Genomic DNA, 57,671 nt, shown 5'->3' with positions numbered 1-57,671 from the left:
GGCTTCGGCCCGATGGACCGTTCGGTCACCAAGAAAGGCCGTCGCTCCAGCACCGCCCGCGGCTACCTGGACCAGGCCAAGAAGCGCCCGAACCTGACCATCGTCACTCACGCCCTGAGCGACCGCGTGCTGTTCGACGGCAAGCGCGCCGTTGGCGTGACCTACCTGGTGGGTGACAGCGAAGAGCGCGTCGAAGCCCGCGCCCGCAAGGAAGTCATCGTATCCTCCGGCGCCATCGCTTCGCCGCAGCTGCTGCAGCGTTCCGGCGTCGGCCCGCGCGCCCTGCTGGAAAGCCTCGACATCCCGGTGGTCCACGACCTGCCGGGCGTCGGCGAGAACCTGCAGGACCACCTGGAGCTGTACCTGCAGTACGCCTGCACCCAGCCGGTGTCGCTGTACCCGTCGCTGCTGTGGTGGAACCAGCCGAAAATCGGTGCCGAGTGGCTGTTCAACGGCACCGGTATCGGCGCCAGCAACCAGTTCGAGGCCGGTGGTTTCATCCGCACCCGTCCTGAGTTCAAGTGGCCGAACATCCAGTACCACTTCCTGCCGGTCGCCATTAACTACAACGGCTCCAACGGCGTGAAAGAGCACGGCTTCCAGGCGCACATGGGCTCCATGCGCTCGCCGGCCCGTGGTCGCATCCAGGCCAAGTCGAAAGACCCACGCCAGCACCCAAGCATCCTGTTCAACTACATGTCCACCGAGCAGGACTGGCAGGAATTCCGCGACGGCATCCGCCTGACCCGTGAAATCATGGCCCAGCCGGCGCTGGACGCGTTCCGTGGTCGCGAGATCAGCCCAGGTGCCCATGTGCAAACCGACGAAGAACTGGACAAGTTCATCCGCGAGCACGCCGAAACCGCCTTCCACCCGTCCTGCTCGTGCAAGATGGGCACCGACGACATGGCGGTGGTCGACGGCGAAGGCCGCGTGCACGGCATGCAGGGCCTGCGTGTGGTCGACGCGTCGATCATGCCGCTGATCATCACCGGCAACCTGAACGCCACCACGATCATGATCGCCGAGAAGATCTCGGACAAGATCCGTGGCCGCAAGCCGCTGCCGCGCAGCACCGCCAAGTACTACGTGGCGGGCGATGCACCGGTGAAGGGCAAGGCGCTGCGTGAAGTGAAGCAGGGTTGAACCCTGCACCGGCTCGATCGCGGATAAATCCGCTCCTACAGACTGTAGGAGCGGATTTATCCGCGAAGGGCCAGCACTGAGCACCGCAAGAAAAGGCACCTCTCGAGGTGCCTTTTTTCATATGCGGAAACGCTTTACAGCCTGCCAATTCATCAGGTTAGAATCGATTGGCACGCGACCTGCTAGTTCACGCAGCTGGTCCCTTTTCTCTGCGATGTCCCGGAGTACCGCCTTTGGATGCGAGCACCATCAACAGCCTGTTCCTGATCGGCGCTTTGCTGGTGGGGGCAAGTATCCTGGTCAGCTCGCTGTCATCGCGCCTGGGCATCCCTATTCTGGTCATCATCCTCGCCGTCGGCATGCTCGCCGGAGTCGACGGTGGCGGCATCATTTTCAACAACTACCCGACCGCCTACCTGGTGGGCAACCTGGCGCTGGCGGTGATCCTGCTCGACGGCGGCTTGCGCACGCGGGTGGCGAGTTTCCGCGTGGCCCTGTGGCCGGCATTGTCGCTGGCCACCGTGGGCGTACTGATCACCACCGGGCTGACCGGCATGGTCGCCGCCTGGTTGTTCGACCTGAGCCTGATCCAGGGCCTGTTGATCGGCGCCATCGTCGGCTCCACCGACGCCGCGGCGGTGTTCTCGCTGCTCGGCGGCAAGGGCCTGAACGAGCGGGTCACCGCCACGCTGGAGATCGAGTCAGGCAGCAACGACCCCATGGCGGTGTTCCTCACCGTCACGCTCATCGACATGATCGCCAGCGGCCAGACCGGCCTGCACTGGAGCCTGCTCACCCACCTGCTGCGCGAGTTCGGTATCGGCGGGCTGATGGGCCTGGGCGGCGGCTGGCTGATGCTGCAACTGGTCAACCGCATCAAACTGGCCGGCGGCCTGTACCCGATCCTGGTGGTGGCTGGCGGCCTGGTGGTGTTCTCCCTGACCAACGCCCTGCACGGCAGCGGCTTCCTCGCCGTGTACCTGTGCGGCCTGGTGCTGGGCAACAAGCCGATCCGCAGCCGCCATGGCATCCTGCACATGCTCGACGGCATGGCCTGGCTGGCGCAGATCGGCATGTTCCTGGTGCTGGGCCTGCTGGTCACGCCCCACGACCTGCTGCCCATCGCCCTGCCGGCGCTGGGCCTGGCGCTGTGGATGATCCTGTTCGCCCGACCACTGTCGGTGGTCGCCGCCCTGCTGCCGTTCAAGGCCTTCCATGGCCGCGAGAAGGGCTTCATCAGTTGGGTTGGCCTGCGCGGCGCGGTACCGATCATCCTGGCAGTGTTCCCGCTGATGGCCGGCCTGCCGGACGCCCAGCTGTTCTTCAACCTGGCGTTCTTCATCGTGCTGGTGTCGCTGCTGGTGCAAGGCACCAGCCTGCCGTGGATGGCCAAGCTGCTGAAGGTTACCGTGCCTCCGGATCCGGCACCGATTTCCCGCTCCGCGCTTGAAGTGCATGTCACCAGCGAGTGGGAGTTGTTCGTCTATCGCCTGGGCGCCGAGAAGTGGTGCATCGGCGCGGCCCTGCGGGAGCTGAAGATGCCCGAGGGCACGCGTATCGCCGCGTTGTTCCGCAAAGAGCAACTGCTGCACCCCTCCGGGAGCACCGTGCTGGAAGTCGGCGACATGCTCTGCGTGATCGGTCACGAACACAACCTGCCGGCCCTGGGCAAGCTGTTCAGCCAGGCGCCACAACGTGGCCTGGACCTGCGCTTCTTCGGCGACTTTGTCCTCGAAGGTGACGCCGAGCTTGGCGCGGTGGCCGCGCTGTACGGCCTGAAACTCGACGGCCTGGACGCGAAAATGCCGCTGGCGCAGTTCATCCGACAGAAGGTCGGAGGCGCGCCAGTAGTAGGCGACCAGATCGAATGGCACGGCACAATCTGGACCGTCGCGGTCATGGACGGGAACAAGATCCAGAAAGTCGGCGTCAGATTCCCCGAAGGTACTCGACCCGGCCCTGGGCTGTTCCTCTAAACTCCGTTCTCTGCCTTGGTTTGCAAGTAGTCTGCCTATGTCCCTGCGCGTGCATTTGCGCACAGCCCTCATCGGGTTGTGCTTCGCCCTCTCGTTCGCCGCCACGGCCGCCGAGACCCCGACCACCGCCAGTATCCAGAACAGCCTCGACAAGATCGCCGAGCGCAAGCTGCCCGAAACCGAGCAGAAAGCCCTGCAGCAGGTGCTGGAGCAAACCCTGGCCCTGCTCGCCAACAAGGACGACAGCGAGAAGAAGCTGGCCGCCCTCAAGCAGCAGCTGGCCGACGCCCCGCAGCAGACCCGCGACAGCCAGCGTGAACTGGCCAAGCTCAAGGACAGCAAGGCGCCGCCCGTGGCCCAGCGCTTCGCCAACCTGGGCGTACCGCAACTGGAGCAGATGCTCAGCGAGCGCAGCACACAGCAAGGCGAGCTGCAGAAGGCGCTGTCCGAGGCCAACAGCCTGATCATCAACTCGCAGACCCGCCCTGAGCGGGCCCAGGCCGAGATCAGCAACAACCAGACCCGCGCCCAGCAGATCAACAACGCCCTCAAGGCCGGCAAGGACAACGGCAAGCCCCTCAACACCGACCAGCGCAACCAGCTCAACGCCGAGCTCGCCTCGCTCAACGCCCTCACCCTGCTGCGCCGCCAGGAACTGGCCGGCAACAGCCTGCTGCAGGACCTGGGCAATGCCCAGCACGACCTGCTGATCGAGCGCGCCACCCGCCTGGAGCAAGAAATCCAGGACCTGCAGACGCTGATCAACGACAAGCGCCTGGCCCAGTCCCAGCAGGCCGTTACCCAGCAGTCGATCGAAGCGCAGAAGGCCGGCGGCAGCACGCTGCTGGCCAACGAAAGCTCGGCCAACCTCAAGCTGTCCGACTACCTGCTCAAGAGTACCGACCGCCTCAACGAGCTCACGCAACAGAACCTGCGCACCAAGCAGCAACTCGACAGCCTCACCCAGGCCGACCAGGCCTTGGACGAGCAGATCAACGTACTCAAGGGCAGCCTGCTGCTGTCGAAGATCCTCTACAAGCAGAAGCAGGCCCTGCCACACCTGAAAGTCGACCGCGACCTGGCCGACCAGATCGCCGACATCCGCCTGTACCAGTTCGAGATCAACCAGCAGCGCGAGCAGATGAGCAGCCCGTCCAGCTACGTGGATCGGCTGCTGGCCAGCCAGCCCCAGGAAGATGTCACCCCAGCGCTGCGCAAAGCCTTGCTGGAGGTGGCGATTACCCGTGCAGACCTGCTCGAGCGACTTAACCGCGAACTCTCGGCGCTGCTCAACGAATCGATCACCCTGCAACTGAACCAGAAGCAGTTGCTGGGTACCGCGCAGAACCTGCGCACCACCCTTGAAGAACAGATGTTCTGGATCCCCAGCAACAAGCCGCTGGACTGGGAGTGGCTGCGCTACGTGCCCGAGCGCCTGGCCGAGCAGGTCGCCAGCCTGCCTTGGGGCTCGGGGGTCAAGGAACTGGGCGATGGCCTGAGCCAACGCCCGTTGCTGTTCCTGCCCTTGCTGCTGGTGATCGGCGCGTTGCTATGGCGGCGCAAGTACCTGTACCAGCGCCTGGGCAAGGTTCATCAGGACATCGGCCACTTCAAGCGCGACAGCCAGTGGCACACGCCCCAGGCGATCCTGATCAACATCCTCCTGGCCATGCCGGTGGCCCTGGCCCTGGCCCTGGGCAGCTACGCGCTGCAGATCGACGCCCGCGGCCAGAACGCCAACCTGGGCGCCGCGCTGTGGCAGATCGCCCAGGCGTGGCTGGTGTTCTACACCGCCTACCGCATCCTCGCCCCCGGTGGCGTGGCGGAGATCCACTTCCGCTGGCACAAGCCCCAGGTCGAGTTCCTGCGCGGCTGGGTGCGCCGCCTGGGCACCGTGGTGCTGGCCCTGGTGGGCGTGGTGGCGGTGGCCGAGCACCAGCCATCGGCGCTGGCCGACGACGTGCTGGGCATCGGCGTGGTGCTGACCTGCTATGCGCTGATGGCCTGGCTGCTCAGCCGCCTGCTGCTGAGCAGCCCGGCGCACCGCAACACCTCGCTGTTCCGCAAGGCGGTCGGGGTGGCCTTCACCGCCCTGCCCATCGCCCTGTTCGTGGCCGTGTGCTTCGGCTACTACTACACCGCCCTCAAGCTCACCGACCGGCTGATCTACACCCTTTACCTGCTGCTGTTCTGGCTGGTGATCGAGGCCGCGTTCGTGCGTGGCCTGTCGGTGGCGGCACGGCGCCTGGCCTACCAGCGTGCCCTGAGCAAGCGCCAGGCGGCCAAGGAAGGGCTGGACGGCGAAGTGGTGGCCGAAGAACCGACCCTGGACATCGAGCAGGTCAACCAGCAGTCCCTGCGCCTGATCCGCCTGGCCCTGCTGGGTGGTTTCATTGCCGGCCTGTACTGGGTGTGGGCGGACCTGATCAGCGTGTTCTCCTACCTCAACAACTTCACCCTCTACGAATACACCAGCGGCACCGGCGCCGCCGCCAGCATGGTGCCGATCAGCCTCGGCGACCTGCTCGGCGCGCTGGTGATCGTCGGCATCACCTTCGCCCTGGCCGGTAACCTGCCGGGCCTGCTGGAGGTGCTGGTGCTGTCGCGCCTGAACCTGGCCCAGGGCAGCGCCTACGCCACCACCACATTGCTGTCGTACACCATTGTCGGCGTTGGTATCGTCAGCACCCTGTCGACCCTTGGTGTCAGCTGGGACAAGCTGCAGTGGCTGGTGGCGGCACTGTCGGTGGGCCTGGGCTTCGGTATGCAGGAGATCTTCGCCAACTTCATCTCCGGCATCATGATCCTGTTCGAGCGCCCGGTGCGCATCGGCGACACCATCACCATCGGCAACCTGTCCGGCACGGTGAGCAAGATCCGCATTCGCGCCACCACCATCACCGACTTCGACCGCAAGGACATCATCGTCCCCAACAAGACCTTCATCACCGGCCAGCTGATCAACTGGTCGCTGACCGACACGGTTACCCGGGTGACGCTCAAGCTGGGGATCGACTACGGCTCGGACCTGGACCTGGTGCGCGATATCCTGCTCAAGGGCGCCCACGACAACCCACGGGTGCTGAAAGACCCCGAGCCACTCGTGTACTTCCTCAACTTCGGCGAGAGCTCGCTGGACCACGAGTTGCGCATGCACGTGCGCGACCTGGGCGACCGCAACCCGACCCTGGACGAGTTGAACCGCTACATCAACCGCGAATTCAAGGCGCACGACATCAAGATCTCGGTGCGCCAGGTGGAGGTGTTCCTGATGGACCAGAAGGGCGGCAAGCAGCAACTGATCCCGATGGAGCAGCCGAAGCCGGATGGCACGGCGTCGGCCTGAGAACGCCCGAATACTTTATCCTGTGCACATTCGCTGCGAGGGCTTTGCCCTCGTTCGCCGGCAAACCGGCTCCTACACCGCCCACCTGTAGGAGCCGGCTTGCCGGCGAAGGGCCGCAAAGCGGCCTCATGGCACCGCCACCCAGGAGCAGGCCCCGTGAAGTCCCTCGACCAACTCGTCTTCGACAACCGCTTCGCCCGCCTCGGCGACGCCTTCTCCACCCAGGTCCTGCCCGACCCGATCACCGACCCGCGCCTGGTCGTGGCCAGCGAAGCGGCCATGGCCCTGCTCGACCTCGACCCGGCCCAGGCCGACCTGCCGGTGTTCGCCGAGCTGTTCAGCGGCCACAAGCTCTGGGACGAGGCCGACCCGCGCGCCATGGTCTATTCCGGCCACCAGTTCGGCTCCTACAACCCGCGCCTGGGCGACGGCCGCGGCTTGCTGCTGGGCGAGGTGCGCAACGACGCCGGCGAGCACTGGGACCTGCACCTCAAGGGCGCCGGCCAGACGCCCTATTCACGCATGGGCGACGGTCGTGCCGTGCTGCGCTCGTCGATCCGCGAGTTCCTCGCCTCCGAGGCCCTGCACGCGCTCGGCATCCCCAGCAGCCGCGCGCTGTGCGTGATCGGCTCCAGCGCCACGGTGTGGCGCGAAACCCGCGAAACCGCCGCCATGCTGCTGCGCCTGGCCCACAGCCATGTACGCTTCGGCCACTTCGAGTACTTCTACTACACCCAGCAGCCGGAACAGCAACGCGTGCTGATCGACCATGTGCTCGAGCAGCACTTCCCCGAGTGTCGGGAAGCCGAACAGCCCTATCTTGCGATGTTCCGCACCATCGTCGAACGCAACGCCGAGCTGATCGCCCGCTGGCAGGCCTATGGCTTCTGCCACGGGGTGATGAACACCGACAACATGTCGATCCTGGGTATCACCTTCGACTTCGGCCCCTACGCCTTCCTCGACGACTTCGACGCCAACTTCATCTGCAACCATTCCGACGACCGGGGTCGCTACAGCTACGCCAACCAGGTACCGATCGCCCACTGGAACCTGAGTGCCCTGGCCCAGGCCCTGACCACGGTGATCGAGGTCGAGCCGCTTAAAGAGGCGCTGGGCTTGTTCCTGCCGCTGTACCAGGCGCACTACCTCGACCTGATGCGCCGCCGCCTGGGTTTGACCACGGCCGAAGACGACGACATGGCGCTGGTGGAGCGCCTGCTGCAGCGCATGCAGAGCGGCGGCGTGGACTACACACTGTTCTTCCGCAAGCTGGGCGAACGTCCGGTGGCAGAGGCATTGAAGGTGGTGCGTGACGACTTCGTCGACCTGGCCGGGTTCGATGCCTGGGGCGTCGAGTACCTGGCCCGTTGCGAGCGCGAACCCGGTAATGCCGAGGGCCGGCGCGAGCGGATGCAGGCGTTCAACCCGCTGTATGTGTTGCGCAACTACCTGGCGCAAAAAGCTATCGAAGCAGCCGAAGCGGGTGACTACAGTGAAGTGCGGCGCCTGCACCAGGTACTGAGCAAGCCGTTCGAGGAACAGCCCGGGATGCAGGCCTATGCCGAGCGGCCGCCGGAGTGGGGAAAGCACCTGGAGATCAGCTGCTCATCATGACCCCCTGGGCCGCTGCGCGGCCCTTTCGCGGCACAAGGCCGCTCCTACAAAAAGCACGCGAGGCCCTGTAGGAGCGGCCTTGTGCCGCGAAAGGGCTGCACAGCAGCCCCAACGATATCAAGGAGATAAAAATGTCCGCCCCCCTGGTAATCCCCTGCCCCCACTGCAACGGTCTCAACCGCCTGCCCACCGAGCGCCTGGGCGACAACCCGAAATGCGGTCGCTGCAAGCAAGAGGTGCTGCTCGCCCGCCCCTTTGAACTGACTGAAAGCACCTACGCCGCCCAGATCAAGGGCGACCTGCCGTTGCTGCTGGATGTCTGGGCCGACTGGTGCGGCCCGTGCAAGAGCTTCGCCCCGACCTTCGAACAGGCTGCGCGCCAGTTGGCCGGCCGCTGCCGCCTGGCCAAGCTCGACAGCGAGGCCAATCGCAACCTCGCCGGGCAGTTGGGCATCCGCTCGATCCCCAGCCTGATCCTGTTCAGGAATGGCCGCGAAGTAACACGCCAGGCCGGCGCTTTTCCTCTTCAGTCGCTGCTGGAGTGGTTGCGTGGCCAGGGTGTTTAGGTATTGCAACGTGCCGCACCTGTGAGGCCGTGGTTGCCAGCCTTGGCGCATGCCGTGAGTCTGGCGGGGCGGCGGCAGATGTAGGAGCGGATTCATCCGCGATGCGCCGCGCAGGCGGCGCTCGATCGTCCAGACACCAGGTAACTCCGGCCCCACCACGCTTTATCCAGCATTCTCCTCAAGCAACGAATGCAATTCGACGAACTGCTGGGTCAGCTTGTGCCGTGGCTCCAGGTGGATCAGCGGCAGGCTGGCGTGGTGGGACTCGCGCATCTTCACCGAGCTGCCGAGGTATACCGGGAGCACTGGCAACCCTTCGGCCAGCAGCTCGTCGAGCATCTGCTGCGGCAGGCTGGCACGTGACTGGAACTGGTTGACCACAATGCCTTCGACCACCAGTTCTTCGTTGTGGTCGTCCTTCAATTCGTCGATCTCGGCCAGCAGGCCGTACAGCGCCTGGCGCGAGAAACTGTCGCAATCGAAGGGAATGAGCACGCGATCAGCAGCGATCAACGCGGAAACCGCATAGAAATTCAAGGCTGGCGGGGTATCGATGTAGATGCGATCGTAGTCCTCGTCCAGCTCTTCCAGCAGTTTTCTCAGCTTGTTGATCTTGTGCTTGGCCTCGAGCTTGGGCTGCAAGTCGGCCAGCTCCGCCGTGGCGGTGACCACATGCAGGTTGTCGAAGGGGGTTTCATAGATATCGACCTTGTTCTTCTTGGCGAACGGCCCGCTGGACAGCGACTGCTTGAAGAAGTCGGCGATGCCCATGGGAATGTCGTCGCCGGTCAGGCCGGTCAGGTACTGGGTCGAGTTGGCCTGGGCATCCAGGTCGATCAGCAGGGTCCGGTAGCCTTCGCTGGCACTCACCGCCGCCAGATTGCAGGCAATGCTCGACTTGCCCACGCCACCTTTCTGATTGAACACCACGCGCCGCATGACAGACCTCCGTGTATCAACGAATGCCCGAGTATGTGGCGCCGCACCGGTATTGGCCAGCACTCTTCGCTCAAGTTGCAGCGTGTACGACCGACAACCTCTCTCTGACCAGCCGTCGGAAATTGCCTACCCGGATCATCCAACTCGATACTTCTTCGAGAATGCAATGTCTGACTGGCAAGAATGTAACGACTAATTGCTACACACCTCCGTCACCGGGATAATGCGCGCCACTCGGCAAAGCGCCACCCTGCAAGGTCTGTGTTCCGAGTCATTCCCAAGGCAAGGAAGTCCCACAGAGCGGGAAGTAACAAGCACCGTGATCACCTTTGATATCAGCCAATGGCGCGCCTGGGCCCCCGGCCTGCCGACGCCCGCCGACTGGCAATCCTGGGCCGCCACCGGCGCACGCCCCTGCGCCGACGCGCAGGTGCCGGACGTGTCGTTCCTGCCCGCCATGCAGCGTCGCCGCCTCAGCCAGCTGGCGCGCATGGCGTTCGCCGTGGGCTGGCCGCTGACCGAGGGTTGCGCGCCGATGCCACTGGTGTTCGTTTCGCGCCACGGTGAAACCCCGCGCACCTTCTCGATCCTCAGCGACCTGGCCGACCAGCAGCCACTTTCGCCCACCCAGTTCAGCCTGTCAGTGCACAACGCCGTGATCGGCCTGTGGTCGATCCTGCGCGGCGAAACCTGCGAGATGACCGCCCTGGCTGCGGCCGGCGACGGCTTCGAACAAGGCCTGCTCGAGGCCGCTGGCCTGTTGCGCGAAGGCGCCCCGGCAGTGCTGCTGATCATTGCCGAGGAACTGCCGCCACCGGTGTACGGCCCCTGGATCGACGACGTGCCCTTCGCCTATGCGCTGGCTTTACGCCTCACGGCTGGGCGACAATGGGGAATAGCACTAAGCCACCATTCCTCGCCGGACGCGCCGCGCCCCCCGCTGCCTCACGCCCTGAACTGGTTGAAAGCCTCGCTGGGCAACACTGACTCCTTTACCCACACCTGGAACCGTCGCACATGGAACTGGCAACGACAGCCATAGAGCGTCCGCGGGACGCCTATCACTGGCGCCTGCTGGCCACCGCCCTGAGCTTCGGCCTGTTCGGCCTGGGCGGCCTGTGCCTGCGCCTGCTGGTCTTCCCCCTGCTCGCCTGCCTGCCAGGTGACGCCGCGCGCCACCGCCAGCGCGCCCGGCGCACCATCGGCTGGCTGTTCTGGCGCTTCATCCGCTTCATGCACGCCGCCGGCGTGCTCACCTACGAAGTCGAAGGCGCCGAGCGCCTGGGCCGGCCCGGGCAGATGATCATCGCCAACCATCCGTCGCTGATCGACGTGGTGTTCCTCATCGGCCTGGTGCGCCAGGCCAACTGTGTGGTCAAGCACAGCCTGTTCACCAACCCGTTCACCCGCGGCCCGGTGAGCGAGGCCCAGTACATCGGCAACGACGGCAGCATGGACATGCTCGACAACGCCGTTGCCGCGCTGCAGCAAGGCCAACCGCTGATCATCTTCCCCGAGGGCACGCGCACCGCGCCCGGCCAGGCCCCCGCCTTTCATCGCGGCGCCGCGGCCATCGCCCTGCGCGGTGCGAAGATCATCACACCGGTGACCATCCGCGTCAGCCCCACCACCCTGACCAAGCACGAGCCCTGGTATCGCATCCCCTGCCGTCGCGTGCATTTCAGCCTGCGCGTCGGCGCCGATATCGACCCCCAGGCCTACGCCGCCATGGGCCCGGCGCCGATCGCGTCGCGCCGCCTCAACGAATTTCTGCACCAGCACTACATAAAGGAGCTCGCCGCCGATGAGCGATGCACAGCAACACCTGCACCATGACCTCAAGCAACTGATCATCGACGCCCTCGGCCTGGAAGACATCAGCGTGCAGGACATCGACGACCAGCAGACCCTGTTCGGCGAAGGCCTGGGCCTGGACTCGGTGGACGCCCTCGAACTCGGCCTGGCGATCCAGAAGCGCTACGGCATCAAGATCGACGCCGACGCCAAGGACACCCGTAACCATTTCACCAACGTCGCCACCCTCGCGGCGTTCGTCACCGCTCGCCAGGCAGCCTGAGACCGCACCATGCAAACCCGTGAAGACATCTTCAACATCCTGCGCGCCGCCCTGGTCGAGCTGTTCGAACTGGAACCCGAGCGCGTCACCCTGGACGCCAACCTGTACCAGGACCTGGAAATCGACAGCATCGACGCCGTCGACCTGATCGACCACATCAAGCGCCAGACCGGCAAGAAGATCGCCGCCGACGACTTCAAGTCGGTGCGCACCGTCAATGACGTGGTAGAGGCGGTGCACCGCCTGGTCAACCCGGCGGCATGAAGCGCCTGATCGGCCTCGGCCTGCTGCTGGCCGGGCTGCTGTACCCCTTCGCGGTGCATTTCGGCATGGCCCATTTCGCCCCCTGGCAATTCGGCCTGCTGCTGGGTGGCCTGTGGCTGGCCCGTGCCCTGAGCACGCCGCGCCGCCCGGGCAACCTGTGGATGGCGCTGGTGGCGCTGGCGTTCTGCGCCCTGCTGGGGTGGTCCGACAGCCCGCAGTTGCTGCGCTGGTACCCGGTGCTGATCAGCGCCTTCATGCTGGCCCTGTTCGGCGCCAGTCTGCTGCGCGGCATGCCGGTGGCCGAACGCCTGGCGCGCCTGCGCGACCCCGACCTGCCGCCCCATGCCGTGCACTACACCCGGCGCGTGACCCAGGTGTGGTGCCTGTTCTTCCTGGGCAACGGCCTGATCGCCGCCAGCCTGACCCTGTGGGCGCCACTGGCCTGGTGGACCCTGTACAACGGCCTGATCGCCTATGCCGCGATGGGCCTGCTGTTCGCCGTCGAATGGCTGATAAGACAACGTGTGCGAGGACGCTCATGAACTGGATCAACCTCGAACACCTGCTGCGCCCGCTGGATGCGCCGCGCCGGGTGACCCAGGCGCCGGCCCTGGACCACGCCGAGCTGTGCCACCAGGCCCTGCGCCTGGCCGGCGGCCTGCGCCAACGCGGGGTCCGACGCCTGGCCGTGCACCTGGAAGACGCCGCGTCGCTGGCCATCGCCCTGCTCGGTGCCTGGCGTGCAGGCGTGGAAGTGCTGCTGCCCGCCGACCTGCAACCCGCCACCCGTGAGCGCTGGCACACCCAGGTCGACCTGTGGCTGACCGCCGACGAACACCTCGACTACCTGCTGGGCGAGGCCCTTGCCCCCGCCGACCTGGACCTGGACGCCTGCCGCGTGAGCCTGTGCACCTCCGGTTCCAGCGGCGAGCCCAAGCGCATCGACAAGCAACTGCGCCAGCTGGCCAACGAAGTAAACGCCCTGGAACAACTCTGGGGCCAGGACCTGGGCAACGCCTGGATCATCGGCAGCGTCGCCACCCAGCACATCTACGGCCTGCTGTTCCGCGTGCTCTGGCCACTGTGCGCCGGACGCGGCTTCGAGCGCCGCCAGCTGCCGTTCCCCGAGGACCTGCAGCGCGCCAGCCGCGAGCACCCGGCGTTCGCCTGGGTGGCCAGCCCGGCGCTGCTCAAGCGCATGGGCGACAACCTCGACTGGCCGGCCCTGAGCCCGGTACGCCGGGTGTTCTCCTCGGGCGGCGAGCTTCCGTCCGATGCCACCGAACGCCTGTACCGGCTGCTGGGCCAGTGGCCGACCGAGATCCTCGGCAGCTCCGAGACCGGCGGTATCGCCTGGCGCCAGGGCCAGCCCCTGTGGCAACCATTCTGCGACGTGCGCTTGAGCCAGGATGAACACGGCGCCCTGCGCATCGCCTCGCCCTACCTGCCCGCCGGGCACGTCGAGCAGAGCGCCGATGCCGCCGAGTTCAGCGCCGACGGGCGCTTCCGCCTGCTCGGCCGGCTGGACCGCATCGTCAAGCTCGAAGAAAAACGCATCTCGCTGCCCATGCTCGAACAGGCCCTGTGCGCCCATGCCTGGGTCGCCGAGGCGCGCCTGGGGGTAATCGAGGAAGGCCGCGCCTACCTCGGCGCCCTGGTGGCCCTGACCCCGGCCGGCCTGCACGCCCTGCGCAACCAGGGCCGCCGCGCTGTGATCGATGGGCTGCGCCAGCACCTGGCCGGCCACTGCGAGGCGCTGGCCCTGCCACGGCGCTGGCGCCTGGCGCGCCAGTTGCCGTTCAACACCCAGGGCAAACTGCCCCAGGCAGAGCTGCTGGCGCACCTGGAAGCCTCGCGCAGCATGGCGCCGGAGGTGCTGGAGCACACGCGACAGGGCGAGGAACTGCACCTGCGCCTGGCCGTCCCCCTGGACCTCGCCTGCTTCTCCGGGCACTTCCCGCAAACGCCGGTACTCCCGGGCGTGGTCCAGCTCGACTGGGCGATCGCCCTGGCCGCCTCGCACCTGCGGCTGGCCCATCGCTTCGCCGGGATGGAAGTGCTCAAGTTCCAGCAACTGGTGCGCCCCGGCGACGAATTGCTGCTGAGCCTGCGTTTCGATGCCGACCGCGGCAAGCTCTACTTCGCCTACACCTGCGCCGGGCAGCCCTGCTCCAGTGGCCGCATCGTGCTGGAGGCCGCCCATGCATAAGCCCTGCGCGGTGATCCCGGTGTACAACCACGAGCAGGCGGTGCCCCAGGTGGTCGACGACCTGCTGCGCGCCGGCCTGCCCTGCGTGCTGGTCGATGACGCCAGCCATGCCCCCTGCGCCCGGGTACTGGGCCAACTGGCCGAACGCGACGACGTTCACCTGGTCACCCTGGCGGTCAACCAGGGCAAGGGCGGCGCGGTGATGGCCGGCCTGCGCGAAGCCGCGCGGCTGGGCTTCAGCCACGCCCTGCAAGTGGACGCCGACGGCCAGCACGACCTGGCCGATGTCAGCCGTTTCCTGGAACAGTCGCAGGCTTACCCGCAGGCCCTGGTGTGCGGTTATCCACAATACGACGCCAGCGTGCCCAAAGGCCGGCTGTATGCCCGCTACCTCACTCACGTGTGGGTGTGGATCAACAGCCTGTCGCTGCGCATCCCCGATTCGATGTGCGGCTTTCGCGTCTACCCGCTGCCCGCGACCCTGGCGATGATCGACAGCGTCAACCTCGGCCGGCGCATGGACTTCGACCCGGAGATCCTGGTGCGCCTGTCGTGGCGCAACCAGCCGATGCGCTGGCTGCCGACCAAGGTCCACTACCCCCAGGACGGCCTGTCGCACTTCCGCCTGTTCCACGACAACGCGCTGATCTCGAAGATGCACGCCAAGCTGTTCTTCGGCATGCTCCTGCGCGCGCCGCTGATCCTCTGGCGCAGGTGGCGCGGATGAACGAGCGCCCGCAACACTGGGCCGAGCACCAGGAGCGCGGCAGCTTCTGGCTGATGAAGCTCACCGCCACCCTCGCCCGCCTGCTCGGGCGGCGCGTGCTCAGCCCGCTGATCCACGTGATCGTCGCCTACTTCTTCGTCTTCGGCGGCCGCGCCCGGCGCAGCGCCTGGCAGTACCAGCAGCGCCTGCACCGCTGGAGCGCCGGCCAGGTCCAGGCCCCCGGCCAGTGGCGGGTGTTCCGCCAGTTCATGGCCTTCGCCGAGGCGCTGCTGGACAAGCTCGACGTGTGGAACGGCCGGCTGGCGCTCTCGCAGATCGACATCGTCGACCCGGCCAACCTGCGCCAGCAGTTGCGTGGCGAGCGCGGCCAGATGCTGGTGGGCGCGCACCTGGGCAACCTGGAAGTGTGCCGGGCCCTGGCCGAGATCGGCGAAAAAGTGACCATGAACGTGCTGGTGCATACCCGCCATGCCGAACACTTCAACCGCCTGCTGGGCGAAGCCGGCGCCAGCCACCTGCGCCTGATCCAGGTCAGCGAGCTGGACCCGGCCGTGATGCTGCAACTGTCCGAGCGCCTGGAGCGCGGCGAATGGCTGGCGATTGCCGGCGACCGTGTGCCGCTGCACGGCGGGCGCACCGTGGAAGTGGAGTTCCTCGGCCACCCGGCAGCGTTCCCCCAGGGGCCGTGGCTGCTGGCCGGGCTGCTGGGTTGCCCGCTCAACCTGCTGTTTTGCCTCAAGCAACAGGGCCGCTACCAGGTCACCCTCGAGCCGTTCGTCGAGCGCCTGCAGTGGCGCCGTGGCCAGCGCGACGCGGTGATCGCCGAGTGGGCCGCCCGCTACGCCGAACGCCTGGGCCACTACTGCGCCCAGGCACCGCTGCAATGGTTCAATTTCTACCCCTTCTGGAAGACCGATGACGATGCATCCGCATGAGCCTGTAACCTTCGGCGAAGCGCCGCTGGCGATCGAAGACGTCCTGGCCCTGGCCGAGCGCCGCGCCCCGTCGCGCCTGCAGGCTGACGCTGCCTACCGCGAGCGCATCGCCCGTGGCGCGCGCTTCCTCGATACCTTGCTGGACAAGGAAGGGGTGATCTATGGCGTGACCACCGGCTACGGCGACTCCTGCGTGGTGGCCGTGCCGCTGGAGCATGTCGAGGCCCTGCCCCGCCACCTCTACACCTTCCATGGCTGCGGCCTGGGCCGGTTGCTCGACGCCCCGGCCACCCGCGCCGTGCTGGCCGCGCGTCTGCGCTCGCTGAGCCATGGTGTGTCCGGCGTGCGCCTGGAACTGCTGGAGCGCCTGCAGGCCTTCATCGAACACGACATCCTGCCGCTGATCCCGGAGGAAGGCTCGGTCGGCGCCAGCGGCGACCTGACGCCGCTGTCGTACGTGGCGGCGGCCCTGTCGGGCGAGCGCGAGGTCCTGTACCAGGGCGAACGCCGCAGCAGTGCCGACGTGCACCGCGAACTGGGTTGGCAGCCCCTGGTGCTGCGCCCCAAGGAAGCCCTGGCGCTGATGAACGGCACCGCGGTAATGACCGGCCTGGCCTGCCTGGCCTTCGCCCGCGCCGACTACCTGCTGAAGCTGGCCACGCGCATCACCGCGCTCAATGTCATCGCCTTGCAGGGCAACCCTGAACACTTCGACGAACGCCTGTTCGCCGCCAAGCCGCACCCCGGCCAGACCCAGGTCGCCGCCTGGCTGCGCCAGGACCTGGCCATCGACGCCCCGCTGCCGCCGCTGCACCGCCTGCAGGACCGCTACTCGCTGCGTTGCGCGCCCCACGTGTTGGGCGTGCTGGCCGACAGCCTGGGCTGGCTGCGCGGGTTCATCGAAACCGAGCTCAACAGCGCCAACGACAACCCGATCATCGACGGTGACGCCGAGCGCGTGCTGCATGGCGGGCACTTCTATGGCGGGCACATCGCCTTCGCCATGGACAGCCTGAAGAACCTGGTGGCCAACGTCGCCGACCTGCTCGACCGCCAGCTCGCGCTGCTGGTGGACGTGCGCTACAACCATGGCCTGCCGAGCAACCTCTCGGGCGCCGAGGCCGAGCGCGCCATGCTCAACCACGGTTTCAAGGCCGTGCAGATCGGCGCCAGCGCCTGGACCGCCGAGGCGCTCAAGCAGACCATGCCGGCCAGCGTGTTCTCCCGCTCCACCGAGTGCCACAACCAGGACAAGGTGAGCATGGGCACCATCGCCGCCCGCGACGCCCTGCGCGTGCTGGAACTGACCGAACAGGTCGCTGCCGCCACGCTGCTGGCCGCCAACCAGGGCGTCTGGCTGCGCCAGCGCCTGGCCGACGCCCACGCCCTGCCGCCAGCCCTGGCACAGATGCACGCGGCGCTGCTGGAGGACTTCGCGCCGGTCACCGAGGACCGTGCCCTCGAGCACGACCTGCGCCTGTGCCTGGCCCGTATCGGCCAGCGCCACTGGAGGCTGCATGCGTAACCCCGGGGTGTTCCACGTCGACAGCGAGATCGTCGTGCCGTTCTTCGACGTCGACAGCATGCACATCGTCTGGCACGGCCACTATGTGAAGTACCTGGAAGTCGCCCGCTGCGCGCTGCTCGACCGCCTGGAGCACGACTACCTGCGGATGCAGGCCAGCGGCTATGCCTGGCCGGTGATCGACCTGCAACTGCGCTACATCCGCGGCGCCACCTTCGGCCAGCGCCTGACCGTGCGCGCCAGCCTGGTGGAGTGGGAGAACCGTTTGAAGATCCACTACCTGATCAGCGACGCCACCACCGGCGAACGCATGACCCGCGCCAGCACCGTGCAGGTGGCCGTGCACATCGAAAGCGGCGAAATGCAGCTGGCCTCGCCCCAGGCCATGCTCGACGCCGTCGCCAAGGTGTTGCCATGAGCGCCGCACGGTCCCTGTGGGAGCGGCCTTGCGTCGCGAAAGGGCCGCGAAGCGGCCCCCGGATTTCGGCAACGCTGCGTCAATGGCTGGGGCCGCTGTGCGGCCCTTTCGCGACACAAGGCCGCTCCCACAGGGCTCTGATAACTATCGCCCTGCTACTCGCCAGCCCCCTGACCCTCGCCTTCAGCCTCGACGACCTGCAAAAGCAGCTCAGCGAACCCGCCGTGGTCAGCGGCCCCTTCATCCAGGAAAAACACCTGCGCGCCCTACCCCAGCCACTGACCAGCAAGGGCCGTTTCGTCCTGGCCCGCGACCACGGCCTGCTCTGGCTGCTGCAAACCCCGCTGCGCCAGGACTACCGCATCGACGCCCAGGGCATCGCCCGCCGCGACCCGAGCGGCTGGCAAACGCTGCCCGCCCGCAGTGCCGGCGCCGAGCAGAACCGCCTGTTCTTCGCCGTGCTGCAAGGCGACAGCAGCGGCCTGCAACGCGATTTCGAACTGGCGCTTTCAGGCGACGCCACCCACTGGCAATTGCGCCTGACCCCACGCTCGCTGCTGCTCAAGCAAGTGTTCACCCGCATCGACATCGCCGGCGGACGCTACGTCGAGCGCATCGAACTGAGCGAGACCCAGGGCGACAGCACCGTGCTGCGCATGCCCGAGAGCCAAGGCGCCAGCGCCCTCAGCGACGCGGAGCGCAGCGATTTTGCCGACTGAACGCCTGTTGCCGCGCTTGTTCGCGGGCCTGCTGCTGATCATGCTCGCCATGGCCGGCTGGCAATGGCATCGGGGCGCGCCGCTGTCGGCCGACCTGATGACCCTGGTGCCCGGCGCCACCCAGGACCCGCTGGTCAAGCAAGCCGAACAACGCATGCAGGAACCGCTCAACCGCGAGCTGCTGGTGCTGGTCGGCCATCCCCAGCGCGAACAGGCCGTCGCCCTGGCCGAACATCTGGCCGCTCAGTGGCAGGCCAGCGGCCTGTTCGAGAAAGTGCAATGGAGTGTGCAGACCGACCTGCAAGCCCTGCGCGGGCAACTGCTGCAAGGTCGCCTGGCGATGCTCGCGGTCCGCGACCGCCAGTTGCTGGCCGAGCAGCCCGACACCTTCATCGAACAACGCCTGCAAAGCCTGTTCGACCCATTCGCCGGCTTCAGCCTGGTGGCCAGCCAGGATGACTGGCTCGGTCTGAGCGGCCGCATCCAGCAGAGCCAACCCAAGCCGGTCAACGTGCAACTGGATACCGCCAGCGGCGCGCTGGTCGCCGAGGCCGACGGCCAGCAGTGGGTGCTGCTGCGCGCCCGCACCCTGGGCAACGCCTTCGACATGCACCTGCCCTTGCAGGTGGCCGACCTGCTGGCCCACGCCCGCGTCGAGGCCAGCCAGCAGGGTGCCCAGCTCCTGGCGGCCAGCGGCCTGCTGTACGCCGCGGCCGGCCAGCAACAGGCCAGCCGCGAGATCACCTGGGTCGGCGGCGGCGCCACCGTGGGTATCCTGCTGCTGTTGCTGCTGGCCTTCCGTCGCTGGCGCGTGCTGCTGGCCTTCGTGCCGGTGCTGGTGGGCATGCTGTTCGGCTCGGTGGTGTGCGTGGTGCTGTTCGGGCAGATGCACGTGATGACCCTGGTGCTCGGCTCCAGCCTGATCGGCGTGGCCGTCGACTACCCGTTGCACTACCTGTCCAAGAGCTGGAGCCTGCACCCCTGGCGCAGCTGGCCGGCCGTGCGCCTCACGCTGCCGGGGTTGAGCCTGAGCCTGGCGACCAGTTGCATCGGCTACCTGGCCCTGGCCTTCACGCCATTCCCGGCGCTGACCCAGATCGCCGCGTTCTCGGCCGCCGGCCTGGTCGGCGCCTACCTCAGCGCCGTGTGCCTGCTGCCGGCCTTGCTCGGCGGCGTCGAACTGCGCCCGGCCCAGTGGCCGCTGCGGGTCGCGCAATGGCTGACCGAGCTGCGCGCCAGCCTGCTGCGCCGTGTGCCCAGCGCCGCGCTGCTGGCCCTGCTGGTGCTGTTCTGCGCCGCCGGGCTATGGCGCCTGGATAGCCGCAACGACGTGCGCCAGTGGGTTGGCAGCCCTCCCCAGCTGCTGGAGGAAGCCCAGGCCGTGGCGCGCATCACCGGTTACCAGCCCACCAGCCAGTTCTACCTGGTGCGCGGCGCCGATCCGCAGCAACTGCTGGAGCGCCTGCGGGCGCTGTCGGAAAAACTCGACGAGCTGGTCGACTTGGGCAAGCTCAAGGGCTACATGTCCCTCGATCGACTGGTTGCCAGCCCAACCGAGCAAGCGCGCACCCTCCAGGCCCTGGAGCGGCTGCCCGAACACTGGCAACCGTTGCTGGCCCAGGGCGTGCCGGAAACCGTGCTGCTGGCCGAGCTCAAGCAATTGCGCCAACTGCCGATCCAGTCCATCGACGATGTCCTCGCCGGCCCCTTGGGCGAACCTTGGCGCGCCTTGTGGCTGGGCCAGGTGGACCAGGGCGTGGCGGCCGTCGTCAGCCTCCAGGGGCTGAACGATACGCCCTTGCTGCGCCTGCAGGCCGATGGCCTGCCCGGCGTGCAACTGGTGGACCGGCTGGGTGAGTTGAACCAGCTGTTCGCCGCCACCCAGGTCAGCGCCGCCGAGCTCAAGCTGCTGTCGTGCGCGCTGATCCTGGTGCTGCTGGTGCTGCCGTTCGGCCTGCGCGGTGCCTTGCGCATCGTCGCCCTGCCCCTGCTTGCCGCGCTGTGCAGCCTGGCCCTGCTGGGTTGGCTCGGCCAGCCGCTGACATTGTTCAGCCTGTTCGGCCTGTTGCTGGTGACCGCCATCGGCGTCGACTACGCGATCCTCATGCACGAGCGCGTCGGCGGCGAGGCGGTAAGCCTGCTGGGCACCCTGCTGGCGGCACTGACCACCTGGCTGTCGTTCGGGCTGCTGGCCCTGTCGAGCACCCCGGCGGTGAGCAATTTCGGCCTGGCGGTGAGCCTGGGCCTGGCAATGAGCTTCATCCTGGCCCCCTGGGCCGCGTCGCGCGAAGGAGCGCACAGCTGATCATGACCGTGTTGTTGTTCTGGGGCCTGGCCCTGCTGCTGTTCGCGCTGGCCTGCGCGCTCGGCAAGCGCGTGGGGCTGATCCCGATCGTCAGCCAGCTGCTGCTGGCGACCCTGGCGCTGCCGCTGCTGATGCTGCTGTGGGTCGAGCCGCACTGGCAGCTAGACGGCGCCGCGCTGGTCGCGCCAGGCTGGCTCAAGGCCCTGTACGGCTGCAGCTTCGCCCTGCTGCTGGGGCACATCCTCACCGACGTCGCCGAGCTGCGCGTCGACCGCGAGGCGCTGAAACTCGCCTTGCCCAGCTTCCTGGTGCCCTTCGCCTGCGGCCTGGCCTGCGCGCTGTGGCTGCTGGACCAGGGCGGCCTCACCGCGCTGGCCCTGGGCTTGGTATTCGCCATCACCGCGATCCCGGTGCTGTACCTGTACCTGCGCGCCATTGACTATCCTCCCGCGGCCAGCCGTCGGCTGCTGCAGGCAGCGATCCTCATCGACCTGGCCTGCTGGCTGCTGCTGGGCCTCGGCCAGGGCAGCCTGCAACCGGGCAGCCTGGCCTGGCCGCTGCTGGCCGCGGTCCTGCCCGTGCCGCTGCACTTCGCCGGCCTGCGGGCGCCGAAGGTATATGGCGCGCTGTTCCTGGCGCTGCTGTTCGTCGCCGAGCATTACCGGCTCAATGCCCTGGTCTTCGGTATCGGCTACCTGGCCTGCCTGGCCTGGCTCAAGGTCCCGGTGCGCCTGCCACTGTCGAGCACCTGGAACCGCCGCCTGCAGCAGGGCGTGGCGGTGCCGCTGATCCTCACCTACGGCGTGGTGCAGATCGATGTGCACCACGCCCTGCAAGGCTTCGATGCGCTGCAACTGGCCGCCCTGATGGCCCTGCCGATCGCCAGCAAGCTGCTGGGCAACTGGCTGGGCCTGTGCTGGGCCGCCCCGTCGTTCGCCGGCGCGAGCAAGTGGCGCGAGAGCCTGCTGCTGAACATCCGTGGCCTGAGCGAAATCGTCTTCCTCAACCTGCTGCTGCAACAAGGGCTGATCGGCCCGGCGCTGTACTTCGCCCTGATGCTGATGAGCCTGGTCGCCACCCTGATGCCGGCATTGGCCGGCCTGCACCGGATTCCCCTGAATACTGCCCCGACGGCAAGGAGCCCTCATGCCGAACTGTGAACTGCAACAACGCCAGGTGCTGGTGATCGGCGCCGGGCCTTCCGGCGCCATCGCCGCCGCCCTGCTCAAGCGCAAGGGCCATGATGTGCTGGTGATCGAGCGCCAGCGCTTCCCGCGCTTCTCCATCGGCGAGAGCCTGCTGTCCCACTGCCTGGACTTCGTCGAAGAGGCCGGGATGCTCGAGGCCGTCGAGGCTGCGGGCTTCCAGCACAAGAACGGCGCCGCCTTCGCCTGGGGCGAGGAATACAGCGCGTTCGACTTCGGCCTGACCTTCTCCCAGGGCAAGCCGAGCACCTTCCAGGTGCAGCGCGCGCAGTTCGACCAATTGCTCGCCGACCAGGCGCAAGCCCAGGGCGTGGAGATCCGCTACGAGCACGAGATCGTCAGCGTCGACATGGGCGGCGACTGCCCGCGCGTGCGGGTGCGCCGCCCCGAGGGTGACGAATACGAAGTGGAAAGCGCCTTCGTGCTCGACGCCAGCGGCTACGGCCGCGTGCTGCCACGCCTGCTGGAACTGGAAGCACCGTCGAACTTCCCGGTGCGCCAGGCGGTGTTCACCCATATCGAGGACCGCATCGACCACCCCGGCTTCGACCGCGACAAGATCCTCATCACCACCCACCCCGAACACCGTGACATCTGGTTCTGGACCATTCCGTTCAGCAATGGCCGCACCTCCCTTGGCGTGGTCGCCGCCGCCGAGCGCTTCGCCGAGGCGCCGGTCGACCTGGACGCCTGCCTCAAGCACTTCGTGGCGCAGACCCCGAGCCTGGCCAAGGTGCTGGCCAATGCCGTGTGGGACACCCCCGCACGCACCATCGGTGGCTACTCGGCCAACGTCAGCACCTTGCACGGCCCGGGCTTCGCCCTGCTGGGCAATGCCGCCGAGTTCCTCGACCCGGTGTTCTCCTCGGGCGTGACCATCGCCATGCGCTCGGCGAGCATGGCCGCCAACCTGCTGCACCGTCAGCTGGAGGGCGAAGCGGTGGACTGGCAGGCTGAGTTCGCCACGCCGCTCAAGCGCGGCGTCGATACCTTCCGCGCCTATGTCGAAGGCTGGTACGACGGCAGCTTCCAGGACGTGATCTATCACCCCGGCAGCTCGCCGGAGATCCGCGCCATGATCAGCTCGATCCTGGCCGGCTACGCCTGGGACCTGCGCAACCCGTTCGTCGCCGAGCCCAAGCGCCGCCTGCGCACCCTCGCCGAGCTGTGCGCGAGGACGCCGGCATGAGCCAGCAACCCTACCTGAGCGACACCTACGTCGAAGAGACCCGTATCGGCTTCTGGTTCCTGCGCAGCCACACCTGGCAACACCATGTGCTGCGCGTGGCGATCAACGACCTGCGCCAGCTGTTCGACGGCGAACCGCCCCAGGCGCCGGTGCTGCTCGATGCGGGTTGCGGCCAAGGCAAGTCGTTCAAGCACCTGGTGCAGGCATTCGCGCCGTCACGCCTGCTGGGTACCGACGCCGACCCGCACAGCCTGGCGCTGAGCGCCGCCGAGGCGCAACGGCTGGGTGTCGAGGTGGAACTGCGCGGCAGCGACTGCGCCGCACTGCAGTTCCCCGACGCCAGCGTCGACATCCTGTTCTGCCACCAGACCTTCCACCACCTGGTGGAGCAGGAGAAGGCCCTGGCCGAGTTCCACCGGGTGCTCAAGCCCGGCGGCTACCTGCTGTTCGCCGAATCCACCGAGGCCTACATCGACACCTGGGTGATCCGTTGGCTGTTCCGCCACCCCATGCACGTGCAGAAGAGCGCCGAAGGCTACCTGCAGATGCTGCGCGACCAAGGCTTCGAATTCGCCGCGCGCAACGTGTCCTACCCTTATCTATGGTGGAGCCGCTCGAAGGACTTCGGCCTGCTCGAACGCCTGGGCCTGCGCAAGCCGCCACCGGTTGGCCAGCGCGAGGAAACCCTGGTCAATGTGGTGGCGCGCAAGCCACTGGAGCAACCATGAAACACCTGCTGGCGCTGTGCCTGTGCCTGTTGCTCGGCGCCTGCGCCGCACGACCGCCGCTGCCTGAGACGCTGCCCTCGCTGGCGCTGCCGCGCCAGCTGCATGTGCAGCGCGAGCAGGACGGCCAACGCCAGGACTGGCTGCTGGTAATCCAGGGCGAAGACCACCGCCTGCGCTGGTCACTGCTCGACCTGCTGGGCATCCCCCAGGCCCGCCAGTTGCTCGATGGTACACGCTGGCAGGCCGACGGCCTGCTGCCACCCAACCCGGCTGCGCGCGAGTTGTTCGCCGCCGTGCTGTTCGCCCTGACACCCGCCGAGCAACTGCAGCGCCTGTACCCACAGGCTCGCCAGCAGGGCCAGCAACGCTGGCTGGGCGACCGCTGGCAGGTCAGCTATCGGGCCAGCGACCGCTTCACCTTGAACCTGGGCCAGGGCCTGCGCTATGAAGTCAGCCCATTGCCCAGCGAGAGCACACCATGACTGCCTACCTCAACGCCCTGGGCCTGGTCTGCGCCCTCGGTCGCGGCCAGGCCCAGGTGGCCGCGCGCCTGTTCGCCGCTGACTGCTCCGGCATGCAGCCCCAGGACGGCTGGGTGCCGGACCGCCGCCCCCCCGTGGGCGCGGTGAGCGGCGAGCTGCCCGCCGTGCCGCTGCCCGAACAGCACAGCCGCAACAACCAGCTGCTCTACTGCGCGGCCTTGCAGATCGAGCCCGTGATCCGCCAGGCGATCGCCGAATTCGGCGCGCAGCGGGTCGGCGTGGTGCTGGGCACCAGCACCTCGGGCATCGCCGAAGCCAGCGCCGGCATCGCCCATTACCTGCGCGAAGGGGCGCTGCCCGACAGCTACCATTACGACCAGCAAGCGCTGAGCGCCCCCGCCGAATTCCTCGCCGACTGGCTGCAACTGAGCGGCCCGGCCTACGTGATCTCCACCGCCTGCACCTCCAGCGGCCGGGCGCTGCTGAGCGCGCGCCGCCTGCTCGACCTGGGCCTGTGCGACGCGGTGCTGTGCGGTGGCGTCGACAGCCTGTGCGGGCTGACCCTCAACGGTTTCAGTGCCCTGGACGCGGTCAGCGAACAACGCTGCAACCCGTTCTCGGTGAACCGCGACGGCATCAATATCGGCGAAGGCGCGGCGCTGTTCGTCATGACCCGCACGCGCCCGGCGCAAGGCCATGCCATTGCCTTGCTCGGAGCCGGCGCCAGCTCCGATGCTCACCACATTTCGGCACCGGACCCCACCGGCAAAGGTGCCTTGCAAGCCATGGCCAAGGCCCTGGACAATGCCGGCCTGGCCGCGGCGCAGATCGACTACCTGAACCTGCACGGCACCGCCACCCAGCACAACGACGCCATGGAAAGCCTGGCCGTGCATGCCCTGTTCGGCGCCGGCACGCCCTGCTCGTCGAGCAAGCCCATGACCGGCCACACCCTGGGTGCGGCCGGTGCGCTGGAAGCGGCCTTCTGCTGGCTGGCCCTGAGCGAGCACAACCCGGACGGCCGGCTGCCCCCGCATGTGTGGGACGGCCAGCGCGACCCGCAACTGGCGAACCTGGCCCTGGCCGACAGCAGCCATCGCCTGCCCCAGGGCCGCCCGCGCCAACTGATGAGCAATTCGTTCGCCTTCGGCGGCAACAACGTGAGCCTGATTCTCGGAGACACCCCATGATTGCCTGGCCTTTGGCCGAACTGCTGCCCCACGCCGGCGACATGATCCTGATCGATCAGGTCGACAGCTGCGACGAGGAGCAGATCCACACCCGTGCCACCGTGCGTCCCGGCGGCCTGTTCAACCGCGCCGACGGCAGCCTGCCGGCGTGGCTGGGCCTTGAGCTGATGGCCCAGAGCGTGGCCGCCTACGCCGGCTGCCGCGCACGCCGCCTCGGCCAGCCCGTGGAGCTGGGCTTCCTGCTCGGCACCCGCAAGTTCGAATGCGACGTCGAGCAGTTCCCGGCCGGCGCCGAGTTGCACATCCACGCGCTGCGCTCGCTGGAAGACGACAACGGCATGGGCGTGTTCGAATGCCACCTGCGCGGCCCCGGCATCCACGCCAGCGCCCGCCTGAATGTCTACCGTCCGCCGCAAGTGGCCAGCTACCTGGCCGAGGCGGGCCCTGAGGAGTCCCCCCATGACTGACACCATCCTGGTCACCGGCTCCAGCCGTGGCATCGGCCGGGCCATCGCCCTGCGCCTGGCGCGCGCCGGTTTCGACCTGGTCCTGCACTGCCGCAGCGGCCGCGCCGAGGCCGACGCCGTCGCCGCCGAGGTCCAGGCCCTGGGCCGCCAGGCACGGGTGCTGCAGTTCGATGTCGCCGACCGCGCGGCCTGCAAGGCCGTCCTGGAAGCCGATGTGGAGACCCACGGCGCCTACTACGGCGTGGTGTGCAATGCCGGCCTGACCCGCGACGGCGCCTTCCCGGCCCTGACCGAGGACGATTGGGACCAGGTCATGCGCACCAACCTGGACGGCTTCTACAACGTCCTGCACCCACTGACGATGCCGATGATCCGCCGCCGCGCGCCGGGCCGCATCGTCTGCGTCACCTCGGTGTCCGGGCTGATCGGCAACCGCGGCCAGGTCAACTACAGCGCCTCCAAGGCCGGCCTGATCGGCGCCGCCAAGGCCCTGGCGATCGAGCTGGGCAAGCGCCGCATCACCGTCAACTGCGTGGCCCCGGGGCTGATCGACACGGCCATGCTCGACGAGCACGTGCCAGTGGACGAGCTGCTGAAGATGATCCCCGCCGGGCGCATGGGCACGCCGGAAGAAGTGGCCGGCGCGGTGAATTTCCTCATGTCGCCCGAGGCGGCCTACATCACCCGCCAGGTGCTGGCGGTCAACGGAGGGCTGTGCTGATGCGCCGCGTCGTCGTCACCGGCATGGCCGGCCTCACCGCCCTGGGCAATGACTGGGCCACCATCGCCGGGCATTTCGCCCAACGCCGCAGCGGCATCCGCCGCATGGACGAGTGGGACCGCTTCGAGGAGCTCAACACCCGCCTGGCCGGCCCCATCGATGACTTCCAGGTGCCCGGCCACTGGACCCGCAAGCAGCTGCGCAGCATGGGCCGGGTGTCGCGCCTGGCGGTCGCCGCCGCCGAGCGCGCCCTGGCCGACGCCGGCCTGCTCGATGACCCGAGCATCCGCGACGGCCGCATGGGCGTGGCCTGCGGCTCGTCCACCGGCAGCACCGACGAGATCAAGGCCTTCGGCAACATGCTGCTCAACTCGGTGGCCGACGGCCTGAACGCCAACTCCTACGTGCGCATGATGCCCCACACCACGGCGGCCAACATCAGCATCTTCTTCGGCCTCACCGGGCGCCTGATCCCCACCTCCAGCGCCTGCACCAGCGGCAGCCAGGGCATCGGCTACGCCTACGAGGCGATCAAGTTCGGCCGCCTGCCAATGATGCTCGCCGGTGGCGCCGAAGAGCTGTGCCCCACCGAGGCCATGGTGTTCGATGCGCTGTACGCCACCAGCCTGAAGAACGACACCCCGCACCTGAGCCCGCGCCCCTACGACATCGACCGCGATGGCCTGGTGATCGGCGAAGGCGGCGGCATGCTGGTGCTCGAGGAACTGGAGCACGCCCTGGCCCGCGGTGCGCGGATCCATGCCGAGATCGTCGGTTTCGGCAGCAACGCCGATGGCCAGCACACCACCCGCCCGGAGCAGACCACCATGCGCCGGGCCATGGAGCTGGCCCTGGAAGACGCGGGTCTGGCCCCCGAGGCGATCGGCTACGTCAACGGCCACGGCACCGCCACCGAACAGGGCGACATCGCCGAGACCCAGGCCACCAGCAGCCTGTTCGGCCCGCGCATGCCGATCAGCTCGCAGAAGAGCTTCCTCGGCCACACCCTGGGTGCCTGTGGCGCGCTGGAGTCGTGGTTCAGCATCGAGATGCTGAACAGCGACCGCTACGTGCCCACCCTCAACCTCGACCACGTCGACCCGCGCTGCGGCGAGCTGGATTACCTGCGCGGCGAGTTCCGTGCGATGAACCACGAACATGTGATGAACAACAACTTCGCCTTCGGCGGGGTCAACACCTCGTTGATCTTCCGTCGCTGGCCCTGAGATCCCCCTAACGGAGAGCAAGGAATGTCCCCATCCATCCGCGCCGTGGCCTTGGGCCTGGCGCTGGCCGGCCTGGCCGGCTGCACCTCGAAACCGGTGTTGAACCCCACCGAGCAGTTGACCGCCAGCCATGCCTACAGCCAGCCGCAAGTGCAGCAGGCGATCCTCAAGGCCATCGCCGAGCGTGGCTGGACCGCACGCAACGTCGGCCCCAACCTGATCCAGGCCGACATCACCGTGCGCAACACCTTCTTCGCCGCCGTGGATATCCACTACAGCCCCAGCCAGTTCCGCATCGCCTACCGCGACAGCCGCGAGCTGGGTTACAACGACGGCAAGATCCACCGCAACTACAACCGCTGGGTCTACAACCTGGACCGCAGCATCGTGCGCGAACTGAACGCCGCGCACACGCAGAGCCTGCTGCAACAGCAGAGCAACGCCCTCAATTGATCAAGGACTGATCCATGCGCCTCAAAGCCCGAGGCGCATGCCCCTGTAGAAGCCGGCTTTGCCGGCGAATGGGCCAGTCGGTGAATGGCACTGGCTTTGCCAGTGTTCGCCGGCAAGGCCGGCTCCTACAGGTGGGGGCTGGTCAGCCGCACAACTTGCCGGTGAGCAGTTCGGCAAAGGCCTTGGCCATTGCCGAACCACCCCGTTCACGCTGCACCAGCCACACCGCCGTCACCGCCTCTTCGTCCAGCAGCGTGCGGTACACCACCCCGTCGATGCGCATGCGCTGGAACGACGCCGGCAACACCGACACCCCCAACCCCGCCGACACCAGGCCGATGATGGTCATCGCCTCCCCCGCCTCCTGGGCGAAATGCGGGCTGAAACCCGCCTGACGCGCCAGGCTCAGCAGTTGCGCATGCAGCCCGCTGCCGTAGCTGCGTGGGAAGAACACGAACGGCTCTTGAGCCAGGTCCGCCATGTACACCCCCGGCCCAGCGCTCTGGGCCAACGGATGCGAGGCGTTGATCACCGCCACCAGCGGCTCGCGCAGCAACTCGGTGGCCACCAGGCCCTCGGGCAACGGCATCGGCCGCATCAGGCCCACCTCGATCGACTCGTCGAACACCCCTTCGGCCACGTCCCGGCTGCTCATTTCCTTGAGGTTCAGGTGCACCGCCGGGAAGCGCTGGCGAAAAGCATTCAATGCCTTGGGGATCTTCGAGGTGAACGGTGCCGAGGAGGTGAAGCCGATCTTCATCTCGCCCAGTTCGCCCAGTTGCGCACGCCGGGCCACGTCGGCGGCCTTCTCCACCTGGGCGAGCACCTGCCGCGCTTCCTCCAGGAACAGCCGCCCCGCCTCGCTGAGCTCGACCCGACGGTTGGTGCGCTCGAACAGGCGCGCCCCCAGTTCCTGCTCCAGGGCCTGGATCTGCTGGCTCAAGGGCGGTTGTGAGATCCCCAGTTGCTGGGCCGCGCGGCCGAAATGCAGCTCTTCGGCCACGGCGATGAAATAGCGCAGGTGACGCAGTTCCATGATCGACTCCAATAGGTCGCCAGACATATCAAACAGGTCGAACAATATATTGGATCTAATCATTAGCCAGCTATATGATTTTTTCACCGCAACACCTGAGGTACCCGCCCGTGAGATCCGCCGTAGCGCCCCTGCCTGTCGAACCCGAGCCTGCCTTCAGCGACATCTGGATCGAGAAAGGCACCCCCGCCTTCATGAAGACCGTGCTGGCCCTGTTCAGCGGCGGCTTCGCCACCTTCGCCCTGCTGTACTGCGTGCAGCCGATGATGCCGCTGCTGTCGCAGGAGTTCTCCATCAATGCGGCGCAGAGCAGCCTGGTGCTGTCGGTGTCCACCGCGATGCTGGCCTTCGGGCTGCTGATCACCGGGCCGATTTCCGACCGTGTCGGGCGCAAGCCGGTGATGGTCTTTGCACTGTTGTGCGCGGCCCTGGCGACCCTGGCCAGCGCGGTGATGCCAAGCTGGGAGCTGGTGCTGGCGACCCGCGCCCTGGTGGGCCTGTCGTTGAGCGGCCTGGCGGCGGTGGCGATGACCTACCTGAGCGAGGAGATCCACCCGCAGCACATCGGCCTGGCCATGGGGCTGTATATCGGCGGCAACGCCATCGGCGGCATGAGCGGGCGGTTGATCACGGGAGTGCTGATCGACTTCGTCAGCTGGCACACGGCGATGCTGACCATCGGTGGCCTGGCGCTGGTGGCGGCCCTGGTGTTCTGGAAAGTGCTGCCCGAGTCACGCAATTTCCGCCCCCAGGCGCTGAACCCACGCAGTCTGCTGGACGGTTTCACCATGCACTTCAAGGATGCCGGGTTGCCCTGGTTGTTCCTCGAGGCCTTCCTGCTGATGGGCGCCTTCGTCACCCTGTTCAACTACATTGGCTACCGTCTGCTGGCCGGGCCCTACCACATGAACCAGGCACTGGTCGGGTTGCTCTCGGTGGTGTACCTGTCGGGGATCTACAGTTCGGCTCAGGTTGGCGCCCTGGCTGACAAGCTGGGCCGGCGCAAGGTGTTCTGGGCCAGTATCCTGGTGATGGCGGGTGGCTTGCTGATGACCCTGGCAAGCCCGCTTGCGATGATCATCATCGGCATGCTGGTGTTCACCTTCGGATTCTTTGGCGCACACTCCGTGGCCAGCAGCTGGATCGGGCGCCGGGCATTGAAGGCCAAGGGGCAGGCGTCGTCGCTGTACCTGTTCTGCTATTACGCCGGGTCGAGTGTCGCCGGGACGGCGGGCGGGGTGTTCTGGCACATGGCCGGATGGAACGGCATCGGGCTGTTCATCGGCAGCCTGCTGGTGGTGGCGTTGCTGGTGGCGCTGCACCTGAGCAGGCTGGCGCCCAAGACCGCGTGAGCTTTTTCGCCGGCAAGCCGGCTCCTGCAGGGAGTGCATCCATCCTGTAGGAGCCGGCTTGCCGGCGAACAATCGCTGATCAGTTGATGATCTCGACGATATCCACATCCACCTCACGGCTCATCAGGTGCTTCTCCACCTCGCCGGTCAGCTTGACCCGGGTCTTCTCGTTGAACGGCGTTGGCGGCAGGTCTTCGTTGTCGATCTCGACGGTGATGGTGCCGGTGTTGTCCTTGAATTCGTACTTGTCGTCGTTGTTGATCTTCTTGGTCACGAAGCCCTGCAGCACCACCGGGGTGTCATCGGCGGCCTCCTTGGCGGCGGCGACGCTGGTCACCGCCTGGGCGCCAGGGCCGGTGTAGCCGGCGGCCAGGGCGGCAGTGCTGAACAGTGGGGCGAGGATCAGGGGCAGGTAACGGGCTTTCATGGTGATCGGGTCCTGTTTGCGTTTCGATGGCACCAGATTACCGACGATCGCTGAATTCAAACTTAATGCAACAAAAAAGCCCGGCACTAGGCCGGGCTTTTTTGTTGCGCGTCGATTACTGGTGGTACTGCGCCGACAGTTCGTGCACCGCGTTGATGAACACACCCGCGTGCTCCGGATCGACCTCCGGGGTGATGCCATGGCCCAGGTTGAACACATGGCCGCTGCCCTTGCCGTAACTGGCCAGGATCCGCGCCACTTCCTTGCGGATGGCTTCGGGCTTGGCGTACAGCACGGTCGGGTCCATGTTGCCTTGCAGCGCTACCTTGTCACCCACGCGGCGACGGGCATCGCCGATCTCACAGGTCCAGTCCAGGCCCAGCGCGTCAGCGCCGGCCTCGGCGATGCTTTCCAGCCACAAGCCACCGTTCTTGGTGAAGAGAATGACCGGCACCTTGCGCCCTTCGTGCTCGCGGATCAGGCCGCTGACGATCTTGCGCATGTAGGCCAACGAGAACTCCTGGTAGGCCGCCGCCGAGAGGTTGCCGCCCCAGGTGTCGAAGATCTGCACCGCCTGGGCACCGGCCAGGATCTGGCCGTTGAGGTAGCTGGTGACCGACTGCGCCAGCTTGTCCAGCAGCAGGTGCAGGGCTTCTGGGTTGTCGTAGGCCATGGCCTTGGTCTTGCGGAAGTCCTTCGACGAGCCGCCCTCGACCATGTAGGTGGCCAGGGTCCAGGGGCTGCCGGAGAAACCGATCAGCGGCACGCGGCCGTTGAGCTCGCGGCGGATGGTGCTGACCGCGTCCATCACGTAGCCCAGGTCCTTCTGCGGGTCGGGGATCGGCAGGGCTTCGATGTCGGCCAGGGTGCTGATGACCTTCTTGAAGCGCGGGCCTTCGCCGGTTTCGAAGTACAGGCCCTGGCCCATGGCGTCGGGGATGGTGAGGATGTCCGAGAAGAGGATCGCCGCATCCAGCGGGTAGCGGTCCAGCGGCTGCAGTGTCACCTCACAGGCGAACTGCGGGTTCATGCACAGGCTCATGAAGTCGCCGGCCTTGGCACGGCTGGCGCGGTACTCCGGGAGGTAGCGGCCGGCCTGGCGCATCATCCAGACCGGGGTGACGTCTACGGGTTGCTTGAGCAGTGCACGCAGGAAACGATCGTTCTTCAGGGCAGTCATGTCGGCATCCGGAAAAAAAGTGCGGGCATTTTCTCAGACGCAGACGCAAAAGGCACGGCCATGGCCATGCGTTTTGTCTATCGGGTGCCGTGGATCAAACGTTTTTGTATACAAAAATGGAACCTGGGGCTGCTCCGCAGCCCTTTCGCGGCACAAGGCCGCTCCTACAGAGGAACGCGTTCTCCTGTAGGAGCGGCCTTGTGCCGCGAAAGGGCCGCAAAGATCGATCAGACTTCGAGGTAGTCCAGGATCCCTTCGGCAGCAGTACGGCCCTCAAAGATGGCCGTCACCACCAGGTCCGAGCCCCGCACCATGTCGCCACCGGCAAACACTTTCGGGTTGCTGGTCTGGTGCTTGAACCTGCCCTTCTCCGGCGCCACCACGCGGCCCTGGCTGTCGGTGCGGATATCGAACTGCTCGAACCACGGTGCCGGGCTCGGGCGGAAGCCGAAGGCGATCACCACGGCATCGGCCGGCAGGATCTCCTCGGAGCCCGGGATCGGCTCGGGGCTGCGGCGGCCACGGGCATCCGGCTCGCCGAGACGGGTCTCGACCACCTTCACGCCTTCGACCTTGTCCTCGCCGACGATGGCGATGGGCTGGCGGTTATAGAGGAACTTCACGCCCTCTTCCTTGGCGTTCTTCACCTCTTTGCGCGAACCCGGCATGTTGGCTTCGTCACGGCGATAGGCACAGGTCACCGACTTGGCACCCTGGCGGATCGAGGTGCGGTTGCAGTCCATCGCGGTGTCACCACCGCCCAGCACCACGACCTTCTTGCCCTGCATGTCGACGAAGTCTTCCGGCGACTTTTCAAAGCCCAGGTTGCGGTTGACGTTGGCGATCAGGAAGTCCAGCGCGTCATGCACGCCCGGCAGGTCTTCACCAGGGAAGCCGCCCTTCATGTAGGTGTAGGTGCCCATGCCCATGAACACCGCGTCGTACTCGGCGAGCAGCTGCTCCATGGTGATGTCCTTGCCCACCTCGGTGTTCAGGCGGAACTCAATGCCCATGCCGGTGAAGACTTCGCGGCGATTGCTCAGCACGGTCTTTTCCAGCTTGAACTCGGGAATACCGAAGGTCAGCAGTCCACCGATCTCCGGGTTCTTGTCGAACACCACCGGCGTCACGCCAGCACGCACCAGCACGTCGGCGCAGCCAAGGCCCGCCGGGCCGGCGCCGATGATGGCGACGCGCTTGCCGGTGGGCTTGACCTTGGACATGTCCGGGCGCCAGCCCATGGCGAAGGCGGTGTCGGTGATGTACTTCTCCACCGAGCCGATGGTCACCGCGCCGAAGCCGTCATTCAGCGTGCAGGCCCCCTCGCACAGGCGGTCCTGCGGGCACACGCGGCCGCACACTTCCGGCAGGGTGTTGGTCTGGTGCGACAGCTCCGCCGCGGCCAGGATGTTGCCTTCGGAGACCAGCTTCAGCCAGTTGGGGATGAAGTTGTGCACCGGGCACTTCCACTCGCAGTACGGGTTGCCGCAGCCCAGGCAACGGTGTGCCTGCTCGACCGACTGCTGCGGCTTGAAGGGCTCGTAGATCTCGACGAACTCTTTCTTGCGCTGGCGCAGCAGCTTTTTCTTCGGGTCCTTGCGGCCCACTTCGATGAACTGGAAGTCGTTGTTCAGACGTTCAGCCATTTTTCAAAACCTCTTTACCGCAGTTGCCGGCGTCAGCCGCAAGCTGCAAGACGATCACTTGAGCCAGGCAAGCCCCGCGCACGGGGCCCGCCACTTGCAGCTGTTGTTACTGCGGGTTGGCACGGGTGCTGGACAGCAGGTGCTTGAGGTTGGCCGCCTTCGGCTTGACCAGCCAGAAGCGCCGCACGTAGTCGTCCAGGTTCTCGGAGAGCTCACGCCCCCACTCGCTGCCGGTCTCGTCCACGTACTCGCCCAGGACCCGCGCCAGATGGCTGCGGTAGGCCTCCATCGCCTCGCCACTGATACGCTGGATTTCCACCAGCTCGTGGTTGAGTTTGTCGACGAAGGTGTTGTCCATGTCGAGCACGTAGGCGAAACCGCCCGTCATGCCGGAACCGAAGTTGTAACCGGTCTTGCCCAATACGCAGACAAAGCCGCCGGTCATGTATTCACAGCAGTGATCGCCGGTGCCCTCGACCACAGCGTGGGCGCCGGAGTTACGCACAGCGAAGCGCTCGCCCGCGGTGCCAGCAGCGAACAGCTTGCCGCCGGTGGCGCCGTACAGGCAGGTGTTGCCGACAATGGCGCTGTGCTGGGTTTCGAACGGGCTGCCGGCGGGCGGCACGATGGTGACCTTGCCACCGGTCATGCCCTTGCCGACGTAGTCGTTGGCGTCGCCTTCCAGGTGCAGGTTCAGGCCACCGGCGTTCCACACGCCGAAGCTCTGGCCCGCGGTGCCCTTGAAGCGGAAGGTGATCGGCGCCGCGGCCATGCCTTGGTTGCCGTGCAGCTTGGCGATTTCGCCGGAGATGCGCGCACCGATGGAACGGTCGCAGTTGCAGATGTCGAGCGCAAACTCGCCACCGGCCTGGTCGCGGATCGCCGGCAAGGCCATCTCGACCATCTTCTCGGCCAGCTCGCCCTTGTCGAACGGCGGGTTCTTGTCGACTTCACAGAACTGTGGCTTGTCTGCCGGGATGTGCGAACTCCCCAGCAGCGGCGACAGGTCGAGGTACTGCTGACGCTCGGTGTCGCCCGGCAGCACGTCGAGCAGGTCGGTGCGGCCGATCAGCTCGCCCAGGCTGCGCACGCCCAGCTTGGCCAGCCACTCGCGGGTCTCCTCGGCGACGAAGGTGAAGAAGTTGATCACCATGTCGACGGTGCCGATGTAGTGGTCCTTGCGCAGCTTGTCGTTCTGGGTGGCCACGCCGGTGGCGCAGTTGTTCAGGTGGCAGATACGCAGGTACTTGCAGCCCAGGGCGATCATCGGCGCGGTGCCGAAGCCGAAGCTCTCGGCACCGAGGATCGCCGCCTTGATCACGTCCAGGCCGGTCTTCAGGCCGCCGTCGGTCTGTACCCGGACCTTGCCGCGCAGGTCGTTGCCGCGCAGGGTCTGGTGGGTTTCGGCCAGGCCCAGTTCCCACGGGGCACCGGCGTATTTGATCGAAGTCAGCGGCGACGCGCCGGTACCACCGTCGTAACCCGAGATGGTGATCAGGTCGGCGTAGGCCTTGGCCACACCGGCGGCGATGGTGCCCACGCCAGCTTCAGCCACCAGCTTGACCGACACCAGGGCCTGCGGGTTGACCTGCTTGAGGTCGTAGATCAGCTGGGCCAGGTCTTCGATCGAGTAGATGTCGTGGTGCGGTGGCGGCGAGATCAGGGTCACGCCCGGTACCGCATAGCGCAGCTTGGCGATCAGGCCGTTGACCTTGCCGCCCGGCAGCTGGCCGCCCTCGCCGGGCTTGGCGCCCTGGGCAACCTTGATCTGCAGCACTTCGGCGTTGACGAGATACTCCGGGGTCACGCCAAAGCGGCCGGTGGCCACCTGCTTGATCTTCGAGCTCTTGATGGTGCCGTAGCGGGCCGGGTCTTCGCCGCCCTCGCCGGAGTTGGAGCGCGCTCCCAGACGGTTCATCGCCTCGGCCAGCGCTTCGTGGGCTTCCGGCGACAACGCACCCAGCGAGATGCCGGCGGAGTCGAAGCGCTTGAGGATGGCCTCCAGCGGTTCGATCTGATCGAGTGCCAGCGGCTGGTCGGCCACTTTCACCTTCAACAGGTCGCGGATCATCGACACCGGGCGCTGGTCGACCAGCGTGGTGTATTCCTTGAACTTGTTGTAGTCGCCCTGCTGCACGGCAGCCTGCAGGGTGTTGACCACATCCGGGTTGTAGGCGTGGTATTCACCACCGTGGACGAACTTCAGCAGGCCGCCTTGCTGGATCGGCTTGCGCGCGCTCCAGGCTTCGGCTGCCAGCAGCTTCTGGTCGCTTTCGAGGTCTTCGAAGCGCGCGCCCTTGATGCGGCTGGACACGCCCTTGAAGCTCAGGCCAACCACTTCCTCGGACAGGCCGATCGCTTCGAACAGCTGCGCGCCACGGTACGAGGTGATGGTGGAGATGCCCATCTTCGACAGGATCTTCAGCAGGCCTTTGGAGATGCCTTTGCGGTAGTACTTGAAGACTTCGTCCAGGTCGCCCAGCACTTCGCCGGTGCGAATCAGATCGGCCAGCACTTCATAGGCCAGGTATGGGTAGACGGCCGAGGCACCGAAGCCCAGCAGCACGGCAAAGTGGTGCGGGTCGCGGGCAGTGGCGGTCTCGACCAGGATGTTGCTGTCGCAACGCAGGCCCTGCTCGGTCAAACGGTGATGCACCGCGCCGACGGCCAGCGAGGCGTGCACCGGCAGCTTGCCCGGGGCGATGTAGCGGTCGCTCAGCACCAGCTGGGTCTTGCCGCCGCGCACGGCTTCTTCGGCTTGATCGGCGATGTTGCGGATGGCCGCTTCGAGGCCGACGCTTTCGTCGTAGTTGAGGTCGATCAGCTGGCGATCGAAGCCTTCGCGCTCCAGGTTCATCAGCGAACGCCACTTGGCGGGCGAGATGACCGGCGAGCTGAGGATCACCCGCGAGGCGTGCTCGGGGGATTCCTGGAAGATATTGCGCTCGGCGCCCAGGCAGATCTCCAGGGACATCACGATCGCTTCGCGCAGCGGGTCGATCGGCGGGTTGGTCACCTGGGCGAACTGCTGGCGGAAGAAGTCGTACGGCGAGCGCACGCGCTGCGACAGCACGGCCATCGGCGTGTCGTCGCCCATCGAGCCGACCGCTTCCTGGCCCTGCTCGCCCAACGGGCGCAGCACCTGGTCACGCTCCTCGAAGGTGACCTGGAACATCTTCATGTACTGCTTGAGCTGGTCGGCGTCATAGCTGGCCACGCCCTGGTCGTCGGTCAGCGTCGCCTGGATGCGCGTGGCGTGCTGACGCAGCCAGCGCTTGTACGGGTGGCGCGACTTCAGGCGGTTGTCGATGGCGTCGGTGTCGAGGATCTGGCCGGTCTCGGTGTCCACGGCAAGGATCTGGCCTGGGCCGACACGGCCCTTGGCCAGGACGTCCTCAGGCTGGTAGCCCCATACGCCGATTTCCGAGGCGATGGTGATGTAGCCGTTGGTGGTGGTCACCCAGCGCGCCGGGCGCAGGCCATTGCGGTCGAGCAGGCACACCGCGTGGCGGCCTTCGGTCATGACGATGCCGGCTGGGCCATCCCACGGTTCCATGTGCATGGAGTTGTATTCGTAGAAGGCGCGCAAGTCGGCGTCCATGGTTTCGACGTTCTGCCAGGCCGGCGGTACCAGCATGCGCACGCCGCGGAACAGGTCGATGCCGCCGGTGACCATCAGTTCCAGCATGTTGTCCATGCTCGAGGAGTCGGAACCGACACGGTTGACCAGCGGGCCGAGCTCTTCGAGGTCGGGGATCAGGTCGTTGGCGAACTTGGTGCGGCGGGCCATGGCCCAGTTGCGGTTGCCGGTGATGGTGTTGATTTCGCCGTTGTGGGCGAGGAAGCGGAAGGGCTGAGCCAGCGGCCACTTCGGCAGGGTGTTGGTGGAGAAGCGCTGGTGGAACACGCAGATCGCGGTCTGCAGGCGCTCGTCACCCAGGTCCGGATAGAACGCCGCGAGATCGCGCGGCATCATCAGGCCTTTGTAGATGATGGTCTTGTGCGAGAAGCTGCAGATGTAGTGGTCGGCGTCATGGGCGTTGGCCACGGACGAACGGCGACGAGCACTGAACAGCTTGATGGCGAATTCCTGGTCGCTCAGGCCTTCACCGCCGATGAACACCTGCTCGATTTGCGGCAGGCGCTCCAGGGCCAGGCGGCCCAACACGCGGGTGTCGATCGGCACTTTGCGCCAGCCGACCAGCTTGAGACCGGCATTGACGATCTCGCGGTCCATGTTCTGGCGGGCGGCTTCGGCTTTTACCGGGTCCTGGTTGAAGAACACCATGCCGACGGCGTACTGCCTGGGCAGCTCGACGGCGAAGTGTTCCCGGGCCACGGCACGCAGGAATTGATCGGGCTTCTGCATGAGCAGACCGCAACCGTCGCCGGTCTTGCCGTCGGCGTTGATACCGCCGCGGTGGGTCATGCAGGTCAGCGCCTGCATGGCGGTTTGCAGAAGGTGGTGACTCGGCTGCCCCGTCATATGGGCGATCAGGCCGAAACCACAGTTGTCCTTGAATTCTTCGGGATGGTACAGACCTGTTTTCATAGACACTTTCTCACCAGGTTCACCTCTCAACCGGAGGCAAATCTCTTTTTTAACAACCACTTACCATCCACGCCGATCAAACGCCAGCTTTTTTGCGGTGGTCATGGAAAACCATTGTTGCACAGCGACAGCGACGCCCACAAATTTTCATGTCTCACCATTGAAAATTTATGTCGCAATTTTGAATGTTTTTGCGCCATGCGCCGTGGTATCGGCTTGGCTCGAGTCTGAAGCGTTTCAGCCAGGACTGCAAGGAAGGGCTTGTGGCCGGCAGTCTGGGACAGAAAAGCCTGCCGCGCTTGGGCGCAGCAGGCTAGTCGAAAGCTAGAAGTCGCTCAGCAACTGGGCGGCGGGGTGGTGCCGCCCGGAAGGTATCAGCGGGCCGTGGCCAGCTCTTGTTGGACGCTGCCGACGGTACGTGGCCAAGGTTTACCAGCCTGGACCTTGGCTGGCAAGTTCTTGATTGCCGCAGCAGCGGCGTCGCGGCTGGCGAAGTTGCCGTAGGTGACGACGTACAGCGGCTTGCCCTGCAGGTTTTTCTTGAAGTAGCGATAGTCGCCACCCTGCTCCTTGACGAACGACTGGGCCGACGCCTCGGAGCTGGTGCCGAAGATCTGCACCACATAATTGCCCGGTTTCTGGCCGGCATACCAGCCACTGTTACCCGCACCACCCGCTGCCGGCTTCTCCACGGGCTTGGCCGCTGGCTTGGCGCTGGCGACCTGGGTCGGGGCTGGGACAGGCTTCGCAGGTGCAACCGGCTTTGCCGGCTGGGTTGCGACAGGCTTTGGAGCCGGCGCAACCGGTTGAACCGGCGCAGCGGTGACCGGTTGCGCAGGCGCTGGCGCCGGGCTGGCAGTGGCCCCCTGCGGCGGCGCGATGGTGGTCACGGTCGGCGGCACGGCGGCCGACGGCGCAGACGGCTGCAGCGCGGTACTGCCTGCCGGGCTGCTCTCTTCGCCATCGCCCATGCCCGCGGCCTGGGCCAGTGGCTCACGCATCACCGGCTGCGACTGGCCGACCAGCGGCAGCGGCATGGGCTGGGAGGAGCCGGAGAACTCGATGGCCGGCGAGCCATTGCCAGCCTGCCCCAACGGCAGTTGGGCCTGGGCGGTAGGCGCTTCGGCCGGGGCCTTGTCGCCTTTCTTGGGCATCATGACCGCAGCACCGACGGCGACCACGACCACAGCGGACAACGCGAGCACGTGTTTCTTAGGCATTTTGAACCCCATGGATGGTCGCTTGGCCGTGGTACGGCTGGCGATCATGGTTTCGATCAAGGTATCGCGGGCGACCTGGTTGATGTTGCCAGGCCAACCGTCGGAGTTTTCGTGGATGTCGACGATCTGCTCGCGAGTGAACACCTCGATGCCCCGGCCAGCACCTTCCAGGCGCTGCTCCAGGTACTCGCGGGTCTCTTCCTCGCTGTACGGGGCCAGCTCGATGATATGGAAACGCTCCTCATCGATGTTCAGCTCTTCCAGCCCTGCGATCAGCGACGGCTCACCGAACAGGAACACGTGCGGGCGCCCTTCGGAGGTACCTGCCGCCAACTCCAGCAACGCTTGGAGTGCCGACTCGTCGAGTTGTTCCGCATCATCCACCAGCAGATAGACTTCCTGGCCGGTCAGCGCCAGTTGCACTACCTGCGTCAGAATGGCCTGCACTTCCGGCTGCGCCACGTTCAGCGACTGGGCAACCTGGCCGAGCACGCTGGCCGCATCGCTGGCACCACGGGCGGAAACAACCACGCTCTGTACCGACTGCTTGTTGGTGCTGGCCACCAGCGCCTGGCGCAGCAGGGTCTTGCCGCTGCCGACAGGGCCGGTGACCACCAGCATCAACTGGCTGTAGCGGGCCAGGTGGTGCAACTGGCCCAGCACAGGCTTGCGCTGGGCGGGGAAGAACTTGAAGCCGGGCACGCGGGGCGCGAACGGATCGTGGCTCAACTGGTAATGATCGAGGAACGCCTCATCGGCATGCAAAGTGCTCATTGCGTTGTCACAACCTCAAAGCTGGGCCACGATCGCGCGGTAATCCGCTGCCAGCGTGGCCTGAAGAATCTCTTTCGGATAGTCGTCGGTGACGACGGCCTCGCCCATCTGGCGCAGCAGCACCAGGCGCAGGCGCCCGTCGAGCACTTTCTTGTCGACCGCCATGTGCTCCATGAAATGCGCCGGGGTCATTTCCTGTGGTGGCACCACCGGCAATCCTGCGTCCTGCAGCAGGCGAATACCGCGATCACGCGCCGGCTGGTCGATCCAACCCAGGCGCATGGACATTTCCAGTGCCATCACTGTGCCGGCCGCCACGGCTTCGCCGTGCAGCCATACACCGTAGCCCATGTGGGTTTCGATGGCATGGCCGAAGGTGTGGCCGAGATTGAGCGTGGCGCGCACGCCCGATTCGCGCTCGTCTGCCCCCACCACGGCCGCCTTGGCCGCGCAGGAGCGGCGGATGGCTTCAGTCAGCGCCACGGGCTCAAGGGCGCGCAGGGCTTGCATGTTGTCTTCGAGCCAACCGAGGAAGGGCTCGTCACGGATCAGGCCGTACTTGATGATTTCCGCCAGTCCCGCGGACAGCTCGCGCTCGGGCAGCGTTTTCAGGCTGGTGGTATCGATCAGCACTGCATTGGGCTGATAGAAGGCACCGACCATGTTCTTGCCCAGCGGGTGGTTGATACCGGTCTTGCCACCGACCGAAGAATCCACCTGGGACAGCAGGGTGGTCGGAACCTGGATGAAGTCCACGCCACGCTGGTAACAGGCCGCGGCGAAGCCGGCCATGTCGCCGATCACGCCGCCACCGAGCGCCACCACGGTGGTACGGCGGTCGTGACGCGCGGTCAGCAGGGCATCGAAGATCAGTTGCAGGGTTTCCCAGTTCTTGTATTTTTCGCCATCGGGCAGCACCACCGGCAGCACCGAGTAGGCGCCTAGCGTGTTGCTCAGGCGTTCGAGATACAGGGGCGCGACGGTCTCGTTCGAGATGATGGCGACCTGCCGGCCGGCGATATGTGGCGCCAGCAGCTCTGGCTGGTCCAGCAGGCCCTCGCCAATGTAGATCGGGTAGCTACGTTCGCCCAGGTCGACCTTTAGTGTCTGCATGTATCCCCACAATGTACTTGGGCGCGGCGCCTATCGAGCGAACCACGCGATCAGGTTGAACCCCGCCTCGGCGATGGAGGCCGAGGATAGACCCCGCTTATCGGGGCGGCAACTGCTGCAGGCGCTCCAGAATATCGAGCACCACCATGCGCGGCGGCCGTTCGTCGGTTTCCACCACCAGGTCGGCAATCTCGCGATAGAGCGGGTCACGCGCTTCGAACAGAGCGCGCAGGGTCGCTTCCGGGTTGGCGGTACGCAGCAAGGGCCGGTTGCGGTCACGCGCGGTGCGCCCGACCTGCTGCGCCACCGAAGCATGCAAGTAGACCACCCGGCCGCCCGCACGCAGCGCGATGCGGTTGGCATCACGCATCACCGCGCCGCCGCCGGTGGCCAGGACCACACCGTCGAGATCACAGAGTTCGGCGATCATTGCCTGCTCACGGTCGCGAAAGCCCGGCTCGCCTTCCTTGTCGAAGATCCACGGGATGTTGGCGCCGGTTCGCAGTTCAATTTCCTTGTCGGAATCCTTGAACAGCAGGCGCAGCTCTTTGGCCAACAGGCGCCCGATGGTGCTCTTTCCAGCGCCCATGGGCCCCACAAGTATCAAATTTCGCACAGAATCAACGACTCACAGCAATCGCCTGGTCACTCATGATACGCGGAGTCAGGAAGACCAGCAGCTCGGATTTTTTCTCTTGTAATGCATCGCGTCGAAACAGCCGCCCAACATACGGCAGATCGCCGAAAAATGGCACCTTGTCGACCACATTGTTCTGCGACGTCGAATACACGCCACCAATCACAATGGTCTCGCCATCGGTGACCCGCACCTTGGCGTTGACTTCGTTCTTGCGGATGGGGGGCACGTTGTTCAGGGCATTGACGAAATCCGGCTCGTCCTTGGTCACCCGCACCGCCATGATCACCTTGCCATCCGGGGTGATCTGCGGTGTCACCTCCAGCGACAGGGAGGCTTCGCGAAACGAGATGGAGGTGGCGCCGCTCTTGGTGGTTTCCTGGTAGGGGACCTCGGTGCCCTTGAGAATGCGCGCCGTCTCCTTGTCGGCGGTGACGACCCTGGGTTGCGAGATGATCTCGCCATTGCCGCTTTTTTCCATCGCACTGAGTTCGAGGTCGAGCAGGATGTCACTGCGCAACAAGCCGACCCCTAACGCCGATGTCGCCCGCTCCACACCCAGGTCGACGAACAGTTCGCTGCCCAGGCGGCTGTCCTGGCCATACAGCGGGCCACCCCAGCGCACGCCCAAGGCCTTTTCATAATCAATGTTGGCCTCGACGATACGAGCCTCGATCATGACCTGGCGCACTGGCACATCGAGCTGGGCCACCAATCGCCGGATTTCACCCAACCGGTCCCCGGGCTGGGCAACCACCAGCGTATTGGTGCGCGCATCCACGCTCAGGCTGCCGCGCCCGGCCAGGATGCCGTCGTCGGCCAGGCTCGCCAGCAGCAGTTCGGCCAGGTCTGACGCCTTGGCGTGATAGACCGGTATCAGTTCCCGCTGCAACGGTTCAAGTCGAGCGTCCAACGCCTGCTCCAGGTGAGCCCCCCGCGACTGCTCGGCAAGCTCGGCAATCGGCGCCACCAACAGCACATTCCCCTCCTGCCGGCGCCCCAACCCCTTGCTGCGCAACACAAGGTCGAGCGCCTGGTCCCAGGGCACCTCCTCCAGCCTGAGGGTGATTCGCCCCTGGACGGCATCGCTGGCCACCAGGTTGATACCCGCGTAGTCGGCCATTACCTGCAATACCGCACGCACTTCCACATCCTGGAAGTTCAACGACATGGATTCGCCCTGAAACTCAGCCGCCAGCGCTGCCCGTACGCCCAACAGCACCAGTATCGCGCTCGCCAGCCCCGTCACTCTCATCCTTGACCTCCCCACGCGCACTCTTCCTGAGTGCCAGATACCTGGAACGCTCCTGCCAAGCACCACCGATGTACAAGCGCTCACGCACCTCGACCTGCTCGGCGCCTATGCTCACCACAACACCCTCATCACGCCCCAAAGGCTCCCCGGCCGCCACCCGATACAGGCGGCCAGCTGAACGCAACAACGCCTGGCGACCGCCAGCGCCGGACAAACTACCGACCATTTCCAGCTGCTCCAGGGGGATCCGTCCGAGCCCAGGATCAGCCGAGCCGGCACTCCAGGCCTGGAACGGATCGAGGGCCACAACAGGGAAGTTCGCTCTAGCGGGCTCGTCAGCCAGGCTGTCAGGAGGCTCAAGCGGCTCTCCTGGGTGATGGACATCTACCTGTAGCCGCGCACTGACTATCCCGGCTCGCTCGTCACCCCCGACCACATTCAGTCGAGGAACAGACAAAAGACGCAGCTGGCCAAGCCATTGCACCAGCCACGCATGTAACGCCGGGTAGCTGCCCTTTACCTGGATATCGAGGGGCAGCCTGCGGTATCCAGCCTCCTGCTGCACCTCAAGCACCTCCAGCCGCTCGAAGAGCAAGCCATGCTCGTGCCCCGAGAGCGCCAACTGATCGAGCAACTCGCTCATGCCCTCGCCCGCCGCCAGCCGCCATCGCTCCGCACGCAAGCGCTGCGCCATTTCTTCAAGCGCCCTTCGCTCGGCATCGATGTCAAAGGCCTGGGCGACCCTGGCTTCGCGCACCTGACGCAGCCGGTGCTCCGTCGACACTGCGAACTGGTAATCCTGATACACCTCACGCAAGCGGCCCAGGTAACCCACGACGCCCACTATCAGTACCAGCGACAACACGACGATGAACCTGAACAAGGGGGATCGATGCACCATCCCCTGCCAATCGAACGCCCACCTGATCGTCATGACCAACTCGCCGACAAGCGTGCCGTCATGACAAATTCGTCGCCACCCGAGCTGTGCCTGAGATGTACAAGTTCCAACCCCTGAAGCACAGCTGCCTGCTCCAGCCTGCGCATCAGCAAAGCCACTACAGATGCCGAAGCGGCCATTCCCGTCAGTTGCACTCGATCACCCTGCACATCCAGCTCGTGCAATCGCGCCCCCTCAGGCATGGCCATCTCCAGGCCTGAGAAAAGCGCTGGCAGCAAAGCCTGCGTCGCCCTGAGCCTGGACAACGCCACGTACTGCGCAAGCACGGCGTTACGTGAAGCGCGCAGATGCTCAACCTGTGCCTGCGCGGTATCGAACCCTTCCAGTTCGCGCTGCAGAGCAGAGATCACCTCATGCTGTCGAACCAGGCGTGACTGCATGCTCTGATCGAACAGCATCACCGCGACGACTGCCAGCACCAGGCTGGCCATCAGCACACCCCGGAACTGCCGCACAACCGTTACTCGGCGCAACTCACGCCAGGGCATCAAGTTCAGACGCACCCTCATGGCCGCAAGCCTCCCAAAGCCAGCCCGCATGCCAGCGCCATGGATGCCGCAAAAGTGTCGGACTCGGCGCAGCCCGCTAGCGGCGAGGGGCGCGCGAGGCGGCACCGCACACCCAGTTGCTCAGCCAATTGCCCGGCACGCTCGGTGTCTGCGGCGCCGCCTGCAAGCACCACCTGCCCCACGCGCTCCCGCGCGCCATGCAACGACCAGAGACGCTCGACGCTCTCGAGCCATTGCCCCGACGAATCCAGGAGCAGGTGCTGACGCAGGGGGACAAGATCACGTTGCCAACCATGCAGCACGATTTCGCCAGCCTCCAACTGCAATAGCACCGAATCGGCCGGCGCTGCGAGCTCCGATGCACGCAACAGGGCGAAACTGTCGACCTCCATGGCCGCTACCTGCATCCCCGCCTGGTTGAATATCTGCTCGAGAGGGTCAAGCTGGCTTTGCCGACAGGCGGCCACCAGGACATCGGCATGGGCAGGTCTCTCGGCAGACACTCCCAACACCTGGAAATCCAGGGCCAGATCATCCAGCGGGAAGGGAAACAATTGCTCGGCCTGGGCAAGCAACTGCGCCTCGGCGTCGAACCCGGCGGCTTCGCACGGCAGCTGACAGACCTTGCAGATCACCTGTGATGCCGGCAAAGCCAGCGCCACCTTTCGCTGCGGTGTCGCACAGCGTCGGTGAGTCTCACGCAACGCTTCTGGCAGTTGCGATTGGCCCAACGTCATCGTAATCGGCTCGCAGGCCCAGGTAGCGACTCGCCAGCGTCCGCGTTGGCGGCGCAATTGCAGCATTCGTATGGTGTCGGAGGCGATTTCCACCCCCAGCAGTGAACCGGCATCCCTGCCAAAGCGTCCAAGCATGGCTGTCCCTTCCTGGTCACGGCGAGCCGGCGCGATTGCGGCGCCAGCGGTCATCGCCAGGCCCCGACCGGTCACCCGATGGGGCGAAAAGTGCTTATAATGCCCAGCGAATTTTCCCGTCCGCTGGCCCTGCGCGCCCTCCACTCCTCAACCTGGACACCCAAAAGCCTTGATACGCCTGCTGAAGTTCTTCTGGTGGTCTTTCGTCGCAGTCATCTGCGCGCTCGTACTCGGTGTGAGCGGTGCGTTCCTGTATCTTAGCCCCAGCCTGCCCTCGGTCGATTCGCTGAGAAGCGTCCAGTTGCAAATCCCCCTGAGGGTGTACAGCAGCGACGGCAAGCTGATTGCCGAGTTCGGCGAGATGCGGCGCTCGCCGATCAAGTTCCAGGAAATTCCCCCACAGTTCATCCAGGCGCTTCTGTCCGCTGAAGACGACAACTTCCTCAACCACTACGGTGTCGACCCCAGCAGCCTGATGCGCGCGGCCACGCAACTGCTCAAGTCCGGGCATATACAGACCGGCGGCAGCACCATCACCATGCAGGTGGCGAAGAACTTCTTCCTGAGCAGCGAACGCAGCTTCTCGCGCAAGACCAACGAAATCCTGCTGGCACTGCAGATCGAACGCGAGCTGACCAAGGACGAGATCCTCGAGCTGTACGTCAACAAGATCTACCTGGGCAACCGCGCCTACGGCATCGACGCTGCGGCACAGGTGTACTACGGCAAGTCGATCCGCGACGTCAGCCTGGCGCAGATGGCCATGATCGCCGGCCTGCCCAAGGCACCATCGCGCTTCAACCCGCTGGCCAACCCGGTGCGCGCCAAGGAGCGCCGCGACTGGATCCTCGGGCGCATGTACAAGCTCGGCAAAATCGACGATGCCAGCTACCAGGCCGCCCTGGCCGAGCCGCTGAACGCCAGCTACCACGTGCCCACCCCGGAAGTGAACGCGCCGTATGTCGCCGAGATGGCCCGCGCCGAGATGGTCGGGCGCTATGGCAGCGACGCCTATACCGAAGGCTTCCGCGTCACCACCACCGTGCCCAGCGACATGCAGCAAATGGCCAACAATGCCGTGCTCAACGGGCTTTCCGAATACGACGAGCGCCATGGCTATCGCGGCCCCGATGCACGCTTCCCGGGCAAGACCCGCGCCGCCTGGCTGCAGGAACTGGGCAAACAGCGCACCCTGGGCGGGCTGGAGCCGGCCATCGTCACTCATGTCGAGAAAAGCGGCCTGAAGGTGATGACCCGCGCCGGCCTGGAAGAAGAAGTTGCCTGGGACACCATGAAATGGGCCCGCCCTTATCTGAACAGCAACTCGCAGGGCCGTTCGCCGCAGTCACCGGCCGATGTGGCACAGGTTGGCGACCTGGTGCGCCTGCAACGCCTGGAGAACGGCAAACTCAAATTCAGCCAGGTGCCCGGCGCCCAGAGCGCACTGGTTACCCTCGACCCTTACAATGGTGCGATCCGCGCCCTGGTCGGTGGCTTCTCCTTCGAGCAGAGCAACTACAACCGCGCCATGCAGGCCAAGCGCCAGCCGGGCTCCAGCTTCAAGCCGTTCGTCTACAGCGCCGCGCTGGATAATGGCTATACCGCCGCCAGCCTGGTCAACGACGCACCCATCGTGTTCGTCGACGAGTACTTGGACAAGGTCTGGCGCCCGAAGAACGACACCAACACCTTCCTCGGCCCGATCCGCATGCGCGAGGCGCTGTACAAGTCGCGCAACCTGGTCTCGATCCGGCTGCTGCAAGCGATGGGCGTCGACCGCACCATCGACTACATCGCCAAGTTCGGCTTCAACAAGCAGGACCTGCCGCGCAACCTGTCGCTGGCGCTCGGTACCGCGACCTTGACGCCGATGGAGATCGCCACCGGCTGGAGTACCTTCGCCAACGGTGGCTACAAGATCAGCCCGTACCTGATCGACCGCGTCGAGAGCCGCAACGGCGAAACCCTGTTCACTGCCAACCCGGCGCGCGTGCCCCAGGGCAGCCAGGACCAGGCCGGCCTTGCGGCGCCGGAGCAGCCGATCAGTGTCGCGCCGATGCCAGGGGAAGCCCCCTCGGCCTTCGGCCAGGTGGCCCCGACACCTCAGGCGCCGGCTATCGCCGAGCAGATCATCGACGGACGCACCACCTACATCCTCACCAGCATGCTGCAGGACGTGATCAAGCGCGGCACCGGCCGCCGCGCCCTGGCCCTGGGCCGTGGCGACCTGGCAGGCAAGACCGGCACCACCAACGAGTCCAAGGACGCCTGGTTCTCCGGCTACAACGCCGACTACGTCACCACCGTCTGGGTCGGTTTCGACCAGCCCGAGACGCTGGGCCGCCGCGAGTATGGTGGCACCGTGGCGCTGCCGATCTGGATGAGTTTCATGGGCCAGGCGCTCAAGGACAAACCCGAGCATGCGCCGGCCGAGCCCGAGGGCATTCTCAGCCTGCGCGTCGACCCGGTCAGCGGCCGCGCGGCCACCCCGAGCACGCCGAACGCCTACTTCGAGCTGTTCAAGGCCGAGGATTCGCCACCGTCGGTGGATGAGCTGGGCAATGGCGCGGCGCCTGGCAGCCCGCTGCCAGCGGATGAATCGGCACCAATGGACCTGTTCTGACCCATCGACCTGTTCGCCGGCAAGCCGGCTCCTACACAGTCAGGTAGGAGCCGGCTTGCCGGCGAATGGCCCTGACAGCGCTCACTGAACTCGAGACAAACAAAAAGCCCCGGCTCTCACGAGCCGGGGCTTTTTCATGACGCTACGACCGGATCAGCCGTTGAACACGTCATCCACGCTTTTCAGCGGGTAGTGCTTCGGATACGGCAGGGTCGCCACGCCGGATTCGATGGCGGCCTTGGCCACGGCATCGGAAACCACGGTGATCAGGCGAGCATCCAGTGGCTTCGGAATGATGTACTCGCGACCGAACTCCAGGGCCTGCACGCCATAGGCCTCGCAGACTTCCTTCGGTACCGGCAGCTTGGCCAGGTCCTTCAGGGCGATGGCGGCGGCAATCTTCATTTCTTCGTTGATGCGCTTGGCGCGAACGTCCAGGGCACCACGGAAGATGAACGGGAAGCCCAGCACGTTGTTGACCTGGTTCGGGTAGTCGGAACGACCGGTGGCCATGATCACGTCGCTGCGGGTGGCGTGGGCCAGTTCCGGGGCGATTTCCGGGTCCGGGTTCGAGCAGGCGAACACGATCGGGTTGGCGGCCATCGACTTCAGGCCTTCAGGGCTCAGCAGGTTCGGGCCGGACAGACCGACGAACACGTCGGCGCCATCCAGGGCGTCAGCCAGGGTGCGCTTGTCGGTGGTGTGAGCGAACTGGGCCTTGTACTGGTTCAGGTCGTCGCGGCCGGCATGGATCACGCCGCTGCGGTCGATCATGAAGATGTTCTCGACCTTGGCGCCCATGCTCACCAGCAGCTTCATGCAGGAGATGGCCGCGGCGCCGGCGCCCAGGCAGACGATCTTGGCGTCTTCGAGCTTCTTGCCGGCGATTTCCAGGGCGTTGATCATGCCGGCCGCGGTGACGATGGCGGTGCCATGCTGGTCATCGTGGAACACCGGGATGTCGCACTGCTCGATCAGGGTGCGCTCGATCTCGAAGCACTCAGGCGCCTTGATGTCCTCGAGGTTGATGCCACCGAAGGTGATGGAGATGCGGCGCACGGTGTCGATGAAGGCCTGCGGGCTTTCCGACTCGACCTCGATGTCGAACACGTCGATACCGGCGAAACGCTTGAACAGAACACCCTTGCCTTCCATGACCGGCTTCGAGGCCAGCGGGCCCAGGTCACCCAGACCAAGGATCGCGGTACCGTCGGAAATCACCGCAACCAGGTTGCCCTTGCCGGTGTACTTGTAGGCCAGCTCCGGATCACGGCCGATCTCGCGCACGGGTTCGGCGACGCCTGGGCTGTAGGCCAGGGCGAGGTCGCGGGCGGTGGCGGTTGGCTTGGAGAGCTCGACGCTCAGTTTCCCCGGACGAGGCTGAGCGTGGTATTCGAGAGCGGCGGTTTTCAGGTCTGACATGATGGGCATTCCGCTATTTACTGTTCTGACGGACCGCCGAGGATACGCAAAGAGCCGGGGGGCGACAAGACTGCCCGGTCACTATGTGTCAAGGCCTCTGGCCTACGACTTTACGCTATAACCCACGGGGCTTACGGAACCCAGTGTGTACAATCCAATAGCAAACTGTCTACAAGTATTTAACCGGAAACAGGCTCCAGCATGCTCGGATCGGTCAATGGCAACAGCCAGCGTTGCTGCCCGGGCCTGAGCCCACCCTTGCGGGAACGATCCAGCACCCAGCCACGCGCCTCGACCTGGCGTCCCTTGAGGTTAGCGAAGAAGCTGGCAGGGAAGTTGCGCTGCAGACGAGCGGGAATCTGCAGCACCACCGAGTCGTCGAGTTCCAGCCAGACACCGCCACGATTGCGCTCGATGACCGTGACTTTACCAACAATCACCGCAAACCCTGACTGCCGCACGTGCTCCGCAGGCAACACCGGCGACGCTCGCCAGAGCCCGAACCTCGCCTTTCGAGCGGCTTGTTCCGCTTGCTGCTGACAGCTGGCCAGCTCGACGTTGGGTGCGATCGCTACCCGGTAGCCAAGCCCTTCGCTGAGCAATTGTGCTTCCAGATTGTCGCCAGACCGACCGTACAGGTGCGCCAGCGTGCGGCCGTACTTGTCCTTGCCCTCGACACCCGGGACCAGCCCGATACGACCATCACTGGCCTTGACCAGCGCCTGCAACCGCCGCTTGGCGGCCTCGGCATAGGGTTCGCTGGTTCGCCCCTTGCGGCCGATCTCCGGCGCATTGATGCCGATGAGCCGTACGCTGCGGCCATCAACCAGGCGCACGGTGTCGCCATCGACCACGCTGCGCACCGCCACCTGCTGCGGGCTTTCAGGCAGCGGGCAGAAGGCCTGGGCCGGAAAATGCCAGATCGCGCCCACAAAAAAGGCGCCCACAAGGGGCGCCTTCTTTTGCAGCAGCGCGAACCTCGAGAGATTCGCCATGCGCATGATTACTTCTTGGTACCGAACATACCGAAGCGATCGGCGAACTTCTGTACGCGACCACCGGTGTCCAGGACTTTCTGCTTACCGGTGTAGAACGGGTGGCACAGGTTGCAAACGTCGATCGCCAGGACGCTGCCCAGGGTCGAACGGGTTTCAAACTTGTTGCCGCAGCTGCAGGTGACTGCAACTACTTCGTAGTTCGGATGAATATCTGCTTTCATGGTCACTTCCTCGAGCTGCGTGCCGCCACCCAACACCTATTGTTGAATACCGCACGTAATTAGGCGGCGAATAATACCAGAGCGCCAAGCCAACGCAAGTTGTCGCTTGCACCGACCGTCGTCTGCTAGGCTCGCCTGATTTGTGAAACGCCCTCCAGAGACCTTCCGCGTGTCCGACGTCATCCTGCGCCTCGCCCTGCCCTCGCCCCTGCGTCGCCTGTTCGACTACCGGGCGCCCGCGAGCATGGCGCGCCAGGCACTGACCCCCGGCATGCGCCTGCGCGTGCCGTTCGGCCGTCGCGAGATGATCGGCGTGCTGGTGGAGGTCGCCGACAAGAGCGAGGTGCCCGCCGACAAGCTCAAGCCGGCAAGCGCCCTGCTCGATCCGGTTTCACCGCTACCACCGGCACTGTTCAAGCTGTGCCTGTGGACCGCCCAGTACTACCAGCACAGCCTGGGGGACACCCTGAACTGGGCGCTGCCCACGCTGTTGCGCCAAGGCGAGGCCGCCGAAGTGCGCCAAGAGCGCTTCTGGCATGTCGCGCCGGGCGCCCGCCTGGACGACCCACGCATCACCCGCGCCCCACGCCAGCGCGAGGCGCTCAAGACCCTGTCGCAACATCACCACGGCGTGGCCCACAGCGTGCTGGCCAAGATGGGGTTGAACAAGGACAGCCTTGACCTGCTGCTGGCCAAGGAGCTGGTCCAGGTTGAAGTACGCCGCCACCTGCCGCCAGCACGCCACGAGCACTGGCTGGCCCGGCCGGAACTGCCGCTGAACGAAGAGCAGCGCGCCGCTTTCGAGGCGGTGCGCTCGGGCTTTGGCGCATTCCACGCCTTTCTTCTGGCCGGCGTCACCGGCAGCGGCAAGACCGAGGTCTACCTGCAACTGATCCGCGAGACACTGGAGGCCGGCAAGCAAGCGCTGATCCTGATCCCCGAGATCAACCTCGGCCCGCAGACCCTGCAACGTTTCGAGCAGCGTTTCAACGCACGTATCGCCCTGCTGCATTCAGCAGTGGGCGACCGCGAGCGCCTGGACGCCTGGCTGGCGGCCCGCGATGGCGAGGCGGATATCATCATCGGGACTCGCTCGGCGCTGTTCACGCCGATGAAGAACCCAGGCCTGATCATCATCGACGAAGAGCACGACGGCTCCTATAAACAGCAGGAAGGCCTGCGCTATCACGCGCGCGACCTGGCCGTGGTGCGTGCGCATCAGGAGAACATCCCGATCCTGCTGGGCTCGGCCACCCCTTCACTGGAAAGCCTGCATAACGCCCACAGCGGCCGCTATGGCCTGCTGCGCATGAACCAGCGCGCCGGCGGTGCCCGCGCCCCGCGCTTCCTGCGCCTGGACGTGCGCAGCCTGCCGCTGGACAGCGGCATCAGCGGGCCATTGCAACAGGCCATCCGCCAGACCCTTGAAGCCGGCCAGCAGGTGCTGGTTTTCCTCAATCGTCGCGGCTTCGCCCCCACCCTGCTGTGCCACGATTGCGGCTGGCTCTCGGAATGCCCGCGCTGCGACGCACGCATGACCGTGCACCAGCGCTCCGCCGTGCTGCGCTGCCACCATTGCGGCTATGACGAACGCCTGCCGCTGCAGTGCCCGCAGTGCGCCCACGTCGACTTGCGGCCGGTGGGTGCCGGGACAGAACGCGCCGAGGAGCGCCTGAAAGTGCTGTTCCCGGACTATCCGATCCTGCGCGTCGACCGCGACAGCACCTCGCGCAAGGACGCCATGCACAACCTGTTCACCACCATCCAGCGCGGCCAGCCGAGCATCCTGGTGGGCACCCAGATGCTGGCCAAGGGGCACCACTTCCCCCGCGTCACCCTGGTGGCCATCCTCGATGCCGATGGCGGCCTGTTCTCCGGCGACTTCCGCGCCAGCGAGCGCATGGCCCAGCTGATCGTACAAGTCGCTGGCCGCGCCGGGCGCGCCGAAGAACCGGGCAAGGTCATCGTGCAGACGCACTTGGCCGACCATCCGTTGCTGGTGCAACTCACCGAACAGGGCTATTTCGCCTTCGCCGAGCAGGCCCTGAGCGAGCGCCGCGCCGCCGGCCTGCCGCCGTTCGCCCACCTGGCCCTGTTGCGCGCCGATGCCCATAAGCCAGGCCAGGCGGAAGCCTTCCTCGACGAAGCCTGCGCCGCCGCCGAGCGCGTGCTCGCCGAACAAGGCCTGCACGGCATTGAGCTGCTGGGCCCGGTCCCGGCGCCCATGGAGCGACGAGCGGGACGGTTCCGTGCGCAACTATTGCTCCAGGCCAATGCCCGGGCGCCGCTGCATCGACTGATCAGTGCGTGGTTGCTAGTGTTGGAGCAGATGCCTTCGGGGCGGCAGGTGCGCTGGTCGCTGGATGTCGACCCGGTCGACCTCTATTAACACCCCCGGTAGGAGCCGGCTTGCCGGCGAACAAGGCAACCCGGTGCTCACGGGTAAACCCGCTCCTGCAGGGGGCGCAGCCGCCTGCCGGGACATACATTCCCGCCCCAAAGGTTGGCAACCCGCCCTCGGCAACGGATAATGCCCAGTTTTTCCACCTGCGCATCGAAGCGCTCACCGCGCTTGCGGTCGAAAAGAGAAGCCCATGAAAGACACCATTCGCCAGCTGATCCAGCAAGCCCTCACCCAACTCGTCACCGAAGGTGTGTTGCCTGAAGGGCTGACGCCGGCGATCCAGGTGGAAAACGCCCGGGACAAGACCCACGGCGACTTCGCCAGCAACATCGCCATGATGCTGGCCAAGCCGGCCGGCATGAAGCCGCGCGACCTGGCCGAGAAGCTGATCGCCGCCCTGCCGAAGAGCGACGACATCACCAAGGTCGAGATCGCCGGCCCTGGCTTCCTGAACTTCTTCCAGAACACCGACGCCCTGGCCTCCCGCCTCGACGCCGCCCTGGCCGACGGCCACCTGGGCGTGCGCAAGGCCGGGCCGAGCGAAAAAGTCGTGATCGACATGTCGGCGCCGAACCTGGCCAAGGAGATGCACGTCGGCCACCTGCGCTCGACCATTATCGGCGACAGCGTCGCACGCGTGCTGGAGTTCCTCGGTGACGACGTCATCCGCCAGAACCACGTGGGCGACTGGGGCACCCAGTTCGGCATGCTGCTGGCGTATCTTGAAGAAAACCCGATCACCAGCGACGAACTGTCTGACCTGGAGAACTTCTACCGCGCGGCGAAGAAGCGCTTCGACGAGTCCGAGGAATTTGCCACCCGCGCCCGCGGCCTGGTGGTCAAGTTGCAGGCCGGCGACCCAGACTGCCTGGCGCTGTGGACACGCTTCAAGGACATCTCCCTGTCCCACTGCCAGAAGACCTACGAGCTGCTCAACGTCAAGCTGACCATGGCCGACGTGATGGGCGAGAGCGCCTACAACGACGACCTGGCCAACGTGGTCGCCGACCTGAAGAGCAAAGGCCTGCTGGTTGAAAGCCAGGGCGCCCAGTGCGTGTTCCTCGAGGAGTTCAAGAACACCGAAGGCGAGCCCCTGCCGGTGATCGTGCAGAAGGCCGACGGCGGCTACCTGTACGCCACCACTGACCTGGCCGCCGTGCGCTACCGCAGCAACCAGCTTCAGGCCGACCGCGCCCTGTATTTCGTCGACCAGCGCCAGGCCCTGCATTTCAACCAGGTGTTCGAAGTGGCCCGCCGTGCCGGCTTCGTCGGCCATCCGATGAAGATGGAGCACATGGGCTTCGGCACCATGAACGGCGCCGATGGCCGCCCGTTCAAGACCCGCGATGGCGGCACCGTCAAGCTGATCGACCTGCTCACTGAAGCCAAGGAGCGTGCCTACGCCCTGGTCAAGGAGAAAAACCCGAGCCTGGCCGAGGACGAACTGCGCAAGATCGGTGAGGTGGTGGGCATCGGCGCGGTCAAGTACGCCGACCTGTCGAAACACCGCACCAGCGACTACAGCTTCAACTTCGAACTGATGCTCAACTTCGAAGGCAACACCGCGCCATACCTGCTGTACGCCTACACCCGCGTGGCCGGTGTGTTCCGCAAGCTCGGCAAGGGCTTCGACGAAATCGACGGCAACATCGTGCTGCAGGCCGCCCACGAGCAGGACCTGGCCGCGCGCCTGGCGCAGTTCGGCGAGATCCTCAACAACGTCGCCGACAAGGGTACGCCGCACGTGCTGTGCAGCTACCTGTACGACCTCGCCGGCCTGTTCTCCAGCTTCTACGAGAACTGCCCGATCCTCGCCGCCGAAACCGCCGAGCAACAGCAGAGCCGCCTGCGCCTGGCCGCCCTGACCGGTCGCACCCTCAAGCAGGGCCTGGAACTGCTCGGCCTGGAAACCCTGGAGCGCATGTAAGTTGGCTGCAAAGAAGAAACCCGCACCCAAGCGTGGCGCCAGCCGCTCCCAGCCGCCTGCCAGCAAGCAGCCGATCCCGGGCTGGGTATGGCTGGCGGTCGGCCTCACGGTCGGCGCCTTCATCGTCTTCCTGATGAAGCTCGAGCCCGGCGGTGACGACATCAAGCGCACCAAGCCCGAGCAGCAGAAGCCGGAGAAGGTCGCCGAGGCGAACAAGGCCACCACGCCCGCACTGCAGCAGCCGGTGAAGCCGAAGTACGACTTCTACACCCTGCTGCCGGAGTCGGAGGTGATCGTGCCGCCCGAGGCAGTGCCGGAGAAAACACCGCCCGTACCAGCGCAACCCCCGGTACCGAGCACACCGGTGACCCCAGCGGAAGCGGCGAAAATCGACACGGCTCGCGCCCAGGCGGCATTGCTGGGGCAAACGCCACCACCCGCGCCACCGGTGATCAAGCCGGCCGCCACCACTCAGTTCTTCCTGCAGGCTGGCTCGTTCCGCAAGCAGGCCGACGCCGACAAGGTCCGCGCGCAGATCATCCTGCTTGGCCAGGCCGTGAAGGTGGAGTCGGGCACGGTCAAGGACGAGACCTGGTATCGGGTGATGGTCGGTCCGTTCAGCAACCGCGAACAGCTGACCGTGGCGCAGAAGCAGTTGGCAGGGGCAGGCTTCAGCAACCTGCTGCTGCAACAGCGGCGCCAGTAACTGAAAAGGCCTTGTCGTCGGTGGCGACAAGGCCTTTTTTCATGCCCGCCGACGCTCGGCGTTTACCTGCGAAATCTGGCTGTTGAGCGTCCAGAAGTCATACAGCACACCCAGCAGGAACACGCCGCCGGTGAACAGGTAGATCAATGCGCTGATCCACTTGCCCTGGTACAGGCGGTGCACGCCGAACACGCCGAGGAAGGTCAGGAAGATCCACGCCAGGTTGTAATCCACGCCGCCTGACTCGAAGCGCATGTCCGCCTCGCGGTCCATCGACGGGATCAGGAACAGGTCGATCAGCCAGCCGATACCCAACAGCCCAAGGGTGAAGAACCAGATCGTCCCGGTGATCGGCTTGCCGTAGTAGAAGCGGTGCGCGCCGGTAAAGCCGAAGATCCACAGCAGGTAGCCGAGCACCTTGCTGTGGGTGTCATGCAGGGGCGCCCCCTGTTGATAACCATTCATTCGAAGCCCTCGCGGGATAGCTGAAAATTTTCTAACGGAAAATGTGACTTTTTCGTTTTGACCCGACGTATGGTACGGAACCAAACGACCAGTGGATCAGAATGAGATCAAAAAGCTGTTATAAAGTTGCGCGCCAACACTTATAAAGAGCTTCATCTATGCCGCCTTTCCTCAAGACATGGCTGACCCTCTGCCTATTATTGCCCCTGGCCGCCCACGCCACCAATCGTGAGCAACGTCTTCCCAGCGGTTTCACCGGTTATACGACCAACGCCGACGCCACGGTGAAACGCGCCCCGGTCCAGTACCGCAAAAGCACCCTGAACGTGCAGGCCCGCCCGAGCAATGCCGCCAAGCACCAGGCGCTGCAGGCCGTGGCCATGTCGCCCAAGCAGAGCAGTGAAGTGCTCAGCCGCGCCGTGAACGTGCTCGGCACCCCCTATCGCTGGGGCGGCAGCACACCGAAGAAGGGCTTCGACTGCAGCGGCCTGGTCAAGTACGCCTTCAACGATGTGGCCGACGTCGACCTGCCGCGCACCTCCAACGCCATGGCCCAGGGCCAGGGCGTGAAAGTGGCGCGGGACGACCTCAAACCGGGCGACCTGATCTTCTTCAACATCCAGAGCCGCCGGGTCAACCACGTCGCCATCTACCTGGGCAACGATCGCTTCATCCACGCGCCACGCACCGGCAAGCGGGTAAGCATCGACAGCCTGGAAAAGCCCTACTGGCAGAAGCGTTACGTGGTGGCCAAGCGCGTGCTGCCCAAGACTCAACAGCAGACGCTGAGCCTGGCCAAGCGCTGAGTAAAAATTCGGCACGCTCCTTGTAGGAGCGGCTTTAGCCGCGATGCAGGCACCACGGTGTGTGGCACCCACTTTGTGGGTGATCGCGGCTCAAGCCGCTCCTATGTATGGACTCGCCCACACTGTCTAGCTGCT

The 57,671-nt window shown here is 65.8% G+C and carries 49 protein-coding genes (1 of these 49 running past the window's edge); 32 read left to right on the top strand and 17 right to left on the bottom strand.

Annotated elements, in window-relative coordinates; genetic code table 11:
• From betA to trxC, 5 genes are all read left to right on the top strand, one after another.
• On the top strand, positions 1-1,146 hold the 3' portion of the coding sequence (gene betA, locus P5705_RS06835; RefSeq protein WP_277460124.1) for a choline dehydrogenase. 552 nt of this gene lie to the left of the window's left edge; only the last 1,146 of its 1,698 coding nucleotides appear in the window; its start codon lies off the left edge, out of view; its stop codon occupies positions 1,144-1,146.
• A gap of 233 nt (positions 1,147-1,379) precedes the next feature.
• A complete protein-coding gene (locus tag P5705_RS06830; protein ID WP_277460123.1) occupies positions 1,380-3,122 on the top strand; it encodes a potassium/proton antiporter in 1,743 nt (580 codons plus the stop codon).
• A 37-nt stretch (positions 3,123-3,159) separates the two neighbouring features.
• A complete protein-coding gene (gene mscK / locus P5705_RS06825) occupies positions 3,160-6,468 on the top strand; it encodes a mechanosensitive channel MscK (RefSeq protein WP_277460122.1) in 3,309 nt (1,102 codons plus the stop codon).
• A 156-nt stretch (positions 6,469-6,624) separates the two neighbouring features.
• Entirely contained in the window at positions 6,625-8,085 is a 1,461-nt protein-coding gene (gene selO / locus P5705_RS06820) for a protein adenylyltransferase SelO (RefSeq protein ID WP_277460121.1), read from the top strand.
• A gap of 131 nt (positions 8,086-8,216) precedes the next feature.
• Complete coding sequence (gene trxC / locus P5705_RS06815; protein ID WP_277460120.1) at positions 8,217-8,651, top strand: thioredoxin TrxC; 435 nt, start codon at positions 8,217-8,219, stop codon at positions 8,649-8,651.
• Positions 8,652-8,813: 162 nt separating this feature from the next.
• Here trxC and P5705_RS06810 read toward each other — a convergent pair whose 3' ends face one another.
• Positions 8,814-9,590 carry a ParA family protein gene (locus tag P5705_RS06810; protein ID WP_213659253.1) on the bottom strand — a complete coding sequence of 259 codons (777 nt, stop codon included), beginning with the start codon at positions 9,588-9,590 and terminating at the stop codon, positions 8,814-8,816.
• A gap of 319 nt (positions 9,591-9,909) precedes the next feature.
• On the opposite strand from P5705_RS06810, the gene P5705_RS06805 reads away from it, so the two are divergent.
• The 21 genes from P5705_RS06805 to P5705_RS06705 are packed head-to-tail and all read left to right on the top strand — an operon-like array spanning position 9,910 to position 28,430.
• Complete coding sequence (locus P5705_RS06805) at positions 9,910-10,632, top strand: beta-ketoacyl synthase chain length factor (protein WP_277460119.1); 723 nt, start codon at positions 9,910-9,912, stop codon at positions 10,630-10,632.
• Positions 10,608-11,426: a lysophospholipid acyltransferase family protein gene (locus P5705_RS06800; protein WP_277460118.1), complete on the top strand. Its 819-nt coding sequence runs from the start codon at positions 10,608-10,610 to the stop codon at positions 11,424-11,426. Before P5705_RS06805 ends, P5705_RS06800 begins: the two co-directional genes overlap by 25 nt.
• The gene (locus tag P5705_RS06795) at positions 11,395-11,667 is read left to right on the top strand and encodes a phosphopantetheine-binding protein (protein WP_213659250.1); all 273 of its coding nucleotides are present in this window, start codon (positions 11,395-11,397) and stop codon (positions 11,665-11,667) included. The genes P5705_RS06800 and P5705_RS06795 overlap by 32 nt, the downstream gene beginning before the upstream one ends.
• A gap of 9 nt (positions 11,668-11,676) precedes the next feature.
• Positions 11,677-11,931: an acyl carrier protein gene (locus P5705_RS06790; RefSeq protein ID WP_277460117.1), complete on the top strand. Its 255-nt coding sequence runs from the start codon at positions 11,677-11,679 to the stop codon at positions 11,929-11,931.
• The gene (locus tag P5705_RS06785; RefSeq protein ID WP_277460116.1) at positions 11,928-12,473 is read left to right on the top strand and encodes a hypothetical protein; all 546 of its coding nucleotides are present in this window, start codon (positions 11,928-11,930) and stop codon (positions 12,471-12,473) included. Before P5705_RS06790 ends, P5705_RS06785 begins: the two co-directional genes overlap by 4 nt.
• On the top strand, positions 12,470-14,140 hold the full coding sequence (locus tag P5705_RS06780) for an AMP-binding protein (protein ID WP_277460115.1): 1,671 nt from the start codon (positions 12,470-12,472) through the stop codon (positions 14,138-14,140). Before P5705_RS06785 ends, P5705_RS06780 begins: the two co-directional genes overlap by 4 nt.
• Positions 14,133-14,867: a glycosyltransferase family 2 protein gene (locus tag P5705_RS06775; protein WP_277460114.1), complete on the top strand. Its 735-nt coding sequence runs from the start codon at positions 14,133-14,135 to the stop codon at positions 14,865-14,867. The genes P5705_RS06780 and P5705_RS06775 overlap by 8 nt, the downstream gene beginning before the upstream one ends.
• Complete coding sequence (locus tag P5705_RS06770) at positions 14,864-15,802, top strand: glycosyl transferase (RefSeq protein WP_277460113.1); 939 nt, start codon at positions 14,864-14,866, stop codon at positions 15,800-15,802. The genes P5705_RS06775 and P5705_RS06770 overlap by 4 nt, the downstream gene beginning before the upstream one ends.
• Complete coding sequence (locus P5705_RS06765) at positions 15,783-17,327, top strand: HAL/PAL/TAL family ammonia-lyase (protein WP_277460112.1); 1,545 nt, start codon at positions 15,783-15,785, stop codon at positions 17,325-17,327. Before P5705_RS06770 ends, P5705_RS06765 begins: the two co-directional genes overlap by 20 nt.
• On the top strand, positions 17,320-17,745 hold the full coding sequence (locus P5705_RS06760) for an acyl-CoA thioesterase (protein ID WP_213659243.1): 426 nt from the start codon (positions 17,320-17,322) through the stop codon (positions 17,743-17,745). Before P5705_RS06765 ends, P5705_RS06760 begins: the two co-directional genes overlap by 8 nt.
• A complete protein-coding gene (locus P5705_RS06755; RefSeq protein WP_277460111.1) occupies positions 17,742-18,464 on the top strand; it encodes an outer membrane lipoprotein carrier protein LolA in 723 nt (240 codons plus the stop codon). The genes P5705_RS06760 and P5705_RS06755 overlap by 4 nt, the downstream gene beginning before the upstream one ends.
• Complete coding sequence (locus P5705_RS06750) at positions 18,454-20,769, top strand: MMPL family transporter (RefSeq protein WP_277460110.1); 2,316 nt, start codon at positions 18,454-18,456, stop codon at positions 20,767-20,769. The genes P5705_RS06755 and P5705_RS06750 overlap by 11 nt, the downstream gene beginning before the upstream one ends.
• Positions 20,770-20,771: 2 nt before the next feature.
• Positions 20,772-21,929: a sodium:proton antiporter gene (locus P5705_RS06745; protein ID WP_277460109.1), complete on the top strand. Its 1,158-nt coding sequence runs from the start codon at positions 20,772-20,774 to the stop codon at positions 21,927-21,929.
• On the top strand, positions 21,916-23,163 hold the full coding sequence (locus P5705_RS06740; RefSeq protein ID WP_277460108.1) for an NAD(P)/FAD-dependent oxidoreductase: 1,248 nt from the start codon (positions 21,916-21,918) through the stop codon (positions 23,161-23,163). The genes P5705_RS06745 and P5705_RS06740 overlap by 14 nt, the downstream gene beginning before the upstream one ends.
• A complete protein-coding gene (locus P5705_RS06735; RefSeq protein ID WP_277460107.1) occupies positions 23,160-23,891 on the top strand; it encodes a class I SAM-dependent methyltransferase in 732 nt (243 codons plus the stop codon). Before P5705_RS06740 ends, P5705_RS06735 begins: the two co-directional genes overlap by 4 nt.
• Positions 23,888-24,373: a hypothetical protein gene (locus P5705_RS06730; protein ID WP_277460106.1), complete on the top strand. Its 486-nt coding sequence runs from the start codon at positions 23,888-23,890 to the stop codon at positions 24,371-24,373. Before P5705_RS06735 ends, P5705_RS06730 begins: the two co-directional genes overlap by 4 nt.
• Positions 24,370-25,563, top strand: coding sequence for a beta-ketoacyl-[acyl-carrier-protein] synthase family protein (locus P5705_RS06725; RefSeq protein ID WP_277460105.1), 1,194 nt, complete (start codon positions 24,370-24,372; stop codon positions 25,561-25,563). The genes P5705_RS06730 and P5705_RS06725 overlap by 4 nt, the downstream gene beginning before the upstream one ends.
• Positions 25,560-26,030, top strand: a complete 471-nt coding sequence (locus tag P5705_RS06720; RefSeq protein WP_277460104.1) for a hotdog family protein — start codon at positions 25,560-25,562, stop codon at positions 26,028-26,030. Before P5705_RS06725 ends, P5705_RS06720 begins: the two co-directional genes overlap by 4 nt.
• Positions 26,023-26,751 carry a 3-oxoacyl-ACP reductase FabG gene (gene fabG / locus P5705_RS06715; protein ID WP_277460103.1) on the top strand — a complete coding sequence of 243 codons (729 nt, stop codon included), beginning with the start codon at positions 26,023-26,025 and terminating at the stop codon, positions 26,749-26,751. Before P5705_RS06720 ends, fabG begins: the two co-directional genes overlap by 8 nt.
• A complete protein-coding gene (locus P5705_RS06710) occupies positions 26,751-27,977 on the top strand; it encodes a beta-ketoacyl-ACP synthase (protein ID WP_277460102.1) in 1,227 nt (408 codons plus the stop codon). The genes fabG and P5705_RS06710 overlap by 1 nt, the downstream gene beginning before the upstream one ends.
• Positions 27,978-28,001: 24 nt before the next feature.
• Positions 28,002-28,430, top strand: coding sequence for a hypothetical protein (locus P5705_RS06705; RefSeq protein WP_277460101.1), 429 nt, complete (start codon positions 28,002-28,004; stop codon positions 28,428-28,430).
• A 142-nt stretch (positions 28,431-28,572) separates the two neighbouring features.
• Here the strand turns inward: P5705_RS06705 and P5705_RS06700 are convergent, their stop codons facing one another.
• Positions 28,573-29,466 (bottom strand): LysR family transcriptional regulator, encoded by an 894-nt coding sequence (locus P5705_RS06700; protein WP_277460100.1) that lies wholly within the window; start codon positions 29,464-29,466, stop codon positions 28,573-28,575.
• A 110-nt stretch (positions 29,467-29,576) separates the two neighbouring features.
• Between P5705_RS06700 and P5705_RS06695 the strand changes: the two genes are divergently transcribed.
• Positions 29,577-30,818, top strand: coding sequence for an MFS transporter (locus P5705_RS06695; protein WP_277460099.1), 1,242 nt, complete (start codon positions 29,577-29,579; stop codon positions 30,816-30,818).
• A gap of 79 nt (positions 30,819-30,897) precedes the next feature.
• Here the strand turns inward: P5705_RS06695 and P5705_RS06690 are convergent, their stop codons facing one another.
• From P5705_RS06690 to pilM, 11 genes are all read right to left on the bottom strand, one after another.
• Entirely contained in the window at positions 30,898-31,245 is a 348-nt protein-coding gene (locus tag P5705_RS06690) for a NirD/YgiW/YdeI family stress tolerance protein (RefSeq protein WP_277460098.1), read from the bottom strand.
• Positions 31,246-31,360: 115 nt separating this feature from the next.
• The gene (gene hemE, locus P5705_RS06685) at positions 31,361-32,425 is read right to left on the bottom strand and encodes a uroporphyrinogen decarboxylase (protein ID WP_277460097.1); all 1,065 of its coding nucleotides are present in this window, start codon (positions 32,423-32,425) and stop codon (positions 31,361-31,363) included.
• A 227-nt stretch (positions 32,426-32,652) separates the two neighbouring features.
• Entirely contained in the window at positions 32,653-34,071 is a 1,419-nt protein-coding gene (locus P5705_RS06680) for an FAD-dependent oxidoreductase (RefSeq protein ID WP_277460096.1), read from the bottom strand.
• 106 nt (positions 34,072-34,177) lie between these two features.
• Positions 34,178-38,623 (bottom strand): glutamate synthase large subunit, encoded by a 4,446-nt coding sequence (gene gltB / locus P5705_RS06675; protein WP_277460095.1) that lies wholly within the window; start codon positions 38,621-38,623, stop codon positions 34,178-34,180.
• Between the two features lie 374 nt (positions 38,624-38,997).
• The gene (locus P5705_RS06670) at positions 38,998-40,617 is read right to left on the bottom strand and encodes an SPOR domain-containing protein (RefSeq protein ID WP_277460094.1); all 1,620 of its coding nucleotides are present in this window, start codon (positions 40,615-40,617) and stop codon (positions 38,998-39,000) included.
• A gap of 15 nt (positions 40,618-40,632) precedes the next feature.
• On the bottom strand, positions 40,633-41,730 hold the full coding sequence (gene aroB / locus P5705_RS06665) for a 3-dehydroquinate synthase (RefSeq protein ID WP_277460093.1): 1,098 nt from the start codon (positions 41,728-41,730) through the stop codon (positions 40,633-40,635).
• Between the two features lie 97 nt (positions 41,731-41,827).
• Positions 41,828-42,346, bottom strand: a complete 519-nt coding sequence (gene aroK / locus P5705_RS06660; RefSeq protein ID WP_213659223.1) for a shikimate kinase AroK — start codon at positions 42,344-42,346, stop codon at positions 41,828-41,830.
• Positions 42,347-42,350: 4 nt separating this feature from the next.
• Positions 42,351-43,622, bottom strand: coding sequence for a type IV pilus secretin PilQ (locus tag P5705_RS06655; RefSeq protein ID WP_431196929.1), 1,272 nt, complete (start codon positions 43,620-43,622; stop codon positions 42,351-42,353).
• Positions 43,555-44,556 (bottom strand): pilus assembly protein PilP, encoded by a 1,002-nt coding sequence (locus tag P5705_RS06650; RefSeq protein WP_277460091.1) that lies wholly within the window; start codon positions 44,554-44,556, stop codon positions 43,555-43,557. The genes P5705_RS06655 and P5705_RS06650 overlap by 68 nt, the downstream gene beginning before the upstream one ends.
• On the bottom strand, positions 44,553-45,092 hold the full coding sequence (locus P5705_RS06645) for a PilN domain-containing protein (RefSeq protein WP_277460090.1): 540 nt from the start codon (positions 45,090-45,092) through the stop codon (positions 44,553-44,555). Before P5705_RS06645 ends, P5705_RS06650 begins: the two co-directional genes overlap by 4 nt.
• Positions 45,089-45,964, bottom strand: coding sequence for a type IV pilus biogenesis protein PilM (gene pilM, locus P5705_RS06640; RefSeq protein WP_277460089.1), 876 nt, complete (start codon positions 45,962-45,964; stop codon positions 45,089-45,091). Before pilM ends, P5705_RS06645 begins: the two co-directional genes overlap by 4 nt.
• A 172-nt stretch (positions 45,965-46,136) precedes the next feature.
• Between pilM and P5705_RS06635 the strand changes: the two genes are divergently transcribed.
• Positions 46,137-48,587 (top strand): penicillin-binding protein 1A, encoded by a 2,451-nt coding sequence (locus P5705_RS06635; RefSeq protein ID WP_431196930.1) that lies wholly within the window; start codon positions 46,137-46,139, stop codon positions 48,585-48,587.
• A 153-nt stretch (positions 48,588-48,740) separates the two neighbouring features.
• Here P5705_RS06635 and P5705_RS06630 read toward each other — a convergent pair whose 3' ends face one another.
• The 3 genes from P5705_RS06630 to rpmE form a co-directional block, all read right to left on the bottom strand.
• A complete protein-coding gene (locus P5705_RS06630) occupies positions 48,741-50,009 on the bottom strand; it encodes a malic enzyme-like NAD(P)-binding protein (RefSeq protein WP_240063943.1) in 1,269 nt (422 codons plus the stop codon).
• Positions 50,010-50,188: 179 nt separating this feature from the next.
• Positions 50,189-51,010, bottom strand: coding sequence for a thermonuclease family protein (locus tag P5705_RS06625; protein ID WP_277460087.1), 822 nt, complete (start codon positions 51,008-51,010; stop codon positions 50,189-50,191).
• Between the two features lie 2 nt (positions 51,011-51,012).
• Positions 51,013-51,228: a 50S ribosomal protein L31 gene (gene rpmE / locus P5705_RS06620; RefSeq protein ID WP_011531746.1), complete on the bottom strand. Its 216-nt coding sequence runs from the start codon at positions 51,226-51,228 to the stop codon at positions 51,013-51,015.
• A gap of 169 nt (positions 51,229-51,397) precedes the next feature.
• Here rpmE and P5705_RS06615 point away from each other — a divergent pair, with 169 nt between their 5' ends.
• From P5705_RS06615 to P5705_RS06605, 3 genes are all read left to right on the top strand, one after another.
• The gene (locus tag P5705_RS06615; RefSeq protein WP_277460086.1) at positions 51,398-53,617 is read left to right on the top strand and encodes a primosomal protein N'; all 2,220 of its coding nucleotides are present in this window, start codon (positions 51,398-51,400) and stop codon (positions 53,615-53,617) included.
• A 205-nt stretch (positions 53,618-53,822) separates the two neighbouring features.
• Entirely contained in the window at positions 53,823-55,559 is a 1,737-nt protein-coding gene (gene argS, locus P5705_RS06610; protein WP_277460085.1) for an arginine--tRNA ligase, read from the top strand.
• Between the two features lies 1 nt (position 55,560).
• Positions 55,561-56,265 (top strand): SPOR domain-containing protein, encoded by a 705-nt coding sequence (locus P5705_RS06605; RefSeq protein ID WP_277460084.1) that lies wholly within the window; start codon positions 55,561-55,563, stop codon positions 56,263-56,265.
• Between the two features lie 39 nt (positions 56,266-56,304).
• On the opposite strand, the gene P5705_RS06600 is transcribed toward P5705_RS06605, so the two are convergent.
• Positions 56,305-56,730, bottom strand: coding sequence for an NINE protein (locus P5705_RS06600; protein WP_240063947.1), 426 nt, complete (start codon positions 56,728-56,730; stop codon positions 56,305-56,307).
• 158 nt (positions 56,731-56,888) lie between these two features.
• Here P5705_RS06600 and P5705_RS06595 point away from each other — a divergent pair, with 158 nt between their 5' ends.
• Positions 56,889-57,536: a C40 family peptidase gene (locus tag P5705_RS06595; protein ID WP_277460083.1), complete on the top strand. Its 648-nt coding sequence runs from the start codon at positions 56,889-56,891 to the stop codon at positions 57,534-57,536.
• Positions 57,537-57,671: the final 135 nt, after the last annotated feature.

Source organism: Pseudomonas entomophila (assembly GCF_029478665.1).
Lineage (GTDB): Bacteria > Pseudomonadota > Gammaproteobacteria > Pseudomonadales > Pseudomonadaceae > Aquipseudomonas > Aquipseudomonas entomophila_F.
This window is presented reverse-complemented; position numbering and strand designations above follow the sequence as displayed.

Coding starts and splice junctions, on each gene's coding strand:
- mscK (WP_277460122.1), top strand. CDS start 3,160: ATGTCCCTGCGCGTGCATTTGCGCACAGCCCTCATCGGGTTGTGCTTC.
- trxC (WP_277460120.1), top strand. CDS start 8,217: ATGTCCGCCCCCCTGGTAATCCCCTGCCCCCACTGCAACGGTCTCAAC.
- P5705_RS06810 (WP_213659253.1), bottom strand. CDS start 9,590: ATGCGGCGCGTGGTGTTCAATCAGAAAGGTGGCGTGGGCAAGTCGAGC.
- P5705_RS06800 (WP_277460118.1), top strand. CDS start 10,608: ATGGAACTGGCAACGACAGCCATAGAGCGTCCGCGGGACGCCTATCAC.
- P5705_RS06795 (WP_213659250.1), top strand. CDS start 11,395: ATGAGCGATGCACAGCAACACCTGCACCATGACCTCAAGCAACTGATC.
- P5705_RS06790 (WP_277460117.1), top strand. CDS start 11,677: ATGCAAACCCGTGAAGACATCTTCAACATCCTGCGCGCCGCCCTGGTC.
- P5705_RS06785 (WP_277460116.1), top strand. CDS start 11,928: ATGAAGCGCCTGATCGGCCTCGGCCTGCTGCTGGCCGGGCTGCTGTAC.
- P5705_RS06780 (WP_277460115.1), top strand. CDS start 12,470: ATGAACTGGATCAACCTCGAACACCTGCTGCGCCCGCTGGATGCGCCG.
- P5705_RS06775 (WP_277460114.1), top strand. CDS start 14,133: ATGCATAAGCCCTGCGCGGTGATCCCGGTGTACAACCACGAGCAGGCG.
- P5705_RS06770 (WP_277460113.1), top strand. CDS start 14,864: ATGAACGAGCGCCCGCAACACTGGGCCGAGCACCAGGAGCGCGGCAGC.
- P5705_RS06765 (WP_277460112.1), top strand. CDS start 15,783: ATGACGATGCATCCGCATGAGCCTGTAACCTTCGGCGAAGCGCCGCTG.
- P5705_RS06760 (WP_213659243.1), top strand. CDS start 17,320: ATGCGTAACCCCGGGGTGTTCCACGTCGACAGCGAGATCGTCGTGCCG.
- P5705_RS06755 (WP_277460111.1), top strand. CDS start 17,742: ATGAGCGCCGCACGGTCCCTGTGGGAGCGGCCTTGCGTCGCGAAAGGG.
- P5705_RS06745 (WP_277460109.1), top strand. CDS start 20,772: ATGACCGTGTTGTTGTTCTGGGGCCTGGCCCTGCTGCTGTTCGCGCTG.
- P5705_RS06740 (WP_277460108.1), top strand. CDS start 21,916: ATGCCGAACTGTGAACTGCAACAACGCCAGGTGCTGGTGATCGGCGCC.
- P5705_RS06735 (WP_277460107.1), top strand. CDS start 23,160: ATGAGCCAGCAACCCTACCTGAGCGACACCTACGTCGAAGAGACCCGT.
- P5705_RS06730 (WP_277460106.1), top strand. CDS start 23,888: ATGAAACACCTGCTGGCGCTGTGCCTGTGCCTGTTGCTCGGCGCCTGC.
- P5705_RS06725 (WP_277460105.1), top strand. CDS start 24,370: ATGACTGCCTACCTCAACGCCCTGGGCCTGGTCTGCGCCCTCGGTCGC.
- P5705_RS06720 (WP_277460104.1), top strand. CDS start 25,560: ATGATTGCCTGGCCTTTGGCCGAACTGCTGCCCCACGCCGGCGACATG.
- fabG (WP_277460103.1), top strand. CDS start 26,023: ATGACTGACACCATCCTGGTCACCGGCTCCAGCCGTGGCATCGGCCGG.
- P5705_RS06710 (WP_277460102.1), top strand. CDS start 26,751: ATGCGCCGCGTCGTCGTCACCGGCATGGCCGGCCTCACCGCCCTGGGC.
- P5705_RS06705 (WP_277460101.1), top strand. CDS start 28,002: ATGTCCCCATCCATCCGCGCCGTGGCCTTGGGCCTGGCGCTGGCCGGC.
- P5705_RS06700 (WP_277460100.1), bottom strand. CDS start 29,466: ATGGAACTGCGTCACCTGCGCTATTTCATCGCCGTGGCCGAAGAGCTG.
- P5705_RS06690 (WP_277460098.1), bottom strand. CDS start 31,245: ATGAAAGCCCGTTACCTGCCCCTGATCCTCGCCCCACTGTTCAGCACT.
- hemE (WP_277460097.1), bottom strand. CDS start 32,425: ATGACTGCCCTGAAGAACGATCGTTTCCTGCGTGCACTGCTCAAGCAA.
- P5705_RS06680 (WP_277460096.1), bottom strand. CDS start 34,071: ATGGCTGAACGTCTGAACAACGACTTCCAGTTCATCGAAGTGGGCCGC.
- gltB (WP_277460095.1), bottom strand. CDS start 38,623: ATGAAAACAGGTCTGTACCATCCCGAAGAATTCAAGGACAACTGTGGT.
- P5705_RS06670 (WP_277460094.1), bottom strand. CDS start 40,617: ATGAGCACTTTGCATGCCGATGAGGCGTTCCTCGATCATTACCAGTTG.
- aroB (WP_277460093.1), bottom strand. CDS start 41,730: ATGCAGACACTAAAGGTCGACCTGGGCGAACGTAGCTACCCGATCTAC.
- P5705_RS06655 (WP_431196929.1), bottom strand. CDS start 43,622: ATGAGAGTGACGGGGCTGGCGAGCGCGATACTGGTGCTGTTGGGCGTA.
- P5705_RS06650 (WP_277460091.1), bottom strand. CDS start 44,556: ATGACGATCAGGTGGGCGTTCGATTGGCAGGGGATGGTGCATCGATCC.
- P5705_RS06645 (WP_277460090.1), bottom strand. CDS start 45,092: ATGAGGGTGCGTCTGAACTTGATGCCCTGGCGTGAGTTGCGCCGAGTA.
- pilM (WP_277460089.1), bottom strand. CDS start 45,964: ATGCTTGGACGCTTTGGCAGGGATGCCGGTTCACTGCTGGGGGTGGAA.
- P5705_RS06630 (WP_240063943.1), bottom strand. CDS start 50,009: ATGTCAGACCTGAAAACCGCCGCTCTCGAATACCACGCTCAGCCTCGT.
- P5705_RS06625 (WP_277460087.1), bottom strand. CDS start 51,010: ATGCGCATGGCGAATCTCTCGAGGTTCGCGCTGCTGCAAAAGAAGGCG.
- rpmE (WP_011531746.1), bottom strand. CDS start 51,228: ATGAAAGCAGATATTCATCCGAACTACGAAGTAGTTGCAGTCACCTGC.
- argS (WP_277460085.1), top strand. CDS start 53,823: ATGAAAGACACCATTCGCCAGCTGATCCAGCAAGCCCTCACCCAACTC.
- P5705_RS06600 (WP_240063947.1), bottom strand. CDS start 56,730: ATGAATGGTTATCAACAGGGGGCGCCCCTGCATGACACCCACAGCAAG.
- P5705_RS06595 (WP_277460083.1), top strand. CDS start 56,889: ATGCCGCCTTTCCTCAAGACATGGCTGACCCTCTGCCTATTATTGCCC.